Below are 57,671 nucleotides of genomic sequence, written 5' to 3'. Positions count from 1 at the left end.
GATGGATACAATAGCCAAGCGCTTTAACAACACCCTGAGTCACCACTGGGAACGCATTATCGATTTTTTAAAATTACATTATGTGTTGACCAAACGAACCGATTCAGCCTATTGGCGTGATAACGGCGCTGCCAATACGATGCCGGATAGCTTGAAGGAGCTGCTGGCGTTATGGAAGGTACAGTCGCCCTGGTTGCATGATGAAGTGCTGCGCGAAGAGATGTTTCCCTCTGCCAGTTACCAGTACGTCTATTACGGTATGAAAGGTACTACCGAGGTTGACGCCAGCAGTGGTGGCAATCGTAATCGCAAACATATGCACGAAAAACACTGGAAGAAAGCTGAAGCCTTGTTTATGGAAAATGCGCAGCATATCCAGCAATTGAAAAAAATATTGCGACCCAACCGCGAGCTGATAGAAAAAATAAAGCAGCACGGGCTGCAGACGATTTAACTTCCTTATTGGAGGCATTTCCTCCAGGAGACCCTATGCCTAATTTTGCTCTGTTAAATAATGTCGCCCATAAAGCGTTACGAGTTATTCGTGAACACTCAACGCGCTACGGCGATAACGATATGTCTGTGGTGACCTTTCCACAGGAATTTCGTGCAATACAAAATGAATACCCTATTTTCTTCCAGAAAAACGCAGAGACTGGAAAATTTATTCCTATTGCGCTAATGGGCTTGCGCCAGAGTGAAAACCTGTTTCTGTCAGAGCAGGGATGGGATGCACAATATATTCCTGTGTCAGTAAAAAGAAGGCCTTTCCTGATCGGTATTCAACCGCCACAGCCCGGCCAGGAATCCAGTCAGCCCACCAAGATGGTATATGTGGATATGGATAGCCCGCGTGTCAGCGAGACCGCAGGCGAGCCGGTCTTTTTGCCTCACGGTGGCTATTCGCCCTATCTGGAATCGGTGGTGGATTTGCTGGAGTACATTCAATACGGTACTGAGTTGAATGAACAGTTTGTCGATGCGTTGTTAGCTCAGGAATTGTTGGAGGTGGTAGCGCTGGAAATCACCCTTAAAAATGGTGAGCGCCACAACCTGGCAGGTCTCTATACCATCAACGAAGATAAACTGGCGGCTTTACACGGTAACGCAGTAGCAGAGTTACATAAAAAAGGTTTTATGGAATGCATCTACATGGTGCTGGCATCCCATGCCAACGTTGTGAAGTTGATCGCCCGCGTTGAGAAAAAATTAGCACATCAGGTATCCTGAATCATTTCCAACAAATAAACACTAGCGGCATTTATGATCAGCGTTGATAAAACAGTTAAAGTGATTGATGGCTGTACGCCAGACCGGATTCCGGATGAGGTGTTGTCATCAACGGAACCGTTAATCCTGAAAGGCCTGGCATCTTCCTGGCCGATTGTGCAGGCGGGTTTGGTTTCCGATGAAGATGCAGCGCGTTATCTATTGCAATTCTATCAAGGCCAGGAGGTGGCGGCCTTTTTAGGTAAGCCGGAGAACAACGGGCGTATTTTTTATAATGAAACCCTCACAGGATTTAACTACGATACTGTCAGCACCAAGCTGGATTTCGCGCTACGGCAATTTGCTGCCCAGGCTGACAACCCTCAACCACCCACCATTTATATTGGCTCTACAGTGATCGACAATTATCTGCCGGGTTTTCGTGCCGATAATGATCTTGATTTGCAACAGCACAATCCACTCGTCAGTATCTGGCTGTCCAATAAATGCCGTATCGCCGCCCATTGGGACAGCCCGTTGAATATTGCCTGTTCGGTGGTCGGACACAGGCGCTTTACCTTATTTCCCTTTGAACAAATGGAAAATCTCTATGTTGGCCCGCTGGATAAAACCCCGGCCGGGCAAGCGATTAGTCTGGTGGATTTTTATAATCCCGATTTTGAAAAATTCCCGAAATTTAAACAGGCTTTAGAACACGCCCAGGTTGCTGATCTGGACGCAGGTGATGGCATCTTTATTCCCAGCATGTGGTGGCACCATGTGGAAAGCCTAAGCCCGCTGAATATCCTGGTGAACTATTGGTTTAAAGGTTCGCCCGCATTTTATGGTAAGCCGGTTAACGCGCTGTTCCATTCGCTCTTGTCCATTCGCGATTTGCCGCCGGAGCAGCGAGCAGCCTGGAAGATGATATTTGATCATTATATTTTTGAGTACTGCAAAGATAATTTTTCGCATATCCCGGAACCAGCCCAAGGTGCGATTGGTGAATTGACGGACGATAACGCGCGGAAAATTCGTGCGAAGCTACTGAACCAGTTAAATCGCTAAACGCAGTAGACCGGCAACCAGATAATAACAACGCATGGTATCAATATGATCGGCAATCAAATCGTTAAAAACCTGGTCATCGTGGGTGGCGGTACGGCGGGCTGGATGGCTGCAGCGGCTTTTTCCAAATTATTGGGTAAAAGTCTTGCTGTGACCCTGATTGAGTCCGATGAAATTTCCACTGTGGGTGTTGGCGAAGCGACGGTGCCGCCCTTGATCCTGTTCAACCGTTACCTTGGCATTAACGAGCGGGAATTAATGTCCTTCGTGAAGGGAACGATCAAGTTAGGCATATCGTTTGAAAACTGGAAAAATATCAACGAAAGCTACATCCATCCTTTTGGCTACACAGGTAAGGATACCTGGGCAGCCAGTTTCCAACACTTCTGGCGTAAAGGACTGGATATCGGCGTGAATTACCCGCTGGGTGACTACTCTGTGGAGTATCAAGCGGCATTGCAGAATAAGTTCTCCCATACATCGGGTTCATCTCTGACTTATGCATACCATATCGACGCGGGTCTCTACGGAAAGTTTTTGCGCGGCATTGCTGAAAAAGCCGGTGCGAGGCGTATAGAAGGGAAAGTACAGGATGTTGTTCTCGATGATGACGGGTTTATAAGGTCGATCCAGCTGGCTTCCGGTGAAATCATTGCGGGCAATTTTTTTATCGATTGCTCCGGTTTCCGCGCGCTGCTCATCGAGCAGGCATTGCACACCGGTTTTGATGATTGGTCACATTGGTTGCCCTGCGATAGCGCGCTGGCGGTGCAAACGGAGTCAGCTCGTGAGCCGGTGCCCTATACCCGATCCATCGCACACACCGCTGGCTGGCGCTGGCAAATTCCCTTGCAGCACCGGGTCGGTAATGGCCTGGTGTATTGCAGCCGGTATATGTCCGATGACGAGGCCAGGAAAACCCTGCTAGACAACGTCGAAGGTCGCATCATTTCCGAGCCAAAGATCATCCGTTTTAAAGCAGGTCAGCGCCTTAAGCATTGGAATAAAAATTGTGTCGCCTTGGGGTTGGCGAGTGGATTTATTGAGCCACTGGAATCCACCAGTATTCATTTGATTCAGCGCGGCATCACACGACTATTGCAAATGTTTCCATCTAACGGAATTTTCAGCGGCGATATTGAAGAATACAACGAGCAGATGAAAACGGAAACTCTGTCCATAAGGGATTTCATTGTCATGCATTATCATTTGACCGAAAGGGAAGACAGCGATTTCTGGCGCTATTGTAAAAATATGCCGATACCGGCATCGCTTGCGCATCGCATCGCTTTATTTAAAGAAACCGGCAAGCTTTTTGTGGAATCACCCTATAAGCTTTTTGCCGAGCCTTCCTGGTTACATGTGATGGTGGGTCAGGGCGTTGTGCCCGATCATTATCATGCGGTGGCAAATGAAATGACCGATGCTGAATTGAAGCAATTTCTGGAAGGTATCCGAAGCTCGGTACAGAAAACGGTTCAGAAGATGCCATCGCATCACGATTATTTGCAGTATTATTGCAAGGCGCCAGAGTGGAATTGACCTTTGGCTTTGCGAGGTTATTTTAAATAAATAAAACTGTTTAACGTCAACCGCCCGACAAGCGGGTTGGGGACAAACTGAAATTTTTCAGGAATGGAAGCGGAGTGCAATACATCACTGGGATACATAATCAAACGGTTAAACTTGGCTTCGTAACGGGCTATCTCTTCATAATATTGATTAGAGCCATTGATGTATTTGTTATGCCAGCTGGTATCCAGTGCTTCTTTGGCAAGATGCTCCCCATACACATCCATTCGCTCGGGTGAGAGCTGTTCAAAACCGGTTGCCCTATGGCGATAGATGGATGTGCCACCTTTGTCCGGCGTACAAAGGTAATGTACACAGGCCAGTTTTTCTTTCTTGATGGTATCCACATGCGGTCGCGATTGCGGCAACGCCAGGCGCGCGGGTGGCGTAAGCACGAGGGAATACATGGATTGGGAATAATGTATGTTGTCTTTGGTGAGATGAAACGCTTCGCAAATAATATCAGGTAAGTAAGTTTGCAGTGCCTGGCTATAAAATTCCGGGACCTTTGATTGAATGCCGGGGTAATAATCTGTCCCATCGCGGAATTCGCCAAATTTTACAGCAAAACCCAAGAGCGCTTCCGCTTCATGTAAAAAATTATCTATCACCAACACAGGCGTTTTTTCATTACCTACAATATCAACCCGGTAGTGAAATTGAGGGTGTAGTGGAGGCAGAAAATTTTCACTCGGCATGATGCGTGGCTCGGCAATTTTTATAGAATTGATTATTGCCTATTCTGAAGCCCAGTTCCATATGCAAAACATGGCAACCGATAAGCAGTCATGCGTTGTGCCCAGGTTGGATTTCAATACAGCGTCAGGCCGCGAGATGAATGTAGCGGTAGTGTTTAGTCGAACAAATTCATTAAAGAAGCCAAGGTCTCTTCACCTTTGGCAAAATTCTTTTCCGGACTGAGCTCGCCAAAACCTTCGCGTTCGACATCTTCTGGCGGCAGTTCATCCAGAAAACGGCTGGGGGTGGTTTCGCTGATATCGCCGAATTGTTTGCGCTTGCCCGCAAGGGTCATAGTCAGTGTTTTTTGTGCGCGGGTAATCCCCACATAGGTGAGCCGCCGCTCTTCTTCGATGTTATTGTCTTTAATGCTGTTGCGGTGGGGTAACAGGTCTTCTTCCATGCCGACCATAAACACGTGAGGAAACTCCAGTCCTTTGGACGCGTGCAGTGTCATCAACTGCACCTGATCGCTCAGGTCTTCCTCTTCCTGCCGTTCCAGCAGGTCACGCAACACCAGCTTGGCGATTGCATCTTCAATGCGCGCTTCTTCCTCTTCGTCATCGTTCGCACTTTTATCCAGGGTTTTCTGCAGGGATTCCACCAGATAAAACACATTCTCCAGGCGCTTCTCGGCCGCTTTACTGCTGGACGCGTTTTGGTGCAGCCAACCTTCGTAATCGATATCGTTGAGCATCTCGCGAATCGCCGACACCGGGTCAGCGGTGCGGCAGTTGTTTGCCACCTGATTCAGCCAGTGCGTGAAGCGTTGCAGACGCTCGAGGTTTTTCTCGGGTATGTGACTTTGAATACCCATTTCCTGAGCGGCAGCGAACAGACTGATGTGGCGCTCGCCTGCATAGTGACCGAGCGCTTCGAGGGTATTGGTGCCGATCTGGCGGCGGGGTGTGTTGATAATGCGCAAGAACGCATTGTCGTCATCCGGGTTGATGATCAGGCGCAGGTAGGCCATGACATCTTTGATTTCTGTCTTGGCAAAAAATGAAGAACCGCCGCTGATCTTGTACGGAATCTGATGATGCTGCAGCTTGAGCTCCAGCAGGCGGGCCTGGTGATTACCCCGGTACAGAATGGCGTAATCGCGAAACTTATTCTGTTGGCGCAGACGCTGCGTGAGAATTTCGGTGGCAATACGTTCGGCTTCGGCCTCTTCGTTGGGGCAGCGCACCACGCGAATGGGATCACCCAGCCCCATTTCGCTCCAGAGCGCCTTGTCGAATTCGTGCGGATTGTTGGCAATCAGATGGTTGGCCACCCGCAGGATACGGCTGGTTGAGCGGTAATTCTGTTCAAGTTTAATCACTTTGAGTGAGGGAAAGTCCTGCTTGAGCAGCGACATGTTTTCCGGGCGAGCCCCGCGCCAGGCGTAGATGGACTGGTCGTCATCACCCACCACCGTCAGCGCGCCGCGGTCGCCCACCAGCAGTTTTACCAACAGGTATTGGCTGGAGTTGGTGTCCTGATACTCGTCCACCAGCAGGTAACGGATCTTGCGTTGCCAGCGGGCAAGCACCTCGTTGTGCTGCTGGAACAGGTGAACCGGGATCAAAATCAAATCATCAAAATCCACCGCGTTGTAGGCGCGCAACGCCTGGTTGTAACGCTGGTAAACCAGCGCGATGGACTGTTCGCCCGGGCTTTGGGCGTGGCTAAGGGCATGTTCGGGTGCGGTAAGATCGTTCTTCCAATTGGAGATCTGGTGCTGGACCAGGTCGAGGTGATCGCTGTCGAGATCACCATCGCGCAGCATCAACTCTTTCAACAGGGCGCGCGCGTCTTCCGCATCGAAGATGGAGAAACCCGGTTTAAAACCCAGGGTTTTGTATTCACGGCGAATGATATTGAGCCCGAGGTTGTGAAAGGTCGACACGGTTAAACCCTTGGCGGCGGCACCTTTGACCAGGCCGGTTACGCGCTCCTTCATCTCGCGGGCGGCCTTGTTGGTAAAGGTTAACGCAGCGATATGACGGGCCGGCAGGTCGCACTGCTGGATCAGGTAGGCAATCTTGCGTGTGATCACGCTGGTCTTGCCGCTGCCTGCGCCAGCCAGTACCAGGCAGGGGCCGTCAATGTAAAGCACGGCTTCGCGTTGGCGGGCATTGAGTTGCGTCACAGAACCTCGATGATCATCAGATCTGAACAGGGAACAATTGCGTAAAATGCAGGTTAAACAAAAAGGGTCCGCATTGTAACAAGGGATAATTACCTTGCAATGCGCAAAAGTGTTTTTTCACGTGGCTATAACCGTTCCAGTAACTAATAGTGATGAATAACGCGCCCGACTTTTGACTTGGTTATAAACCAACGATAGTTATTTATTCCGCTGTGCGGCTGGTGTAGAGTCTTCGCCCTAATGTGAAGGGGTATTTGAAAAAGTGGTTACACTCCTCGCATCCAGGGAGTCCGGTGGTATGGATAAAAAAATAAAGATCTTGTTTATTGATCGCGAGCATGGCGAGTATTTGCTTATCGCAGATATTCTCTCGCAAGTTCGTCATGTCGAATATCAGTTGACCTGGTGCAATCAGCTGGAAGCCGCCCTACCCAAAATTCTCTCCCAGGATTACGATGTCGTGCTGCTCGATTATTATTGGGGCGGTAGCAGCGCGCGCGACCTGCTCAATGCGGCGCGGGTTCAAGCCTGTCAGACCCCCATCGTGGTGATGACCGATGAGATGGAAACCGAAGTGGATCGCGAAGCGATCCGCGCTGGCGCATCTGACTATTTGATCAAGGGCCAGATCGATTGTGAGCTCCTTGAGCGCACCCTGCGCTACGCCATCGAGCGCAAACTGACCGAGCAACACCTCGCGCGGCTGGCCCATTATGACCCCTTAACGGATATTCCCAACCGTATTTTATTTCGTGACCGCCTTGAGCATGCGATTCGCCTGGCGGAACGCGACAACACCTTTTTTACCTTGATGTTTATCGACCTCAACGGCTTCAAGCAGGTTAACGACAATTTCGGCCACGACGCCGGTGATGCGGTTATCCGGATTTGTGCTGAACGCCTGAGCAATTGCATGCGGCGCAGCGATTCAGTGGCGCGTATGGGCGGCGATGAGTTCACCTTGCTGCTGCAAAATATCGAGAACAACACCGACGTGGCGCACATTGCACAAAAGGTTATCGATTCCATATCCGTGCCGTCCCAGATCGGCGGTTATGAAGTCGTGGTGGGGTGCAGCATCGGAATCGCCATGTATCCCCAGGCGGGTCGTGATGCGGATACCTTACTTAAAAATGCCGACCTCGCCATGTACAAGGCCAAACAGGAAGATGGCAGCAGTTACTGTTTCTTCACCGATGCGATGAACCAGGATGTGCGGCGCCAGTTGCGCCTTGAATCCGACCTGCGTAAAGCGCTCAAGAAAGAACAGTTCTTTCTAGAATACCAACCGCGAATCGATGTGAACACCGGTCGCATTATTGCGCTGGAGTCGTTGTTGCGTTGGGACCATCCTGAACGGGGCATCCTCAGTGCGAATGAGTTTGTTGCGATAGCGGAAGACACCGGCTTGATCACCGCCATTGGTTATTGGGCGATCCGACAAGCCTGCACGGACCTCAAAAAACTGCACGCCGTATTCGGCGAAGAATTGGTGATGTCTATCAGCCTGTCGGTGCGTCAATTCAAGGATGACCGCCTGGTGCAGGAGATCGCCACCATCTTTTCTGATACAGGAATCCAGGCTGGTGATATTGAACTGGAATTAACCGAAACCTCGTTTATGGAAAACATTGATCTGGTCAGTTTATGCATGCGGCCGTTATCGTTCTTTGGTATTAATTTTTCACTAGGCAACTTCGGCACCGGCAGCTCGTCATTTTTGCATCTGCAACGCTTGCCAATAACCGCGGTAAAGATTGACTCACGTTTTATGGCGGAATTGCAGCGCAGCCGCAATGATCGTCGCCTGGTCTCCGCGATGATCACGCTGGCGCGCAACCTTGGCAAGATCGTCGTTGCGGACGGTGTGGAAAACGATGAGCAGAAAGAGTGGCTGGCCCAGAGCGGCTGCGATCATATGCAAGGAAATTATTTTGCCGAGCCGCAAAGTCTGGATGAGATATTTGCGCTGTTGCGTGGAAATCTTTTATCGAATTAGGCAACGACCCCACAGATCCTCAGCAGCTTAAACCCCTATTGATACCTCAGTGGGTTTCACAATAGGAGAGGAGGGTGGCTCTCCTCCCCGTACACAGAGTTACAAGGTGTTTAGGCTATCACCCTGGTTATACACTTCTGCACCTTCGAAGATAGTGCGCAACACCTGAGTGGTATGGATACTGTCTTCACTGATTTCTAACAGGTTATGGTTCAATACAATGAAGTCTGCATCCTTACCTGCTTCCAGTGAACCGGCTCGGTCCTCATTATTCATTGCATAAGCACCACGGATAGTGAGAGCTCGAATAGCTTCTTCAATAGATAACCCCATATTTTCACCCATGGGATAATCAAACCCGGGATCTTTGTTGGGGTTTCTACGCGTTACCATCGCTTCAATCGCGTTCCACCATTGCAGTCCATGTACTGGCCAGTCGCTGCCAAAGCAATAGAAAGCATTTTCGTCCTCCGCCTCACGGAAGGGCCAGTAACGATCAGCTTTTTCTTTGTCGTAGAGTCGCCACAATGCTGCCGTAATCTGGCTGGGCCACCACATCTGTGGTGAAAACTCGATAATCATATTGGCATCACGTGCACGTTTAATATCTTTATTGAGAATACTGTTACTATGGGCAATCTGGTGTCGTGGCCCCTGGTTACCGTTAACTTTGCGTGCGCGTTCGACGGCGCTCACGTACCAATGGGCTGCCTGGTCACCGATCGCATGGGCAACGACCCGGATACCGCGGCGATCCATATCCTCTACCATGGCGCAAAGCTCTGCAAAGGTGAAATTCACCACACCAAAGCCACCGCTCAAACAACAAGAACTGTGCTCCCCCATGGCGGCATGGTCGTGATCATGGTCACGGTGATCCTGTACTTCAAACTTGTTACCTTTAATCCGTGGCAGGCTTCCACCCAGATTAAATTGAGATTTTTCAAATGTCGTGCGATTTGGTGGAATGCCGTCCAGGTAAAACTTTACACTGTTTGCATTTATATGGTCGCTCATAAACTCAAAACGCTTGCCGGCCATAAGCTCCCAGCGGTCCGGTACGCACACTACGTCATCTTTCCAGCTTATGCTGGCTTCAATTTTTAAATTCAAATTCTGTTGCCGATCAAGCTCACGCAGTGCGGTCAAACGCGGTGTATTCAAATGAAGAAATTTCGCAGATGTAATGCCTTGGGCGTGCAATAATTTTGCACCCTTGGAAAACATGTTCATAAAATCTTTGACCGGGATTTCCGGCATCACTGCCTTGATTAGTGTCTGGGCACCTTCCTGGAAAAGGCCATTGGGTTTCCCGTCTTCAAAGCGGATGATGCAACCATTAGAGGGGTCCAGGGAGTCTTCGTTAATACCGGCCAACGCCAGTGTGGCGGAGTTGGTTAGCAATGTGTGATGGCCACCATCAATTAATGCGATCTTGCGATGAGGGAGTAATTTATCAAGCCAGCGACAATCCATACCGATACCTTCCTGCTGGAAGGCGAAAGGGTTGATGGGACCAGCATAAATCCAGTCCTCCTCTGGCAGTTGTTTATCCAAGGCTAACAGCCGCTCTTCCATCTCTTTAACGGATTGCGGAAATTGAGGCCAATGCTGGTAATAACTGAATTCGCCAGCTAAAGCCCAATCAGGATGACAGTGCATATCATGGATGCCTGGCATGACGAACGCACCGTCGAGGTTAATAACTTTGGTTGTTGAACCCTGAAAAGCAAGGATACTTTCCCCTTCGCCCACAGCAAGTATTTTGCTACCCCGGATAGCAATAGCTTCAGCCCAGGGGCATGCGGCATTCACGGTATAAATATTTGCATTTCGATAAATAATATCTGCGGTTTCTTGGGGCGTGTTATGTGTTGTATTCATAGTGAGTCATCCGCGATAAAAATGGTGGCGGGCATAATTACCCGCCCACGCATTTGTCCTAATCCTGGTTGAGTGATATAGATGGGTTAACCGAAAACCGGCGCGCCCAAAAGATTCTGCCCCTGCGCAAGTTTCTCACCGAAATCAGCTGCGATGATTTCATGGCCATTATTGCGTCCGGATGTGAATGGCATTTTTGAAGAGCAGTCAATTCCACCCAGCCACTGCATTCCGAGAAACTCTGCCGTGCTGTCCATTGCCAACTGTAAAATATTTGACGCATTGATAGCATTGACACCAGTATGCGTAGATACCAAAGCAAGACCTTTGCCTCGCAAATCTGAAGAAAAATCCGGATTAATGGTGTCGGTCCAGCGATCCACAAACGTTTTCAATTTCCCGGATAGCTGGTACCAGTAGATAGGGGACGCCAGAAGTATGATGTCAGCTGCTGCCATTTTGTCTTTAAGCAGAGGCATGTCGTCATTCTCCGCCTTCTCAAATTTTTTATACAAGGCGTCACCGAAGTAATTTTCCCACACGTCGGTAATACGGTAGTCATAGATATTGACATAATCCACCTGCGCACCTTTAGCTTTCGCCGCATCGAGAAGGATGCGCGTTAATGCGGCTGAGTTGCCATCACGGTTTGGGCTGCCATTAACTGCAAAAAATTTCATGTTTGTCTCCTGGGTCAGTAAACGTTTATTAAATAAATACGAAGGCATTTTTTATACTTTCTGCCCTCATTCGAAAGTTAATGAATGTGTCTTTATCTTTGATGTTGAGGTAAATATTATTCTTCTTTAGTGTTCCCCAGTCGGCACCCAGCTCCGTCAGGTAACGGTGTCCTGGGTACACTTTGATAGAGTCAGATATTTCCTCTTTAAGGCGGTGCAAGCTGGCGAATAACTGGTCTGGACTTGCTCCTCGCCCAACACACATCCCGCAGCCTTCATTGAAAACCGTATCACCGGTAAACAATGCCTCTCCTATAAGGAAACACGTGCTTCCTGCCGTATGACCAGGCGTTAGAATCGGCCTAATGGCCAAACCGGCCAGCGATAAGATCTCGCTGTCATAAAAGGTAAAAAATTGATGTTCAGATAGTGAATAAAAATCCCTTTCGCTTTTCGATATAAAGGCAGGAATCCCATAGAGTGCCGAAACCGAATCGGCCAAATGAATATGATCATGGTGATGATGCGTCACCAGAACAGCCTTTAGTTGCAGGCCATTTTTGTGAAGGGTATCGACGATGGTTGCCAGCTCCCAGGCCGGATCAACAATCACGGCCTGGTTGGTTAAACGATTAGCGATAATCCAGCAATAATTGACGGTCCTGCCGCTGGACACACGGCATCCATAAACATTAACCGTGTCGAGTGTGTCAACCTTCATAGCGAGTCGTCCCTTCCTGTACCGTTAGGACGCCAACTTCATGTTCTGGTCAATCATCCTCGCCGCTGTCTCAACAAGATGATTCACCATGCCTTGTGCTCCCCGACCATTCCAGGGTGATTCACCATTTTTGGCAAACCATTGGTTCAAATCGGCAATCTCGCGATCCAGTTCGTCCGTCGGTAGCGACAAGGTTTGTTGCATTTGCTTCAAATAATGTTTAAAAAGCAACGTCATTTTAAGGCGCGGATTATCGTTTGCCGCTGTAATGTCCTCGCGACTGAAAAAGCGGTTTTGCTCTACCAGATTATCCCAGGCTCGCTCCAGGCCCTCGGTAAAAAAATGCGTTTCGAGGAAGGCCTTGCTCGCATCACTCAACGTCTCCAGTGAGGACTCCTTTTTCCACAATGAGTAGAGGTTGGTGGCGGCGTAGATGTAATCTGGTTGGCTGTTAATCACAGAAGCTTTGCAGCCAAACTCAAACAGGTCTGCATCCGGAATCTGTATGAAATTGGAATTGTCGGCATGCCGCAGTAAATTCTTGACGGTACTATCCAGCACGGATTCCTGTGCGCAGAGGAAGATGTCGCCAGCACAAACAAAATCAGCGCCACAGTTAATGGCTCGTGCGATAGATACTGGTGATCCTATCGCTCCCGTGCTACCAATATAGGGTCTCTTCTGTTGTGCGGAAATTTCAGTTTTAAAAAAATTGTCACGTAGCTGAATCAGGGACTGGAGCTCACGCCAATCACCGTTATATACAATGGCATCAACCAGATTGATATCCAGTGCCTGAGTGGCTTCCTGGGCGGTGATCTCTCCGGAAGACTGTAGCTGCTCTATCATTTTTTTGGTTGGTGAGCGCAAGAAAAGCCGAGCCTCTTCCAGGCTGCTGACTTCAGCCATCAAGGTTCCGCGCTGCTCTTTGCGCAAGGCGGTTTTAATTCTCAGTTTGGTTAAAGCCGTAGAAATGCGGAAATAATGTTTTATATAGAAATGCTGAATGTCGGTATCCAGTAGCCGCTCAATCAGTACCGCCTCGCGTTCCGGGTAAATAATATCGGCGGTAACGCCAACCCCGAGATTTGGGTGGCGCTTGCTGAGCGCTGAAATTTTATCGATGGCTCGTTCATCTTTAATAGCCGCATCGTGTTGGAGTGCGGCGAATATCAAGGATCCCGATTTTGCGAGCTCGCTAATCAGTTCGTGCTGACGATAGTCTAACGGCCTGATCACATAGTTTGACTGTACTTGATAAAAATTAGCCAGGCCATGGTCATTACCAATGACCCTGCCCGTATCCGGTGTCATATTATGAATACTACTTGATGGGGATGGTGATAGCGGTTTGTCAGAATAGTCGGATTCGCGGTAATTCGCTAATGGGACAGCGTGCTGCAGCGGTTCGCATTGTTGTAAGATGCTTGAAATCAACTTGGTTAATACATCACCGGGACCCAATTCACGGTATTGGAAATCCCCTTGGCTCATCAGATAGCGAATGGTATCCGTCCAAAGAACGGAGCGACTGATTTGTTGTGCAAGTTGTTCTTTTATTTTATTGAACTCATGAGGCCTTGCGGTCACATTGGATAAAACAGGGATGCGCGGCGGTTGGAACTCAAACTGTTGCAGGTAGGCGGAAAATTCCGCCTGTATGGGTTGCATGTAGCGGGAATGAAACGGAGCGCTGACGTTCAGAGGTACAAAATTGCCTCCGGCGCGTTCAAATAATCGTGCAGCAACAGCCAGTTGGTCCTTGGGGCCAGCAATGACTGTTTGGGTGGGCTTGTTGAAATTGGCTACGTCAATCTCATGAAGATTGCCTTTCTGAAGTGTATTGGCTATTCGATCAGCATCGATGTTGAGTACAGCGGCCATGCCACCGTCAATCTTTGCGGTGCTCATCAGTTCTCCGCGACGTTTAACCAACTTAAGACCGGTCGCGAAATCAAAGACACCTGCGGCAAAAAGCGCGGAGTACTCACCCAGGCTATGGCCTGCTACGACATCTGGTTGTTCACCCTCCCGTACCGCTTTTAGATAAGACAAGGCCTCTACCACATACAATGCTGGTTGTGTGTATTGGGTCTGGTTCAGCTTTTTGTCTTTATCTTGTGTGCATAAACTTTCAATAGAGTAGCCCAGGATATCATCGGCGATTGCGACCATGTCGGGAAAGTCTGCAAAGAGCTCTTTTCCCATACCGACAAATTGAGAGCCCTGACCGGGGAAAACATAAGCATTCATAGGGGCATTACCTTGGCTGGTGTTGCGTAGAAGGTCAGCAGTAGATTTACCAAAATGGGTCAACAGCTTTTCAAGTCGTAGCAGATCGCTACCAAAAGGATCCATCAATGTATAGAACTCGGACTTTGAGTCGCTGCTGATATTCATTTTGGCGAAATTGGTTAGTGTGGAAGAGGGACCCAGATCCAGATAGATGCACGGACCCTCCTGCTCGACTAATTGAATTATTGAGCGAAAAAAAATGGGCTCTCGAATGACGTTCCAGAAATGGTCCTGAGAGATGACGGATAATTTTTCCCGCCTTGCGCAGGAAAACAGCGGTGTGCTTAATGTTGTGTAATGTTGTGCCAGAATAAACGGTAAAACCCTGTTTTTCTCGTTATCCAACAGGCTGCAGTGAAAAGCCTGGTTGACTGTCAGTGGTTGAAAGGGAATATCACTTGATCGAAAAATCTGGTGGCATTTGTCAAGTGCATCCTTGTAGCCTGCTATTACAAAGTGTGAGGCACTGTGTTCTCCGGCAATTTCGCATTCGTACTGCTTGATAACGGACAACAATCGGCTTTTTTCCAGAAAAACTGAGGTCATCCCCATCGGTGTTTTTTGTGCACCAAGTTCTTCTCCTTGATGCAGGACCAGATCAAAAAGCGTATCGAGCGACATGGCACCCGCCAGCGATGCTGCAGAAAATTCACCAAGACTGGCGCCAATAAAAAAATCCGGAGTAATGCCAACCTCCATGATCGTTTTTGCCAGCGCATACTCCACCAGTACGATAGCCGGATGAGATTTTTTCAAGTCAGTGAAAGGTTTGCTTTTTCCGTGATCTGCTCGAAACAGCTCAGCGATTACTGAAAAACCAGCTCGCGCCTTAACTTTTTCATCAAGACGTTCCATCCAATAGCGGAAGCGGGGGAGCTGTTCATACAGCTCACGACCCATTTGATAGTACTGGCTACCCTGGCCCGGCAGCATGAATACGACGGGCCTTGTTGCTGTAGATTGCTTTTGCGACATTTGCTTTACCCCCGCGATTGAGCCGTTTACACCGGCTCATTTTCTACAGCTACATGGCTTTCAGCCTGTAATATCAGGCCAAGCTTTTCTACCGTGGGGCTTTCCAGAACATCGGAGATAGCCATGTCGGCATTCAGCGTGCTACGCAGCTCAGTAATTAACTGCGTTGCCAACAGAGAATGTCCGCCCAATTCAAAAAAGTTGTCATGCCGCCCAACAGCATCGATATCAAGTAGCTTCTCAAAGGCAGATGCCAGTGTTTTTTCCAGTGAATTGATCGGTTCTGCAAAGTCCGTGCTGAGCGCGGGGCGCGGATGCCGTTTTTGTGCTTTGGATGTATCGGCTTTAAAGCCTTCCATGGTTTTCTTGTTTACCCATTTATCAATCCGTGCTTGCAAATCGGTGGAAGAAATTGTGATGTGATAGCGTGAATCGTAGCCCAGGCTTCGATGGAAACAATCCAATCCTTCCTCTACAGTCAGTGCAATTGCGCGCAAACGATCTGTAATGTTGTCGTGAAGTGTGGTGTTTTTATAATCAACAATCTTCCATTCGATATCCCACGAATCCCAACACTGCACATTCCAGCGGTAGGCTTTATGTGCGTTGCTGTATTCGGCATAAGACGCCGCCAGACAGTTTGAGGATCCATAAGAAACAAACAGAATTCCACCGAGAATTGAGCCGAGTGAACTCATCACCAGGCGAAAATCCAGATCGCGTTTTTCGAATACGCTATCAAGGGCCATTAATGCATAAGGGACAGTAATAAAGTCGCGTTCGGTCAGCTCATAAGACGCTTTGTTCACTGCGCGCACGTGACCGTTGGCTGAGCCGCCAGAGCAATGGATAATGCCGTTGAATTTTCCATATTGCTGTTCCGCTTTGTCTATCAATGTTGATAGTTCGGCTAGGTTATTATCTTGAGGCATGGGCGCGAGGAAAATACCACCCAGCTCAGCCAGCTCCCTGAACCCTCCGATTTTTACAGAAATATCTTCTTTAGGGTCGTGAGTTGTCAGCCAGTTATCCCATTCCTGTTGTGGTGGCATGGAGACATCACCCAGAACCAGCACAGTAGCTTTATATTCTGTTAGCAGCGTCTTGGATACTTCCAGTCCAATGCCCACCAAGCCATCGTATATCAGGTACGTGCCCCCCACTTTTATCGGGCTGCGCTTGCTGGTCTGTGCAGCAATCTCTATACGCTCATAGCTTTGAACCCAGCGGCGCGCGTTACGGAAGGCGCAAATAATGTCTGCCTGGTCAAAGCGGATTTCATTCTGCACTTGCTGCAAAAGCGCACTTTCTTCGTCAGAATTTTTGGTAGGGAGATACAAGTCAATTGCCTGGCAAGTGATATTCTGAAACTCTTGCTGCAACACTTTGACTAAACCGATGATGGAGGCTTTTTCGGGGCGATTTTTTTCGCTGCCGGTGATGTCATGCATATCGCTGGTCAACACCTTGATGGACAACTCGCTATTGAATTTATGTCGATTCAGGGATTGCACTAAATTCAATACGCTGTAATAGCCCTTAAATTGCGTGCTGCGGAAGGTATCCAGGTTGACCGAGTGCGCATCCTTATTCCGACTTTCCACCGTCCACAAATGCAGCACCCGACTAGGTAGTTCAAAAGACTCCTGTAAGTGTTGGACCAGAGAATCGTATTCAGCGAAATGGGCAGGATTTAACCGATAGCGGCCTTCGCCAAGTTTTTCGAAACTTTCGCCCTGGGTGACAACCACTACGGTCTCCCCGAGATCCAGCAGAGATTGAACCAGGCGATTGCAAAAACTGTTGTTGTTTGAAAAGACAAGCCATTGTGCACCAGAGACCAGTTCCTCTTGAATCAGGGGCCGTAAGGTTTTACGTTGCCAGGACTGCTCATAAAACCATTCGCCGGGCAGCCCGGTTTTATTATTTAGTTTGAATTCCTGAGAGAGACTCGTTTGTTTGCGATCAAAATCAATCCAGTATCGCTGCATTTCAAACGGATAGGTTGGCAAAGCAATGCGTTTTCCGGCTGTACTGTCCCCCTGCGCCAAATCCACGGCCTCCTGATTGAGCCATTGCTTGATGCTATCAAGCGTCGTGTTGGCTATCCGGGGAGGAAATAAAAAACTATTTAGGTTCCCGATATGACAGTAAGCATCATCTTCACCAGCGGAAAGACGGTCCAGCTTGACAATGGCGTCCCCAATATTCTCGACCAATATTACCGCACGCTTTTCAAAGCTGTTGCGACCAAACTGTAGGGTAAAAGCGATATCTTCCAATGCTACGTTATCTTTGTTCAGGCAATAGTTCGCGAGGTTGGAGGCCTGTTGCATAAGCGCATTATTGGTTCGGGCACTCAAAAACAACGCGATAGGGCCTTTAGTTTCCGGCTGTTGTGTGATGCGTAATGGAGCCTCTTCCATAACGATATGACAATTCGTCCCACCGACAGCGAGAGAGCTGACGCCAAGGCGTCTGACGTCTTGCGTCCAGTTAGTTAATTTATTGTTAACCTGGAATGGAGAGCTGGAAAAATCAATTTTTTTGTTGGGTGTTTCAAAATTGATGCTGGGTGGAATTTGCTTATGTTCCAATGCGAGTACGCTCTTGATGAAAGAGGCAATACCTGCCGCCGCACCGAGATGGCCAATGTTGGGTTTTACCGAACCGATCAGGCAGTGACTGTCGGATTGCTCAAACTCGTCAAACACATTAATCAATGCCGCGACTTCAATAGGGTCACCTAGTTTTGTACCGGTTCCATGCGCTTCTATATAAGAAATATCACGTGGCTCCAGATCTGCAGAAGCCAGCGCTTGTATAACAACTTCTGCTTGTCCTTCAACACTGGGTGCGGTGTAGCCGACTTTTTCATTCCCATCATTGTTGATCGCTGAACCGCGAATGATGGCTCGAATATTGTCGTTATCGCGCAACGCATCTTCCAGGCGTTTCAGTAACACTACACCACAACCGCTACCCCACAGGGTACCTGAGCCTTGTTCATCGAACGCGCGACAATGCCCATCGCGCGACAATATGCTGTCCTCTACATACATGTAACCGGCCTTATGAGGCACCATCACTGATGCGCCACCCGCAACGGCCATGTCACATTCACCTAACAGCAAACTCATGCGGGCTAGATGCACAGCGACCAGAGATGACGAGCAAGCGGTATTAACATTGATGCTCGGGCCTTTTAAATTCAGTTTATAGGAGAGGTGGGTCGGTAGGTGATCCTTGTCATTACTGATCAATATCTGCTGCTCACCAGCAGTTTGATAGATCTCATCGTTACCACATAATTTCGCATTGTAGTATTGAGTTACGCCAGCCGACCCATAGACGGCTACAGGAATATCGAGCGAATAAGGATTGTATCCCGCATCTTCAAAAACCTCCCAGCCGCACATTAAAAACAATCGACGTTGCGGATCAAGAATTTTGGCTTCTCCTGGACTAAAGCCAAAAAAACCTGCATCAAACATTTCTACGTTATTTAAAACGGGGGCCGAACGCACATAGTTTGGGTGGTTAAACACCTCTTCTGTAACGCCGCTTTCGCGGAGATCCTGGTCATTAAGGATCTCAACGCTTTCTATACCGTTTTTCAGATTATTCCAGAATTGGTCGATATTATCGGCTCCGGGAAAACGGCAAGACATACCAATGACCGCGATAGCAGTAGAATCGGAGGTTGTATGTGATTCATGTTTCATGACTTATCCCTATTTTTCATGTTTGGTCTGTAGGTTTTGTGATAACGGGCAGCCCGATTATGCGACTTGAAGGCGCCTGATCATCTGCCGTTGACGTTGCGCTCTTTCTCTGGCTTTACTCATTTTTCCTTTTTTCTCATCTGAGCCTGATAAATGTCTGGCTAAAGATGCAATCGATGGAAATTGAAACAATGTAGTAATCGGAATGCTTTTTTCCATCTGCTCGCTCACTCGGCTAGCCAGCTCAATGAGTTGTAGAGATGTACCGCCAAGATCGAAGAAGGAGGTTTCGGTATTCGGGTGCTCTGTGCGTAAAATCTCCCCGTAAATGAGCGCGAGCGTTGCTTCCAACTCATTGGCAGGAATGGTTGTTGGCTGTGTCTTTGAGGATGGTGACCGGCCTTTTAATGTCTCACGTAGAGCAGCCGAAATCTTGTCCAGACTATTAAGTTCTCTGGCAATAACGGCCATAGCTCGCGGTGATTTTGTACTTTGTTGGGGTTTGGGCTGTGTAGTTTCAGCATCTTCCATACGGCTTTGTCGCGGCTTCTCAGCATGACTTGGCTCAAAACGCAGGGATGCGCCTTGCGTGCTGTTTAATGAAAAATAATTCTCTGTTTCATGCCAGCAGGCCGCAGGAATGGATTTATAAAAGATATGAATGGGAACATTTTTTTCGGTTGCATCATATTCCAGATACAAGGTGTCAATGCCGAGTTCCACGGCCCTTTGAGCAACGGAGTTCAGCATGTGATGTTCTACTCCCTTGCCCAGCACCCGGCAGCTGAGCAGGAAGCTATCCAATCGGATGTGATCGGTGTTGACCTGATAGAAAAGCACACCTACCAGACCGTAATCACCAAATCTATCGCGGACGTGGAACGTTTTGCATTCATAATTTTCGTGATTTATTTTGCTATTCATCTCACTCGCGGTATGACGGCGGGTGGTGGCATTGAACTGATTGGTACGCTGCATCAATTGCTCTACACGCTCAACCGAGTCTTGATCCATATCAGCAATATCTATCTTTAACTCGAGCCTGGATAGAAAATCTTCAAATGAGCCGGCCTGGTTTTCTGCTTGATGACGTTCAAGGTTTTGCTTATACATCGCCGTGCGTTGTTTATCTTCATCGGTCACGGTATGGATATCGAGATCCCAGATGCTGTAGCAAAGATGATTAATTTCTTCAGCTTCCTGTGGAAATTGGATGGTAAGTACTTGTGGTAATGCTGATTCGACTTCCGCACATTCGACGGGGTTGTCATCGATGAAGATAAAGCTGTCCAGGCCCAGTTTCAGTTCTTCGCTGAGCTGTTTCAGGTTTTCAGATTTTGGCTGCCAATTAATTTTCCATGTCAGGATATTTTCCCGCGTCAACGGCATATCGGCACGGCTGTTAAAAACAGCGAGAACATCATCTTCTATATTTTTGCTGGCCAGGCACAACAATACACCGCGTTTCGATTGTTCAATCAAGAAGTTATGAAACTTAAGGCGAGCCTCATCAAACACGATACCTTGCGGTCCAACTTCGCCTACTACGCCTTGCCAAAGTGTGTTATCGCAATCCAGTACGATAACTTTATAGGGTAAGGTAGCCAATGACCTGACTTTACGTATCAGTGATGTACCAAGCGCCGTAAAGTAATCGGGCTTGTAGGGGATATGTCCAGCGTTGTCAGCAATCTCATCAAAAATGTGTGCGACAGGATAGGTTTGGATGACGGAAGCCGCATCAAGTAAACGAACATTGGGTAATGAACTAACAACATCAGCAAGCTCTTGATTGAGTTGATGATGAAGCTCAATGTGTTCGTTGTGAGAAGGTAATATAGCGAGGATCAGGGGGCTGCTCTGCATGCTGGTACTGAAGCGCAATGCTGCTAAAAATTCTGCAAAAAAAGCACGCTTGCGTTGTTCCGCAGGTATGCTTCTATCTGTATCAAAACGCAGCCAATCATCATAGCGGACCAACACCAGATTCATGCCGTCATGATTCTGATTGAGTGATGATCCGGGATCAAGCAGGCTTTGAAACACCTGATTATAGGCCGCAAATTCAAGAACAAAATCCAGTTGCACTTTATCAAGCCAGAACTGAAGAGAGTCCGCGAGCGGTTCGGCCGTAAAGGTTGAGGATATAATCAGCTTGGGCTTCTGTGCGATGCTTGAGGACGCAGCTTCCACCAGTAAAGGTGTGGAAACAAGATCATAGGCGCGATTGTCGGCTTGGGCGCGACTTATATCGCGCAGTATGCGCTGAAACGATTCGAGAATATGGGTGGCCGTTTGGGTGGTAAACAGATCCGGATTGAAATCCATAAAGACACGCAGGTTGTCCCCTCGAATATCAACCGTAAACAATATATCAAAGTCCAGCGTAATCAACGGAATATCCATGAGCGACAAGCGCAAGTCATTGTCGTACATAACGACTTCGTCTCGCTCAATCATATTGAAGAGAATCTGGAATAACGGGTTGTGATTTTTGGGCGAAGGTATATTCAAATGACTTACCACGTCACCGTAACCGACGCTTTGATGATCAAAAGCCTGGTACAGGCTGGCCTTGGTATGTTCAATGAGTTCATCGAACGTACCCTGAAGATTGATTTTGCTGCGCAATACCAGCGTGTTGGAAAGGAAGCCAACCATGTTGCGTGTGTCGGGAAGATGACGATTCGCATTAGGCACGCCAATGAGGATATCGTCCTGCTGGCAGAGACGAGCCAGCAATAAGTTAAAGACAGAAAATACCAACGAAAAACGCGTTGCTTTGAGTTGCCTGGCCAGTGCGTCAAGCTGGGTAAAGATCTCGCTGTCCAATTCGAAGGAAACCTGCTCCGCACGGAAAGTTTGTTGAGTTTGGCGAGGAAAATCCAGCGGCAGGTTCAGACTGGCGGGAGCATCTGCTAAAAATTTTTGCCAGAAGTCGAGATCCTTCTTCTTTCGGCTGCCATCCTGATTATGTAGCCAGACAAGATAGTCGGTGAATTGACCATTCATTGACAAGTGGTGATCAGGGGCTGCGCCATCAACAACGGCGCTAAAAATCTGAATCAGCTCCCTGGCAATAATATCGCAAGAACTTATGTCAGCAATGATGTGGTGCACAACGATTGACAGTACGTAATCATCTTCGCCGGTTTCAATTAGCGTGACTTTAAGTAAGGGGCCTTTGGTGATATCAAACAACGTTCGGGCAGCTTGGTTAATCATGGTGTAAGGAGAGGTATGTTTGGCTAACTGATACCACTCCAGGTCAACATGCAGATGATCGACCACTTTCTGGACAGGCTCTCCTTGTTTCAGCGCAAAGATCGTTCGTAGGGATTTATGACGTGCAACAAGTACATTAAGTGCATGCTGTAAGTGTGCTTTATCGAGTTTTCCTCTAAGACGATAAGCCGCAGAAATGTTGTGGCGCGTATTGTTCGGGTACATCTGGGACAGTACCCATAAACGCAGTTGGTCTGAACTGAGGGGAATATCATCGTGACGTTGGGATATCGGTATAACGAATTCGTCGGACGTTGTTGTCGTTGTGGTTCCTGTTTCCTGTTCGATCAGCGTGCAAAGATCATTAAACGAGTTGCACTGGCTGAATGCTCCGATAGTAATGTCCAGTGATAATTTCCGGTTAAGCTCGGTGACCACCTGTGTGGTAGTAATAGAGGTCCCACCCAGGGCAATAAAATTATCGTCAGGCTGAATGTCCGGAACGCTCAGATACTTCAACCAGATATTCTTGACCAGTGAATGGATATCTGACGAATACTTCGGTGACTCGATGTTTGGTGAAGCCAGTGTTATGGGTGGGCTGACCAGTTTTTCCGCATCATCCGTATACCAGTAACGATGTCGTGCAAAAGGGTAATGGGGCAAGCTGGTCAGCTTCGCCTGGCGGTTTGCTGGTATATGTTGCCAAGGGATGTGGGCTCCCTTAACCCAAAGTTTGGCCAGCTGGGTTAAACGTCCACTGCGTGCAAGGGCACCAATGAAGTTTTCTCCCTCGGGACAATCGAGAAAATCGTCCAGTTCCTGATCGTCGGATAGGGTATTAAAAAATGCTATCTCGCTTGTCTCACCGGTGCATGCGAAATGTCGCAGTTCTTCAATCAATTCGCGCTTGTTATTCGCGACAATCGCAAGGCGATGCGCCATGGCTTCTCTGCCGGTCTGCATGGTAAAGGCCAGGTCTTGTAAACTGTCTTCAGTTTCGAAGTGGACAGGTGTGGTGGCATGGGCTTTCTTGAGCGCATTCAGTAAATCATTCACAGAATATTGCAGTGCAATCAGACGAGGCGTTACCGATATTTGCCAGTGTTCCTCGATGGCTTTCGTGATGGCCATGTAATCATTCAAATGGAAGCCTATATCCGCGATCAATGTATGTTGATCGTGTAGCTGGATTCTGCCGTGTGTCGCATTGGCGACCAGCGCCGCGAGATGCGGCAGGGTAACGTCGGTATTGGATAGTGAAGCTTTTAATTCAATACGTTGCGCAAGGTTGCCGGCATAGGTCATCAATCGTTCCCTGGACCTGGCTGATACGACAAAGACCGACGGCATATCCTCTGATGACGGCGTTGACTTTATCGACGAATATTCCTCGACTATCACATGTGCATAAGCACCACCAATACCGAACGAGCTGATACCGGCACGGCGAGGATACGTGGGGTTGGGCTGCCAATATTGATTGGTACGAGGAATGACAAAAGGCGTATTTTCCAAAGTTACATAAGGGTTCACGTCACGCAAATGAGGCATGGCCGGAATGGTTTTATGTTTCATTGAAAGAATGACTTTTAACAAGCCAACAATGCCTGCCGCGCCCTCGGCATGACCAATATGTGCTTTAGCAGTAGTAAGCGCGCACCGATTGTGACGGTGATCGACATCTTTAAACGCAAGTTTCAATCCATTAACTTCTATCGGATCTCCCAGTGATGTCCCCGTACCATGTGCTTCTATATAAGAAATACTTTCGGCAGGGAGATTACCGGCCTTCAGAGCCTTCTCGATAACGGCTGCTTCCTGGGTTACATTGGGTGCAGTAAAAGATGCGCTGTAACCACCGTGATTGACTGCGGAACTTTTGATAACAGCATGGATCTGGTCACCGTCTTGCTCGGCCTTTGACAGAGGCTTTAACAACACTGCAGCAACCGCCTCGCCGGGCAGGTAGCCGTCGGCACGACTGTCGAATGGATAACTGCCACCTGACTTGGATAGCGCACCAATAGTACAGAAATAACGGAAATGCAGGGGACTTAACACCAGATTGGTGCCAGCCACAAACGCCATGTCACACTCACCATTGCGCAACGCACTCAATGCCGAATTAATGGCAACTAATGATGCTGAGCAGGCTGTATCGAGTGGTAAGCTTGGGCCTTTCAGATTTAGATAGAAGGAGGGGCGGTTTGCCAGCATGGTAAGTGCATTGCCAATACCGAAATAAGGACTCATCTCGCCCAGGTGTCGAACCAACTCCAATTCATAATCGTGGAAGCAGGCCCCCACGTACATACCCGTATTGGTACCACGAATTTTATTTGCATAACCGGCATCTTCTATGGTGTGGTAGATCACTTCAAGGAGGTGACGTAACTGGGGATCAAGAATGGCCGCTTCCTGCGGTGGAATATTAAAAAAAGCTGCATCAAATTTATCAACGTCATCTATAAAACTGCCGCGAGTACAATACATTGCATCGGGCACATCCGGATTTTCCTCACGCCATTTTTTATACTCAAAGTGATCTTCGGGTATATCTCGGAATAGATCAGTTTGTTCCGCAAGGTTCTTCCAAAACTCGTCAAGGTTTTTTGATCCGGGAAATTTACCTGCCATACCGATGACCGCAATATCTTCGTTTAGCGGAATGTGATGGCGACATAAGGCGCTGGTATGATCTTGGTGCGCCGGTGTTATAGCAGGAAATTGGCTAAATATTTGATCGAGCGTGAAATCAGTACCGGCGGCTTTGTCATTGTTCTTGGCAGGAACTGCCGAGGCTTTATCCTCGCCATTGCCAGGGTAGGCTGGTGCTGCCTGTAACGTTAGTGCATCTGGATGATCACTTTCAAGAAAGCGAGCGAGATCAGAAATGCTTTGATATTCAAAAAAAACCGTGGGCGGCAGTTCAATTCCAAGGTCTTTTTTAATGCTGTCAGAGATGGATACCAGGCTGATCGAATCAATCCCCAAGTCCATAATATTACGAGTTTCATCTGAACGTTTTACCGGCTTCCCGCTGATTGCCTGGATACTGGCTTTCAGGTATTCAGTAATATTCTTGTGTGGCTTATCAAGGCCAACATTCCTCGTCTTTTCCATAAAATCGCTCCATGTATAGAAAGTTATGGATTAATTCCAGTTAATGAGTCCAGTCTGTATAACAAATGCTGGCATATTTGCTGTCGGTGATTTCACCTACGGTTTAAAAGTGCCAATCAAACCTAAGGCTGAGCATACTGTCTTGCTCGTAAGCCTGGAGTGCATGACGAGCCCTGGAAAATAAAGAGCCCTCTACCTCCAGCGTAAATTGTTTGCCTATCCTTCGAGAGATTTCCATTTTCACAACAGTTTCCCGGGTTTCCTTATCAACGATTGCACCGAGCAACATCGTGGCATCTTGCAAATCGTTCAGCGAAATCCGTGTACCCAAAAATACATCTCGGCTAAACACACTACCGCTCTCACCGCGCTCGTCATGGATGTATTCCAGTAACCATCCTATATCTGCATCGGTATCAAATGCCTGAAAGAACGTATACTCAAAACCACCAACGGCGGCTGTGTAATCCTCGTAGAGATTGTGATTTGCAATAGCTTCGAGCTTCCACAACCAAGCATCTGTTGTAAGTTGCAAATCAATACCGACCTGCCGGATCTTGGCGTAAGTGGGTATCAGATAATTCCCGACATCATTAATGCCGAGAACAGGCTCCCGACCAATTCCTTCAAACCAATGAATGCCCAAATCAATATTGCCAATGTAATGGCTGTAGCGAATGGCATAATCCTGGTTCGCGCTCTTGTCCGTACGCAGATAGCGGGCGTTATTATTATCAACCGGTGGTGATGTTCTATACCTGCCTTCGACAGCGGGGTACACACGTTCACGAAATACCGGAAGCCAATAAAATGACAAATTTCCCCAGTCGCGGATAAATGTGGCGTTTACCATAGGCTGGCCGAGCTTCTCGTCTTGATAAATGCTCTCAACCAAATCCACCTGATTGATGATATTGACCAAGTGCCAGGATTCCGTTACACCCCAATAAACAATATTTACTCCCGCGTTGAGGTCGACAAATGCGTTATCGTATGACCAATGAAGTTCCCGAACGTCAAGGTGATTCCGCTCATCGTCTTCACTGCCTGCTCGGCCGAATGCTTTGAATGAAAAGCTGTGTTTATTACCTCGCCATGTCGCTTCGGGTTCAGTAACGATCTCCGTTGAGTCATTGTGTTTTTGGCCAGAAAATTTTGGGTTTTCCAAAAAATAGTTTTGCTGCAATCCCAAGCTGCCGGAAAACTCCACGGCAGCGAATCCATATATTGGCCACAACGTTAATGTTGTGGCCAGAGTAATTTTCTTCATAGGTTAAATGCACTATTGGATACGCTTTAGTCGACCTTTATCGAAATCCTGCTCTGTTAATCCGGTATTGAAGACATAGTCGCCATACAGAAGCGTGGTACTTTTATTGGTTTGGTGATTAACCATGTCCAATGTATGCGCTCTCCAATAACCGCTGGATAGCTGATAATCACTTAAAGTCAAAGTCTTTAGCAGGTCACCCTTTCGATCATAAAACTCTACCTTGCGGACCTGATATGCCTTTTGATCAATCCACACTAATAGATGTGAATACCCGGAGAACTCATACTGCGGCAATCTTTTTACAAGATCACAAGTCATGTCTTCACAGGCTTCTTCGCGTAGCCATTCGTGGGAATACTTATTGAGTTCCAGGGAGGTAAAGTCTTCAAAAGCAAACTCTGACCCGACAAATGGACCAGATTTATTCTTCGAAGAAATTCGTTTGATCCGTTTTAGTGAAGGAAGGTAAAGCCATTGATCATCAGCTTCCAATATCCGTGCATGAGACAACAGCGCGGTACCGGAAATGTCCTTAGGTTCATTGAAGATAACGATGCTTTTATCCCCGAGGTCTTCGTTTGCAACTTCCAGCGTTTTTATATGTAGGTTACGTGAAGCTTCTTCACCAGACGCATTCTTTAACACCATCTTCAATTCAACTTCGCTGCTGGTAAATCCTCTGTCTGTGCGATCAGAGCGTGCGGAAATTTCGTAGCCCTTGGTGTCATTGTCGGTTGTTTTTGCAACTACATTGTCCGATGTTGTCAGCAATAGTGCACTAACAGCGATTACGATTGCACCTAGCGTGCCTTCTGTTGCCATACTTTGATTTTTAATCATGTTCACCTCTGATGTCTCAACGTGTTTTCTATCATTCAAAAGGACGAGTAGTGCCGGCAATAAAAGAAAATCGAGCAATAAAGCCAGCAGAATGGTAATGGTGGTCAACAGCCCCAGATCAGCATTGATTTTGAATGTTGATCCGGCCATGACAATAAAGCCCGCCACCAGAATCAGGGTATTGATGACGATGGCTGGACCGACATTGTGAAATGCATAGGCTACGGCTGACCTGGCATCTAACATTTTTTCCCGGCGAGCCAGATCGTACTTGGCCAGGAAGTGGACGGTGTCATCTACGACGATACCCAGGGAAATTGCCGCAACGGCTGCAACGGAGAAACCCACAGTTCCGACTAATAATGACCAGATACCGAAGGCCGCAAGTATGGGTAAACCATTAGGAACCAGACTCAATAAACCTAACTTGAAGCTGCGTAGGGTGATGATAAGAATTAATGCGATTGCCAGGATTGCCATAATTGTTCCGGCAATCATGCTCTGCACATTGCGGTCTGCAATATAAGTAAACATAACCTGGGCACTGGTTGGCTTGGTCTCTTGCATATAAGCCGGGAAGTTAGCGTCAATCCATGCTTGTGTATTGTCTATAAATGCTTTGGTCTGTGTTGTAGAGGTTTTTCCTAAAGTGACTGTCACGCGTGTGGCAGATTTGTCGATATTGATTCGATCATTCAAATCCAGTCCATAGGGAAGCGACAATTCATACAGCAGCAGGTACTGGGCCGCTTCGGTGTCATCGCCAGGTATCTCGTAAAATGATTGGTTATCGCCATGAACATTCTTGTTCAAACGCTTGACGATATCGGTAATTGAAAAAACGTGAACAACATTCGGCTGCTGACGCAGGAAATCGGTAAATGCTTCCAGCTTTGTCAGGTACTCATTGCTGCTGATATCACCAGGCCCGGCGGCGGGAACTGAGTATTCAATGGGATACATACCGAACTTGGTCGTTGCTTGATCGGTATCGTTACGGAATTCAATTTTCTTTGAAAAGTAATCGCTCCATTGGTCATCAAACTCAATGCTTGGTATAAAGGCGACCAGGACAAGACTCAAAATAATGCACGAGCTCGCAAGCATTTTGGTATTGGCGTTCACAAAGCCCGCGAGCTTATCCATCCACTTCTCGCCAAAGCTGTCACTTCCGGTTTGCTTGATACGCATGGGCACAATAGCCATTAGTGCTGGCAACAAGGTGATAGACAATAACCAACCGGCCGCAATACCCGCAGACGCCATATTGCCCAGGTGCCAATAGGGTGGTGCGTCAGAGAAGTTCAAGGCCAGAAAGCCGACAATAGTCGTTAATGAGGTGACAGTGACCGGCATCAGGTTGATGCGCAGGGATTCCACAACTGCTTCATGGCGTGACATACCCTGGCGGATCGCCTTTTTGAAAGACAGCAATATGTGAATGGAATCCGCAATAGCCAAGGTAAGGATAATAATAGGGGCGGAATTGGAGATAGGCGTAAGAAGCACACCAGTGAAACCACCCAACCCCATACCGACGCCGATCGATAGATACACAACAACAATTGTCATCAATGTGCCTACGATTGAACGCAAAGCCAGCAGCGTCAGTAGCACCAAAACACCATACATCAGAGGGACCAACTGGATTGAATCCATATACCCGGCTTCAGCAAAGGCGTTGTTCAACATAGAGAAGCCGGTGAGGGAGACTTTGATATCAGGAAATTCCTGTTCAATCAGCGCTTTATATTCGCGTGCTTTCGCTGCTGCCGTTGGCACTTCATACAGGCTTTGACCGGGAAACTGCATGACTACATTGATTGCCGTTGCTGAGCCGTCGGCTTTAATCAGCTGGTCTAACAACAGCGGTTCGTTAATTGATGTGCCTTTAACGCGATTGATCTCTTGTGCAGAGAGATTTTCTGCATTGGTATAAAGATCTTCTACTGTCAGGTCGTCATCGTCCGCATAGGAGTTCTGAAAGTTACTAATGGAGTCCACGCGGTTGGTAAAGGGAATAAGCCAGGCTTTTTCTGTCAGTATTTCTACTGCTTTCAGGTTCTCATTGGTAAATACATTTCCATTTTTTGGCTCCAGCACGAAGAAGAAGTTGTCGTTCTTGACGTAAGTCTTCTGGAAGTTCTCGAAGGCGGTTAACTCCGGATTGTCTCCGGAGAAAAATACGCGATAGTCTGTGGAAAAGCTTAATAGCTTTCCACCTGTTCCGATGGCCAGTGCCGCTGCTACGCAAACAATGACTACTATGAAGCGGTACCGGATGACTGACTTAGCCAGACCGATTGCAAATCGGTCAACTACGTCAAAATATTTGGACATGTCACACCTCTGTTTCTGTGATAGTTTTATAAATGTGCATAATCAAGCACGTTCCAGATGTTGCTTGGTTCTCTTCCAGGTGTTATTGCTTAAGATCCTTTTACACACGATGCCGAAGGCTTCCAGGTAGACATTTCCCCGTTCATCGCAGATAACCGCATCGCATTTCAATATTTGCTCATTAAGAAGTATGCGTGTGATCAGGCAATAAGAACGACTGGCTGGTGGTCGGTGAAGCACAACGTCGTTAACGCTGAAGGGGATGTAAACTGCGTCCGTCCCATGCAGGAATGCGAATTTTGCACTCACAATTGCAGCATCCAACCAAGCGGGATGGAGAGCGTAATGAGCAAAGTTTTCGTGCAGTTCATCACTGATGCTGATCATGGATAGTGCCTGAGTTTCCCCAACCAATATCCTCTCTACCGTCGTTAAAGAGCCCTGATAGTCGACCCCCTGGGTACGCAGCAAATGATAGATATCCTGTTTTTCATAAGCTGTAGTCAGATCTCGCAAGAGGGATTCGAGATCAAGTGTCGATGGGTTTCGATCAACAGTGGTAACAGTACCGCTGGATGATTTTTCGATTACCGTGCGGTCACATATCCGGTGGTGGCTTTCAAACGCAATGCTGTTGTTGCGACTTTCTTGAAAGTGAATGGACACGCGGGCATATTCGTCCGACATCAAAGAGAGTGGTGAATAGAAAACGATGCGTTGTACACAGTTGGCATTCTTGAACTCGGGGTGGATGCGCGCGGCTTCCAATGCCATGCTGGGATAAGTAACACCCAATAGCACTTCATCGTCAAAAACTTTATGTTCTCTCAAGTAGGGCTCGCCCTGCTGAAAATCTTCATGCCACACGGGCGGTTCATCAGGGATGGGTTTATCAAGGGAATTAAAGATCTTCGTTTGATTGACCAGCGGCGACTGACGAGATTCTATCCAGTGGCGCGTGCGGCTAAAGGGATAGCCCGGGAGGCTGATGCGATGTGGTTTTTCGTCATCGTAGAGCCGGCGCCAATCAATAGCGGCACCGCGCAACCAGATATCGCGCAAGTATGTCAGATCATATTGCTCAAGGGCCCGCTCAATATCGACGGCAGAAACGTCTACATCGGATTGTGCGACCACATGATAGAGCCCACCTGGACATTCACCTTGATCAGCAAATGTCGCCAGCACTTTTATCAAGGCGTCCTTGTCATCACAGATAATCGCCAGGCGATGGTCAAACGTATCTCGTCCAACCTGCAGGGTATAGGCTATATCCGAAAGGTTAACAGCGGTTTTTGTGAGTGCTCGGCTTACTGATTTCGCGTAGGCGCGCAGATTCAAAGCAGATTTTGCTGATAACAAAATCAGCTCAGATTGAGTCATGTTCCCAGTCGTGTCAGCGTGTCCGCGACCTTCAGGGTATTCCTCAAGGATAAGGTGTGCATTTACGCCGCCAGCACCAAAGGCGTTAATAGCGGCGCGGCGCGGTAGAGCGTTGCCAGATGTGTCGGTCAGTGCCTGCCAGTCGCGACGCTCACTTAGCAGATAAAAAGGTGACTTTTTCAGATCAATATAGGGATTAGCATTGTTCAGATGGATTAACCCAGGCAGCTTTTTGAATCTCAGGCTAAGCAAGACTTTGATGACGCTGGCTATGCCGGACGCCGCCTCCAGGTGGCCGATATTGGTTTTGATCGTACCTATGCCGCAAGCCGTATCAGAAACGCCGGACGCTTGTTCATTAAATTCATTAAAAGCTTTCTCCAGTGCACTGATTTCAATTGGATCACCCAGCTTTGTTCCGGTGCCGTGTGCCTCGATGTAAGAGACCGTAGCCGGATGTACACCACAACGCGAATAGGCTTCTTTAATTAATTGATACTGGGCTTTCAAATTCGGCGCAGTCAGAGTGTTCGCATGTCCACCATGATTGGTGTGGCTTCCTTTAATAACAGCAATAATATTGTCCCGATCGGCTTTGGCGCGGCCGAGCGGTTTCAGCACGATAGCTGCACCACCCTCTCCCCGCACGAAACCGTCTGCGCTTTCGTCAAATGATTTACAGCGGCCATCTGCACTTAACATCTGCGCTTGTTCAAACACCGAGCTCAGGCGCGGGCTCATCATAATACTGATGCCGCCGACAATCGCTTGTGGGCAAATACCAGCTTTTATATCTTGAACGGCTCGATGAATGGCAACAAGAGAACTGGAACATAAGGTATCTATTGGTTCGCTCGGACCACAGAAGTCGAACAAATAGGAGATTCGATTGACGAGGAAAGCATGGTTATTGCCGAAGCTCATCGTCGGAGAGATATCGACAGCGTTACTCTGCAAATAATCTGCATAGTCACGATTCGATAAACCAACGTAAAGTCCTGTTCTGGTACCGGAAAAATCGGATACTTTATATCCGGCATCTTCAATAGCATGCCAAACCAGTTGAATGAACAAGCGTTGTTGTGGGTCCAATAGTGCAGCTTCGTTAGCATCAATACCAAAAAACTCCGCGTCGAATTTATCGACATCTTTAATGAAGGAACCCCAACGTGATTGAGTTTTCCTGCTGTCTTCGGACGCCTTGCCTAATACATCGCGCCACGACCAGCGCTCGTTCGGTACCTCGCGAACAAAGTCTTGCCCGTCCCAAAGCTTTAACCAGAATTCCTCCAGGTTCTCGCTGTCGGGCATCAGTGCCTGCATGCCAATAATCGCAATGTCATCGTCTGAATAGTGACTGTGAGAGTGTTCTGTCTTTGCAGTGCCGGTGTGTGGCGGAAGGATTGTCGGTATGCAAAGGGCTTCGGTTACTTCCGCCACCTCTGTTCGAGCATCGCCTGATGAACCAAGATTACCGAGTGCTGCCTGAATATCATTCGGATATTCCGCTAATAAATAATCTGCAAGTTCTGAAAGTGTGTGATACTCAAAAAGTACCACGGGTGTCATGTCAGTTTTGTAACTGGTGTTGATCTCCGAAACAAATTCCGTGTTTGATATGGAATCAAAACCGTAGTTTGTTAAATGCGTTGTGTCCGAGATCCTATCCGCAGGAACTTTAGTTATGGATGAAGCGAGGCCTTTCAGATTCGCTAAGAGGACATTGCGCATCTGTTGTGAGCCAGCGTGATCAATAACAGAATGCGCATCTACCGCTGATACTTCATCGTCGGATGTGACTTGAGAGAAATACTCAATGATGGTATCCCTATGTTCACTCGCGATATGCCTGGCCACTTCACGTAAAGTATTGTGCTCGAAGAAGATAACAGGTGTCAGATCTGTACCAAAGGTGTTATTAATGCTCGTTGCCAGTTCGGTATTTGCAATTGAATCAAAACCCAATTCAGGAAGGACGGAATCACCATGGATACTTTCCGGCTTGAGTTTAAGTATGGAGGCAGCCAGTTTCAGCAATACAGCCTCTATCTGCGCCGGTTGATCACGCTGAGTGGAAGGCTTTATCTCTGGCGTTGTTTCCGATATCGATCCATAGACTTTGTCGTCAGAGGTGGCTAGCCCACTGCGTTTACGGACGGCGGTTAATAAAAGCGAGGGATTTCCGCGCACGATCACATGGGAACCACTCAGGTTGGCGAGACTGAAATCCAGTAACCGAAAGCCATCTTCGGATGAGATTGGTTCAACGCCTGTAGATTCCTTAAAAAATCTGATGGCGGATTCATTGGCAGTCATACCACCATCCAACCACAGCGGCCAGCTCAAGCTAAGGGTTTTTCCGCTACGTTGTCCCTTGCTTGCCAAGTTGTTTCGCCATTCACAAAATTCTTCTATGACGGCATTGGCATAGCCATAATCCGTTTGTCCCATGTTGCCCATGGTGGCGGAAATCGACGAGAACCCATAAAAGAATGTTAGCGAACAGCGCCGTGTAGCTTCATCCAGTGCATAGATTCCCTTAACTTTTGGATCAACCACAGGGTCAATATCCCGTGTTGATTTTTTTGAAATTAACTTATCCGCAACAGTACCAGCACAATGGAAAACACCGGTAATCTTGCCCTGGCTTTTCTCAATCCGGGCAACACATTCATTCAATGCGTTGAGATCGGAAATGTTACAAAGGTGATATTCATAAGGAATATCTGCCCATTCGTTACACAGTGTTTCATTTAACGGCTGACGACCAATAATCGCAAGCTTCGCGTTGTATTGTGTGTGGAGATGTCTTACCAGTTTTCGCCCGATGCCACCCGTGCCGCCTGTTATCAGATAGACATCATCTTTATTTAATACCTTGCTCGCGGGGGAGGATAGATTGACGGATTCAATGCGGTAATCTGCCTGCATGCGTATAGTATTGGCATAACGGATTTCAATTGAATCAGGTACATAACGTAAATCGTCTAACAAACGCTGTGCTTCCGCATTTAAATCATCTTCCAGAGCAATGACGGTAGCTTTGATTTTGGTGGTTTCCTGATGTAAGGATCTTACCAGGCCGTTTATGCCGGCAAAAACCGGAGCCATGGGACTTTTGCTGCGGTAAGCGAAAATGAGGCGCGAATGGGTATGGTGAAGTCGTTTTAATGCATGAGAACATACTGCATAAAAGGGCTTGATAACAGAGTCAGTGACCGTATCTATGCTTGCCTCATCACCATCTGACGAATAACTCCAGGCAAAGATGATGTGTTTCGGCAGCCGCTGTTGTTGTTCCAGGTGTGCAAACAAGGCAGTAATGCTGTCTTCGTTGTCTGGATTTACGGTGTAGTAATTATCTCCAAGATATTGATATTTTTCCCGTGGTACAACGGTAATCAGATGTTCGGGGGTTGTGGTGTGATGTGCAAAATCCACGGTAGGAGAAAACACCAATACCGGCCCATCCAACGCCCCATTAACCTCTGGTGCGGATGGCTTCCAAAATTTCTGTAACTGGTAAAAATCCTGATTATTTATGGTTTGTTTTACCGGCTTGTTTTCTGATCTGACGTGCTCAAGATGTGGCGCCTTATTTGTCAGTGTTTTCAGGCAATACTCCCGGATGTCAACCAGACAATCGCCATGAGAGTCGAATATCCGGATATTAAATTTGCGTATTCCTCGCTGGGCCGCTTGCGCATTACTGGTCAGCTCTGCGTGAACGTGGCATACCTTGGTAAGGGCGCCATAGATTGTCAGGGATTTCATCGAGAAGGGGAGGTATGCATTGCTGGAATCCTGCTCCGGATTTGCCAGTATGCCTATGACTGTCTGAATCCCGCCCTCCAGCAGACTGGGGTGAAGAATGAACTGGCCATATTCTGGATTAAATTTCTCCGGAAGACGGACTTCCGCTAGAGATTCACGCGAATTAAAGACTACATTCTGTATCGGCTTATAGCCGTCTTTATAATTGAATGTCAGTTGGCTGAATAAATCATAGATATCGTTGCGATCCATCGCATTTTGGCAGCGTGCCTTGATTGCGCTTATATCTTCACGCGCGGGTTTATGCATGGTGTTGGATGAAACTTCAATCGTGCCTCGTGCGTGGATTTGCTGCTGCTGATGGTCGCGCGAACGAATAACATATTCTTTATTAGGCCATGCGCCTTCAAAGCTAATTTCGAGTGTTTTATGTTGCTGACCAACAGACAGGGCCTGGAACCATACATTGCCTTTTAACGAGATAACCTTGCCTTGCTGTTCTATCTGAGCCAGGTTATCACCGGCGACCCGGGCGAACTCCAGATAGCCGACGGCAGGAAAGATAACGGCATTGTTAACCAGGTGATCGCCAATTAATGGATTATCAATAGCAAGATGTTTGACAAAAACACCTGTTGTAGGCATCGAATCCAACAAGGGGTGATGGAATGGTGACGCTGTTAACCGTTTGCTGACGGCGGGGGCGTTAGGTAACCAGTAATCGACTTCGTCGAACGGGTAGAGCGGTAGTCGAGTCTTTGGGGTTGTGGGCTCATCAGCATAGGCTTTGAACCAGTTGATAGCAACACCCGCGAGCCATAACCTGCCCAAACTGGAAAAAGTACGCTTTTGTAATAAAGGTTGTGTCAGCTCTTCCGCATCGACATCTTTGAACACAGCAAAATAATTTTCCTGGGCAGTTTTTACATTGCTGGCAAGGTATCCAGGATTGGCGGACTCATTGCGAATAAAGGCTAGTAATTGATGACAGGCATCCTGGATTGTATTGGCTTCAATTAGCAGGCGCTCATCAAAAAAAGAACGCCCCACTTGGCTGGTATAACAACAGCTTTGCCAATCCAGCGCCTGTTCGTTTTGCATTAAGAAACGATAATAAGCTTCCGCCAGCTGACGCAGCTGCGTAGCTGATTTTGCAGATAATAAAAGAACATTAGTTGTGGCACCGGGTGTGGCTGCTATATTTTCAGCGGTGTACTCTTCAACAATTACATGAGCGTTAACACCGCCGAAGCCGAACGAACTGACGCCCGCCCGCCGTGGTGTCGGTTGACCATTCATGTCGACAGCAGTCCACGGGCTGCGTTGGGCGGTGAAATAGAAAGGGCTGCCGCTGATGTCAATATGCTTGTTTTGATTGATAAACATCGGCATGCCGGGAAGCGTCCGGTGCTTGAATGCCAGTAGAACCTTGGCAAGCCCTGCCTGGCCAGCAACGGCCTCCAGATGGCCGATATTTGACTTAACAGAACCTATGCCGCAAGGACGGGGTTGTAGTTGGCTGTGTTTTCCCAGTTGTTCAAAGGCGCGCCGAATACCGTCAATTTCTATCGGATCGCCTAACGGTGTTCCCGATCCGTGCGCTTCTATATAACTTAACGAATGCACATCAATTTCTGCATCCTCTACCGCTTTAACAATAAGTTCACATTGCGCTTCACCGCTGGGCGCACTGAGTGAATTTGTTCTGCCACCATGATTTTCAGCGGAACCCAGAATAACGCCATAGATTGCGTCACCATCCTGCTCTGCCTGGTGCAGCGGTTTGATTACCATTGCTGCTACCCCTTCGCTGCGCACATAACCATTGGCGCGATCATCAAACGACATGCAATGGCCATCTTTGCTGAGCATCCCGTTTTTACTAAACGAGTGATGAATATAAGGGCTGGCAATCACATTCACGCCGCCTACAATAGCTGAGTCACAGTCTCCATTTTGGATTGCCCGTATCGCACGGTGCATGGCGACCAGTGAGCTGGAGCAGGCGGTATCAATGACGGCACTCGGGCCACGCAAATTGAATTGATATGACACCCGATTGGCTATCACACAATTAATATTGCCTGAAATGGTGTAACCATCCGGCTGAACGCCATATTTTTGTACCAGATCCCAATAGTCGGATGTGACAATGCCGACAAACACGCCCATATTGGTTCCGCTGACAGCCTCGAGACTCAGTCCCGCATCCTCAAGCGCGTGATAGGATGCCTGGAGGAAAAGCCGTTGTTGCGGGTCCATTAACTCGGCTTCGCGCGGCGAGATATTAAAGAAGCTTGCATCAAATCCGCGAATATTGGGTATGAAGCCACCCATTCTATAAGGATTGCTTTCGCCCGAGCCAAACTCAACGTTGCGCCAATCCCACCGGGAGTTCGGGATCTCAGTGATGCAGTCCAGGCCGTCAACCAGATTCTTCCAGAAAACCTCAGCATTTTTTGCTTCCGGCATCTGCAGTGCCATGCCTACGATGGCTAGTGGTTGTTTTTTGCCGGAAGAGGGCATGCGCTGTGAAAATGATTCTTTTACGGGATTGGAAGCAGACTCTCCCTTGATAAACGGTTCGAGTTCTTGTAATTGACTTTGATAAAAATCGGACAAGGTTGCCACGTGCCGAGATTCGATGAGGTAACTGCATAGCTTGTCTATATTTACATGACTGTAATAAATAGCAGGGCTAAGTTTTATATCGAATCTCTGTTTAATCTTTGCGCTGAGTTGAGTAAAACGGAGTGAATTGAAACCGTACTGGCCAAAAGCCTGATTGGTGTCCACCTGCGGAATAGCCAATAGCTCCTTGATAACTTCCTGCAAATCGTTGCGCAGTAAATTATGGAGTCGCTCTCTTCCTGCCTGACTAACAGCCTCATTCAAGGCAGCGGTTGTGGGGTTTCCCGTTACAGGCACCTCTGCTGCCGGGGCGTCTTTTGAAATTTCAGTATTAGATAAATACGTCGTCAATACTTTGCGATCCACTTTACCGTTCAGTGTCAAGGGAAATGCTGTTACGGTATGAAAGTGACCGGGAATCATGTACTCCGGCAAGAATGACGCGAGGTGCTGTTTGAATCGCGTTTCTGTAATGTGAGCAGCCTGGTTCGTATATAAAACAAAAGCATGGAGGGAACCACTTTGTTCGCTTGATTGAACGGTCACTACCGCTTTTTCCACATCGGCAAGTGATTCAATGGCCGTTTCAATTTCGCCAAGCTCTATACGATAACCATTGAGTTTGATTTGATTATCGATTCGTCCCAAGCATGAGAATTCACCGGAACTTAACAAGCATGCTGCATCCCCTGTACGATATAAACGGCTCTCAGGATCTCTGGAAAAAGGATCGGGTACAAACTTTTCCGCTGTTAATGCTTCGCGCTGCCAATAACCTCGAGCCAGCCCATCACCGCCGATATACAGCTCACCTTTCTCCTCGATGGAAACTGGATTGAGATAATCATCCAGAACATAGAATGTGGTGTTGGCAATAGGCTGCCCAACGGTGATTCGGGTGGCGTCGGTTATTTTCTGAATTGATGACCAGATGGTCGTTTCAGTAGGACCATACATGTTCCACAATTCACCGCAGCGAGGTATCAATTGGTTGGCCAGTTCTTTCCTTAAAGGCTCTCCTCCACATAAGGCTTTGAGGGACAGTTTCTCGTCCCAGCCTGCGGCTAGCAGCATTTCCCACGTCGTGGGAGTTGCTTGCAGTAAAGTTATATTTCCCGCCTGTAATTTTTCCAGGAGAGCAAAGCCGTCTTTGGCATCCTGAGCAGAACAAATTTCAACGGTACCGCCTTTAATTAGCGGCAGATATAACTCCAGTCCAGCGATATCAAAACAAACGGTAGTTACTGATAATAAATGATCATTCGCTGTAAAGCCGGGCGCCTCCGCCATTGATACCAAAAAATTGGTTAGTCCCCTATGAGTTACCTCTACTCCTTTGGGTTTACCAGTAGAGCCGGATGTATAAATGATATAAGCGCTATCCTCGATGCCCGGGAACGCTAATGTGTTGGTCGTCTCCGCCGTCGACGTGTTGATTTGATCGATATTAAGAGAAGAGAAGTATTCGCGGTCGAGCCCATTCTGGATGCTGGACTGGGTCAATAATATCTTTAGCCCGCTGTCATCAATCATATGTTGCAGGCGTTCATCCGGATAGATAGGGTCTAACGGAATGTAAATAGCACCGGCACGCATAGTACCCAGAAGTGCTGCAATCATATCGAAAGAACGCGTCAACAAAACACCGACCCGGTCACCAGGCATGACTTTATGCGTCAATAACTGTGCGGCGATTTGGTCTACACGTTGCTGTAGTTGGTGATAAGTGAATGTTTCACCTTCGCAGACAACAGAAATTTTTTGCGGGTTAGCCTGGGCTTGTTGATAGAAAAGTTCAACGGTGCTTAAAGAAGGGTAATCCTTATTTTGCCGGTTGACGTCATCCAGTAGCTTTATCTCCTCGTCCAGTAAAAGGTTGATACGAGATACTGGTAAGTTATGCGCATTGGTGCTTATTAGTGAAATAAACCGGTTGAGTTTCTTTTCGAAACTGGACATTAACGCATGTTCAGCTTCGCCTCCGGCGAATAAGTGCCATTTATGAGAACTTTTATCCAGGAGTAGCGTGATTCCGTGACTCGCAACGATGGGGTCATATGCTAGAAATTCCGCATCGGTATGGCAGATAACTACAGATACTTCAAATTTATAACGCTGCTCGTCCATACGCGCCGAATCGAGGGAAGGGTAACGAGCAAATATATCAATAGGGCAAAACGGATTCTGACTGAGCTTATGAAGTTGGGTCAGAAGTTGAGTTCTGAGTGCGTCGAAATCTGTGTCGTCAGCCAGACTCCACACTAACGGAAGATGCCTTAAATAAAAATTTTTATCGTCTGCGTGAGGGCTTTCCACACCGACTATGTAGGTTTCTGCTTTGCGCGACCGGCTTAGAAATCCGCAGATAAGAACAGTAATGTCATGGTTATCCAGGATGGCTAATAACGAAGCGGGTGCGTCCCACTCGCGATGATGGGATGCTTTCTCCATGGAGATAGAATTGAGATCGTTATCGATATCGAAAGCTTTGAATATATTCACCCAGTAGCTTTCTCCTCGAGCGCTTTGTAAATAATTGCTTTGCTGTAAGCGAGAGACTTTATAGTCTTCTATAGGATGAGAAGCATGAGATTGAATGAATGTTTGTGGGGTAATTGAATTTCCGTTCAGCTGCTTTAGTCCAAGTAAAATAATATCCTGGGTCTCGGTAGTTACACGTAGTTCTCCTTGCCGGGTAACATGCATGATGCCGGGATCGGATGCTGTCTTTTCCGGTGCAATAATGACAGCGTCTACGCAAAAGAATTTTCCACCGCAGTAAAATTTTGGTGTGGCGAGTGGGTTGTCATAGTTACCGAAATGTAATCCATTGATAAACGCCTGAACGGATTTTGCATGGCTTTTCCACGCAATGAGGCCCATATTTTCCGGTCGTTGGTATTTAGAGAAATATGTTCTTTTGCTTAGGTCTTGTGTTACAAATTTAATATTCTGCGCGGCCAGGTTGTGAATAAGCTCACCAAAACTTTCAATAGCAGCTTCGTAACATTTTAGATTTAGAGAGAAAGCGGTGTCACATAATTCAGCATCGAATTGTCGTTGCACCAAAATGCGGCCTTCATCAACAGTTGGCAGCATTTCATGCCAGGTAATCCCGTGAATGCTTTCCTGATTGATTAATGCCCAGGATGTAGCATGAATACCTGCATAAGCCGGTAGCAGTGCATCGTGGTAATTTATTGAGAGTTTTTTTGCCATGGCCAGTACATCTCCAGGGATAACTTCCAGATGTACTATGCTGAACAAGTAGTCAAATTCTATTGAAGAAAGATAGGGGCTATAAATTGTTTTCCTGGCTTCTATTGTCGGAATGCCATTCGAATCCGCCCATGCTTTGGTAGAAGTATCAAGGGTAATAATGACATTAATGTGGTGTCCATTGTGGAGTAATTGCTGGGCACATTGGATTAATAGGCTACCGTCACCGATAAGCGCACAACTAAAGCAACCAGACATGTATATCCATTCCTTAATAAAGTCCGATAGATCTAATCTTCATAACGTGAAGATCTTTGATTGGTTCAACAGGCTAATATCATTAAAGTGGTGGTCGGTAAGACATGCATGTGTGAAATTTTTTCTATGTTCGAAGCGACGCTGATGGTACCCCTTGATATCCCGATGTAAAACCTACAAAATTGCAATACTAAATTGCATTTTTACATCAGAAGCTTTCCCTTCAACTGTCAAGAGCGTTCAAGCTCATTTTTATATCTTTATCTACAAGGACGCGACCCACATGTGGAGTTACGATGATCTTGTTATTTTTCTGCGTGTCATGCAGGAAGGAAATTTTGCAAATACGGCGAAGAAACTCAATGTTCCGGCCAGTACAATCAGTAGGCGCATAACCAAATTAGAATGCGCATTGAAAACAAAATTGATTAAACGAAACACTCGAAAGTTTCAAGTTACTAATAGTGGCATGACGTTATTTGGGCAATGCATGCCCTTAATTGAATCATTGGAACGTACTTTAAATGCCACCTCTGCTTCGTCTGATGTGATCGGGGGAAAATTGACAATTACTGCGCCAATTTTTTTGGCGCAAGAATTGTTGTCGGAATGGTTTATCGAATTTCAATTGGCGCATCCGCAAGTAGAGCTAAATGTATATACGGATAATAGGATGCGCGATTTATTTACTGAGGAGGTCGATCTGGCGATCCGTATTGGCCCCTTGGAAGATTCCAATCTTATTGCCCAGCGGTTATGGGATATCAAAATAATGGTCTATGCCAGTCAGGCGTATCTGGATTCTCATCATCCCATTGAAAATCCCGGCGACCTCTATGGTCACGCAGCGTTATTTTTTCGCTCTAAAAATGAGCAATGGGTTTTTCAGGATAAAGAGACTGAGGACGTGAAATCTATCAAGCTTGAATCCAGATTACATATTAATGATATAAGAACAGTGGTGAAGGCAATGCAAGCTGGCCTGGGCCTCGCATGTCTTCCACAATTCGCTATTGATAAATGCGCTAGTATATTGGAGCAAGGCTCTCCCGTCGTCCCCATCTTGCAGAACTACACGGTCTTACCTGAACGAAGTTTGCATGTGGTTTATCAGGATGGAAAGTATCTGTCAAAAAATGCAAAGGTCTTTATTGAGTTTTTACGAAAAAAATTTAACGAGTTGACATAAGCTTCGGTTCCAGAGATACAAGAGTTAAAACCGTGCGACACTTTATAGTGTCGATGGACTTTGTCGATCCAGCGTGCGATAGCTCAACGCTTCTGAAACCTGCGCTGTTCCCGGCTGTTCCAAACATTCCATATCCGCCAGGGTGCGCGCTACTTTTAATACCCGATGATACGCGCGCGTTGACAGCCCCAGTTTGTTGATCGCCTGTTCTAATAATAATTTGTCCTGATTATTCAACTGGCAAAAACGTTCCAGTTCCGGTGCGCTGAGCTGGTGATTGCATTTCCCTTGTCGGTCGAGTTGCCGCCGCCTGGTTTGTTCCACGCGCTTGCGTACGTGGGTGCTGTTATCGCCGGTGGACGGTGCATATAACTCACCTTGCTTGAGCGCTCGAACAGGCACATGCATATCAATGCGATCCAGCAGGGGGCCAGAAACCTTATCACGATAGCGGCGGACCTGATCCGGCGTGCAGCGACACCGATCCGCATCACTGCCGTGATAACCACAAGGGCAAGGATTCATGGCGGCTACCAGTTGAAAATGTGCCGGATAAATGACCTGGGCTTTTGCACGGGAAATTCGTACTTCGCCACTTTCCAGCGGTTCTCGCAAGACTTCGAGCACATGCCGTTGGAACTCCGGTAATTCGTCAAGAAACAACACACCGCGATGTGCCAGTGAAATCTCTCCGGGACGCGGATTGCTGCCGCCGCCAACCAGCGCAATCGCAGAGGTAGTGTGATGCGGCGCGCGAAAAGGTCGCTTGCGCCAGGGGTGGCTGCTGGTCTGCGGCGCAACCGAATAAACCGCCGCAACATCCAGCATCTCTCGCTCATCAAGCGCCGGTAAGATGCCGGGCAAGCGGCTGGCTAACATCGTCTTGCCGGTACCGGGCGGGCCGTAGAGGAGTAAGTTATGTCCGCCGCTGGCTGCAATTTCCAGTGCGCGTTTTGCTTGCGCCTGTCCTTTTACATCGCTCAGGTCCAATTGATTGCCATGTTCAACCGCGATGGCGGTTTCGGCCTGAAACAAAAATTCCCGCTGATGTAAATGAGCACACACCTGCAACAAATTATCACTGCCATACACCCGGGTAATGTGGCTCAGCGCGGCTTCACTGGCATTGGGCGTGGGTAAGATCAAATGGCGTTGGGCATCGCCGCTGGCGAGGGCGGCGGGCAACGCGGCGGTGATCGGGCGAAGCTCGCCGGACAGTGCCAGTTCACCCAGGAATTCATAGGCAGTCAGGCTTTCTGTAGGAATTTGTCCGGAGGCGGCGAGGATGCCGAGTGCAATGGGCAGGTCATAGCGACCCCCTTCTTTCGGCAGGTCTGCCGGCGCCAGATTGACGGTGATACGGCGAGCAGGAAATTCAAAGTGGCTATTAAGGATGGCGCTGCGCACCCGGTCCTTGCTTTCCTTCACTGCCGTTTCCGGTAAGCCGACGATGGAAAGACTGGGCAAGCCATTGGAGAGGTGAACTTCTACCGTAACCAGTGGGGCATTGATGCCGAGTTTTGCGCGGGAGTAAACAATGGCCAATGACATAGGCATTCCTTGCGATGTCGAATAAAAGAGTTGTGCACTATAAACAAACTGGGTTGCGAATGAAACGGCTCGCGACCAACGTTTAACTGCCTGGACCGGCTTCGAGGTCGGCCAACGTCTTTTCTAACTGTTCGAGCTTTTCGCGGGTGCGCGCCAGTACCGCCTGTTGTGCATCAAATTCCTCCCGCGTCACCAAGTCGAGCCGGCTAAGTGCCGATTGCAGAGCCAGATGCAATTCACGCTTGGGCAAGAGTGCGGAAATCTGGGGCAGGTTTTTCTGTAATTCCTGTAACAGGCGCTGAGCGAAGTCGGTAATCATTAAACGGGCCTCGGGGTGCTGCTCAAAGCTGTGCAGTCTACTCCCTGTTTTTGCGCTTGTCCTGACGTCTGCGGGAAAAGAAGGACGAATTCATATGCCCGAATCCCATCAATGATCAAAAACGGTGCGCGCCGCTCTGGCGGGGGCACAAAAACAGTGCGAGCCAAATAGCATTTCCTTTATAAATCCTGTGATTTAACCCGCATTTATCCTTATCTGATTGAAATACAAAGTTTTTTTTGTATTGGCCTGCTCTATGCAAAGTTCCATTTGAAGACACAGTTAAAGGTATCGGCTGTTGCCTTTACCACAACACCTCGCGTTGCGGTGTAAATCGACGCCAGACGGAGACACCAGAAAGGCAATAAACACAGTAGTTGTGTGTTGGTTACGGCACTGATGGCCACTGTCGATTGGCAACCGGGTCATGTATTTCCGGTGTTTCCCGCACTCAGTGCGGGGATTTTTTTAGGAGCAGATCGATGAAACTGGTAACAGCGATTATCAAGCCGTTCAAGCTCGATGTGGTGCGCGAAGCGCTTTCCGACATCGGTGTGCACGGTATGACGGTAACCGAAGTAAAAGGTTTTGGTCGGCAAAAGGGGCATTCAGAACTCTATCGCGGCGCAGAATACGTGGTCGATTTTCTGCCCAAGACCAAGATTGAGATTGCCGTTGCCGAGACGGAGCTGGACGCGGTGGTGGAAGCCATCACTAAAGCCGCGAACAGCAGCAAGATTGGTGACGGCAAAATCTTTGTATCAACCCTGGAGCAGGTCGTGCGCATACGTACCGGCGAAACAGGCGAACAAGCACTTTAATTTAACAACTTTAAGATCGGGGAATGAGCAATGGAAGAGAATATTTATCATCTTCAGTACGCCATGGACACCTTTTACTTCCTGGTGTGCGGCGCGCTGGTTATGTGGATGGCCGCCGGCTTCGCCATGCTGGAGTCGGGCTTGGTACGCGCCAAGAACACCACGGAAATTTTGACTAAAAACGTCGCGCTGTATGCGATAGCGTGCATCATGTACATGGTGTGTGGTTACGCCATTATGTACGGCGGTGATGTGTTCCTGTCGGGCATCCAGGACGTGGACGTAGCGGCAACCTTAGGTGAATTCGCCGAACGTGAAGACGGCTTCACCGGTGGTGCCATCTATTCCACCGCCTCCGACTTTTTCTTCCAGGTAGTCTTCGTTGCTACCGCAATGTCCATCGTTTCGGGTGCAGTTGCCGAGCGGATGAAGTTGTGGGCATTCCTCTTGTTCGCCATCGTGATGACCGGCTTTATCTATCCGATGGAAGGTTCATGGACCTGGGGTGGCAACGCCGTATTCGGTATGTACACCTTAGGTGACCTGGGCTTCTCCGACTTTGCCGGATCAGGCATTGTGCACATGGCTGGTGCATCCGCTGCCTTGGCTGGTGTGATCCTGCTGGGTGCGCGTAAAGGCAAATATGGTCCCAATGGTGAAATCCATGCGATCACCGGTGCCAACCTGCCATTGGCTACTCTGGGTACGTTTATCCTGTGGTTGGGCTGGTTCGGTTTCAACGGTGGTTCGGTATTAAAACTGGGCGACATCGGCAACGCTAACTCTGTTGCCATGGTGTTCCTGAATACCAATGCTGCTGCCGCCGGTGGCCTGGTGGCTGCACTCCTGGTGGCCCGCGTGCTATTTGGTAAGGCCGACCTTACCATGGCACTGAACGGTGCACTGGCGGGTCTGGTTGCGATTACTGCTGAGCCTTCCACACCGTCTGCGCTGGCGGCTACCATCATCGGCGCTGTCGGTGGTGTGATCGTGGTCTTCTCAATTATCGGCCTGGATAAACTGAAGATTGATGATCCGGTGGGCGCTATTTCTGTGCACGGCAGCGTTGGTTTGTTCGGTCTGCTGGTTGTACCCTTTACGAATGATGGTTCAACCTTCTCCGGTCAAATCATTGGTGCGATCACCATCTTTGTCTGGGTCTTCGTCACCAGCCTGATCGTTTGGTCTATCATCAAACTGGTTATCGGCATCCGTGTGTCGGAAGAAGAAGAATACGAAGGTGTGGATATCGCTGAATGTGGTATGGAAGCCTACCCTGAGTTTACACACAAGTAAGACGCTCTCTGGCCCATCGCCCGGTAAAACCGGGCGATGGATAGCAAAGCCATAATCTTGCAGTAAACTTGCTCCTGGCGGACTGATGATTTTCACGGGCGTTGCGTGTATCGTAACGGAACTTCACTGACGTTTCCGGGTTCTCAACCCAACGGCTGTGGCCAATCAGATGAATAAAAAAGCCAGGCGATAAGCGGGCAAGCGACAAGCGAGACAAGCACGAGACAAGCAAAGGAACCCACAATGAAACTGATTACTGCTGTAGTAAAACCATTCAAACTTGACGATGTGCGCACCGCACTGTCAGAGGTCGGCGTACAAGGCATGACCGTGACTGAAGTCAAAGGGTTCGGTCGCCAGAAGGGCCACACTGAACTGTACCGCGGTGCTGAATACGTGGTTGATTTTTTACCCAAGGTGAAGATCGAGTTGGCGGTGGATGATTCCATGGTTGAGCAAGCGGTCGAAGCCATCACCAAGGCGGCCCAAACCGGCAAGATTGGTGACGGTAAAATCTTTATCACACCGCTTGAAGAAATTATTCGTATCCGTACCGGTGAAACCGGACCAGACGCGATTTAAATCCTTTCAATGCACAAGCCGTTGTATACGGCTTATTTGCCATTGATGTCTCCGGCAGCGTTACCCCTCGGGTGCGCTGCTTTTTTATGTCTGCTTAACGGGCATGTTGGCGGGCGAGTTGATCGACTATCGGTCGCAGTCTGGCCAGATAACGACGCTGTTGAACCCATAAAAAAACCGGGAAGACAATTAGCATCAACAGCGCGCCGGTCGTGCTCGCCTGCAAATCCAGCCAAGGGCCAATCACGGCAATTACTAAGGTACAAGCAGCAACCAATACGGCAAAACCTGCCAGGTTATTACGCCAGATACGCAATTTGTTATGCGCCCCGAACGCCTCATCGTGTGCACCCTGCAACAAGCGAAGCTGGGCGTCCTGGGGCAGGTGATGAATTTCAGGAAAGTATTTCAATAGCGGTTTCACATTCATTAGAATAGCCCGAAAAATGAGTCTGCCCGTGTAGGGATAATAGTCGCACCCCGGGTATCAAACCGTCTGTGCCAAGGGGCGAAAGGAGCGGCGTGATACGAATCCCCCCGATGCTTATTGCAGCGCTGCAAATTATACGCAGCTTGGGGAAAATTATTCCGGTTTCACCCTCTCTCTATTGCGTCTGATTGTCATACGCGCAAGTCCCTCATTTTTTGTTCCTGCCGCACCATAGGTGGTGGCGGGTACTAATCAGCTGGCTTAAAAAAACAGTTTGTTGCGGAGCAAGCGCGGTTAATAACCAAATTATTTCCACTTTTTAATAGGTAAGATAAAAAAAGCCTAAAAAAAGAAGCTACTTCGCATGACGTTTAAACAGGCCTGCGCTATAAATTAGGCGAAGCGAACGGCCGACCGAAAGCCGGTATGGCTTCGTGCCTCCAACAGTTCAAGATTCCAGGTGACAATATGGCTACTGATGAACCCCTTAACGATGAAGATGTTGATGAGCCCATCGAAGATGAAGAGGATGATGAAGACGTTGATGCCCTTGACAGTGATGAAGTCAGTTTTTCATCCAGTAGCAAGGCCGCCAGCATTGAAATCATCGAAGATTTCAGTATCGCTTCCCGTCAGCGTATACGTGATGAAATCGATGATCAGGTTGCAGCGTTTTTGGCGCGCGGCGGCAAGATCAATGAGGTTCCGCCCAATGTAACCTCAGATCCACCAAAAAAACCCAGCCCGGATTACGGTGGCCGCCCCATTTAATGGCGAGCACCTGCACAGGAACTGTCATACTTTGGCCTCGCGAATAGCGGGGCCAAGTTGTTTTTGTCCCGCGTATTTTTTTATCCTGTTTTCCCCGCGCAGCCCGCGTGCGCCATGCATCAGGGCGCCCATGGCGCTGGGTAATTTTTGCGCGGCGGGGCGCTGGATTTTTAGGGGGGGCTATGAGTAAAATGCGCTGTCTTTTGCCTATGGCCAATGTCCCGCATCCTTAAATCGTTGCAGGTTTACCGCGAACAGCTAAGCAAGAGACGGTAAACGTTTCGTGAGTAAACCAGCGGCATCCGCGCCCAGCAACGAGTCCTTGACCGTCCCGGTCAACTCCTCTCGGCTGGCCGCTTGTTTGTCGGGGTTATCCGCTTTACGGTGGCTGACCGTCGTGAATACCTGTCCCGGATTCGCTGCCACGACCCTAATGACATATAAAGAGGAGCACAGTCACGGTGAATGAACCGCGTCCCCTGCTGATACTAAAGCAGTTGTCGAAAACCTATGGCGACAACCGCGTGCTGGATAATTTTGATCTGACGATCTTCGATGGTGAGTTCTTTACCCTCTTGGGGCCGTCAGGCTGTGGTAAAACCACTGTGCTGCGCATGATCGCCGGTCTGGAAGATGCTGACGTCGGTGAAATCCATTTGGCGGGGCAGGAAATCAGCAAGATCCCGGCAGAGAAACGCCCGGTTAATACCGTGTTCCAGAGTTACGCACTCTTCCCGCACATGACTGTCTTCGACAATGTCGCCTTCGGCTTGAAGATGAGCAAGGTGCCGAAAGAAGAGATCAAACCGCGTGTGATGGAAGCCCTGGAGATGGTGCGCCTGGGTGATTTTGCCCAGCGTAAACCCAGCCAGTTATCCGGTGGTCAGCAGCAACGCGTAGCCATCGCGCGCGCCGTGGTCAATCGCCCCAAACTGTTGCTCCTCGATGAATCTCTCAGTGCATTGGATTACAAGCTCCGCCAACAGATGCAGGTAGAGTTGAAGCGCCTGCAACGCAAGCTGGGTATCACCTTTGTGTACGTCACCCACGATCAGGAAGAAGCGCTGTCGATGTCGGATCGTGTGGTGGTCATGCACAAAGGCAAGGTGCAACAGTTGGGTACGCCGCGCGAGATTTATGAGCAGCCGGCCAACCTGTTTGTGGCAAAATTTATCGGTGAGATCAACCAACTGGATGGTGAAATTGTTGCTATCGACGGTAACCACCAATACGAAGTAAAAGTAGAAGGTATGCAATGGACCCTCCATGCAGACCATAACTTCAAAGTGGGCGATAAGGTGAACGTATTGTTGCGTCCCGAAGATCTGCGTGTGGAATACCTGGAAGATGTGCACACCAGTCAGACGCTGACCGGCAAGATTGTCGAGCGCAATTACAAAGGTAAAACCCTCGACTCCATCATTCGTCTGCCGTCCGGTGCTGAGTTGATCACCAGCGAATTTTTTGACGAGGATGATCCCTCATTCGATTACAGTCTGAACCAAAGCGTCGCCGTGAAATGGGTGCCGGGTTGGGAAGTGGTGTTGCCCTATGAAGCATCATATTAGTCAATTTCGTTTTTGGGCCATCGGCCTTATCACCGTCTGGCTGGCACTGTTTGTGTTCATGCCCAACGTGTTGGTATTGATCACCAGCGTGCTGACCCGCGATACCGTCGACACTGTGGCCCTGCCATTCAATGTTGAGAACTACGTTCGCACCCTGGATATCCTCTATTTGCAAGTGCTGCTGGATTCGCTGGGCATGTCATTGCTGGCGATGGTAGTGTGTTTGTTGATCGGTTACCCGTTTGCGATGTGCATCGCGCAGTTACCCAAGCGTTGGCAACCGATTCTATTATTTCTCGTGATCCTGCCGTTCTGGACCAATTCCCTGGTGCGCACCTACGCGCTGCAATTTATCCTCGGCAACAAGGGGTTGATCAATAACCTGCTGTTGTGGGTGGGCGTGATTGAAAAGCCGCTGCAGCTCTTGTACACCAAGTTTGCGGTGGTGCTCGGGTTGAGTTACATCCTGCTGCCTTTTATGGTGCTACCGCTATTCTCCGCTTTGGAAAAACTCGATGTGCGTTTACTGCACGCAGCGAAGGATTTGGGTGCTGGTGCTTTCCATCGTTTCTGGCGAATTACCGTACCTTTGACCTCACCCGGTATTGTAGCCGGTTGTTTAATGGTGTTATTGCCGGCAATGGGCATGTTCTATATCTCTGATTTGCTCGGTGGTAAAAACCTGTTGCTCGGCAACGTGATCAAAACCCAGTTCCTCAACACACGCGATTGGCCCTTCGGTTCGGCGCTGAGTGTGTTGTTGATTGTCCTGCTCGGCTTCATGCTGTGGTTGTATTTCCGTGCGGCGAAATTTGTCAGTCGTCAGGGAGGCATCAATGACTCGGACTTTTAGATTCAGCTTCCTGGGCCTGGTGTTATTTTTTATTTACCTGCCGATTGGTGTGTTGGTGGTGAACTCCTTCAACGGCTCCCGTTACGGTACCAGCTGGCAAGGATTTACGCTGAAGTGGTATGAACGGTTGCTGGCCAATGAAAGCTTGATGACAGCCGCCACCCATTCACTGACCATCGCCGTGGCGGCCGCCACTGTTGCGACCATCATCGGTACACTGGGTGCCGTTGCACTTTATCGCTACCAATTTCGCGGTAAGGCGGCTTTATCTTCCATGGTGTTCGTCAGTATGCTGACGCCCGATATTGTGATGGCGATTTCGCTGCTGATTATCTTTATCGCCATCGGCATTGAGTTAGGCTTTATTTCCCTGTTGTTAGCACACATTACTTTTTGTTTGCCTTTTGTGATTATTGCCGTGTATTCGCGTTTGCGCGGCTTTGATGTCAAGATGCTGGAAGCCGCGCGCGATCTCGGCGCGTCCGAAAGCCGCGTCTTCTGGAAAATTATTCTGCCGCTGGCGATTCCCGCAGTGGCATCAGGATGGTTATTAAGCTTCACGCTGTCATTGGACGACGTTATTGTGAGCGCATTCGTCACCGGCCCCGGCTATGAAATACTACCGCTCAAGGTATATTCCATGGTGCGCGTCGGTGTTTCACCGGAGGTAAATGCCATCTCGACACTGCTGCTGGTTGTGTCCCTGGTATTGGTCATCATTTCCCAACTTCTTTTACGTGAGGAACGCTAAGATGAAAAAAATGTGGGCATTTGCCATCGCCGTAGCCTGGATACTCAGCGGTTGTAGCGATAAATCCGATAGCGAAGCCAGCGCGGTTGATGCCGCGCCGAAGATGGATGGAAAGGTCGTCATCTACAACTGGACTGAATACATTCCGGAAGATGTCTTACAGGCTTTCACCAAAGAAACCGGCATTCAGGTGGAATACGCGACTTACGAAAGTAATGAGGCAATGTATTCCAAACTGAAATTGCTGGACGGCAAGGGTTATGACCTTGCGGTTCCCTCCACCTTCTATGTGGAGAAGATGCGCAAAGAAGGTTTGATTCAACCGATCAAAAAAGAATTGCTCAGCAACTACGCCAACCTCGACCCCTCACTGCTGAACAAACCCTATGATCCCGATAACAGTTACAGCGTGCCTTATTTGTGGGGCAGTACCTCTATTGCGGTGAATGGCGATGAGGTAGACGCGAGCCAGATCACCAAGTGGGCCGACCTGTGGAAGCCGGAATACGCGGGCAAGCTGATGGTGATGGACGATGTGCGCGATAATTTTTACGTGGGGCTGCGCGTAGCGGGTTTTGAAAACAACAGCACCAATGAAGACGAAATTCGTGCAGCTTACGAAAAATTAAAAGCGCTGTGGCCGAGCATCAAGATGATCAACTCCGACTCGCCCAAATCACCGCTGATTAAAGGTGAAGTGAGCATCGGTGCGATCTGGAATGGTGAAGCCTATATGGCCCAGGAAGAATTACCGAACCTGACTTACATTTATCCGGAAGAGGGTGCGGTATTGTGGGTCGACAGTTTTGTGATTCCCAAGGGCGCAGCTAACGTAGAGAATGCGCACAAATTTATCGATTTTATGCTGCGTGCAGAGAGCGGTAAAGCGGCAATTGAGGAGCTGGGTTACGCGGCTCCGAACATTCCCGCCATTGCATTGCTGGATGAAAAACTGCGCAATAACAAGATTGTTTTTCCGGACAAGGCTGACATAGATCGCGGCAGCTTCCATCAGGACCTGGGCGATACCGTACTGGTGTATGAAAAATACTGGCAGATGTTAAAAGCCGGTCAATAAGCTCTCCAAAAAAACGCCAGAAGCAATCGCTTCTGGCGTTTTTATTTGTTCAATCCCCTCTCACATATTTCTGCCCGAATCGGGTCATCGCGGCGGCCACCAGGCCGATGAAAATCCACCAGGGATTTACCAGTACCGCGAGAACCAGTCCATCCAGGATGGCCATGCCAGCGATCATCAAAGGGATCAAGGGAATGCTATAATTCTGTTGGCGCCGGTGTTCATACCGCGCGACCACTGTTACCAGCAGCGTATAAATAAACTGTAGCCCACCGGCGATCCAGATCACCGTGACCCATTCCTGTGTCAGTGCATAGGCTGTGACTGCAAAGACCAATAGCCGGGCGGATGCCATTACGATCACGCTTAAGGGGGTTGCCTTGTGGATTGCGTCGTAAGCGACGATAACGGCGAGCAACAAAAAGCCCATATAAAAACCGCTGATTTGCGGCGCAAACAACAATAGAACCTGCGCAGCGCTGAACAGTACAAGAGAAATAATTAATGCGGTCGTAGCGCTGATTTTTCCGGACGGAATCGGGCGAAAGGTTTGGTGCTGGGCATCCCAATGGCGATCCATATAGTCATTGAAGCTCATGCCGCCCATATAAAACAGTGACAGCGACAGCATCAATAACACAAGGGTTCCCGGCTCAAGCGGCAGGTTGTTTGCCTGGCCTACCAATAGCGCAGCGGTGAGCACATTCATCCAGACGGTTGGCAAATTACTCACGCGGCACAAAGTAAGAAACGTTTTAACCATGATGAACTCTATTCTTCAAAAAGGTGTTGCAGGATTAATTCACACACATCCGTTGCCGCCATTTTTGCGGGCATGTTTGTGCCGTAATTACTGATCAACACCGGTTGCGCGTGGGGCGAGGATGAGGACACACCGTGTTGCCCCTTGACCAGATAAGGATCAGTCGCAATCACATCCATCACGTAACGGAATCCGGCTATTTTTTTTGCAATGCGCGCGCCGACCGACAATTTTGGAAAGCGCAGGCGTGGGTCCAGGAATAATTCGCAGGGATCGTAGCCCGGCTTTTTATGAATCTCCACGCATCGGGCAAAGTCCGGCGCACGGGTTTCTTCCTGCCAATAATAATAGGTAAACCAGGCACTCTCTTCCGCCAGCAACACCAGTTCACCCGAACGCGGATGATCAAGGCCCAGCTCACGTTTGCCTTCATCATCGAGCACACGCGCAATACCCGGTTGCTTTTCAAATAGCGCTTTAATCTCTGGAATTTTCTCTGTCTGTTGTACATACACGTGGCAAATCTGATGATCGCTTACGGCAAAAGCAGCGCAACTGGCATAGTCGAGATACTCACGTCCCAGATCGACTTTTAACGAGAGCATGCCCGCGTCGCGCAAGATGCGGTTGGGATGAATCGGGTGGGAGACGGGCACAATGCCATATTCAGATAACAACAGAATGCGATGTCCGCGTTGCTGGAAAAAATCCAGTAATTTTCCTACCACGCGATCGATATCACGCAAGTCCTGAGCGATATCGCCTTCAGGCCCCACACGTTGCAAACAATAATCCAGGTGCGGCAGATACACCAACTGCAAACTGGGTTGGTAATGTTCTTCTACATAAATGGCCGCATCCGCAATCCATTCAGTGGATTTAATATGTGTCGCCGGCCCCCAGAATTGAAACAACGGAAATTTACCCAGTTTGGTTTCCAGCGCTTCGCGAACATCCAGGGGATAGCTGTAGCAGTCGGGCAGCTTGCGACCATCAGCCAGATATAACGGTCGCGGCGTCAGCGTGATGTCGGCATCGGCGGCCATGGCATACCACCAAAAGGTATTGGCGCAGGTGAACGATGGGTTGCGCGCTTTGGCCATGTGCCAGACCTTGGGCGCTTCCACGAGCTTGTTACTCTGCCGCCATAACCAGACTTCGTTCAATTCGCGAAAATACCAGCCATTACCAACAATGCCGTGCTCCCGTGGCAGTTTACCGGTCAGGTAAGTGGATTGTGCGGTGCAGGTGACGGCGGGAATGACCGGTTCGATGTTTGCACTGTTATGCGCTTTTAAAAAACGCTGCAGGTTGGGGGTGTGTTCGCCGATCAATGCGCGCGTCAAACCCACAACGTCGATCACCACAGTGTTATGCATAATTTATTTTCCTAACCGGGTTTGCACCCACTGTAATTCACGGCAGATGGATTCTTCCAGAGTACCGCTACGCAGATGTTCAGGCAGGGCTTTGAAGCTGTAGGTTTCTACTTCAAGGGGAATATCCGGTGATAACAGGGGCAGTAATTGTTCGAGAAAAAACCGTGTGGTTCCGCATACACCCAGGTGATCTATAAAGATAGGCACATGGAAATGCACGCGGCATTCTTCCGGTTGCGGCGCGCGGTCGAGAAACGCCGACAAGGCGGGTAAATCCGTAAAGCGATGCAGCGGTTGATTGGCACCTTGGCGAACCACCGCCTGATGTAAATAAACCGGTTCATCAAAATCTATCAGCGCAGAAATTTCATCGCCCCGCGCGCGCAAGGCGCTGGAGACTTGCACCTTCGCGATGGCGATATCCGCTTGCGCCAATTTTTGCAGGCATTGTGCCGGGTCTTCAAACTCAACGGCCTGGTGACACGCATCAAAACAAATGCCAACGAAGGGCGTGAGGCTTTCCGGTAAAGCCAACTGCGCAAAAAAATCTACCGTTTCATCAATCGTCTCCAGCACGCAACAGGGTTCGGGTTCGAACGCCAGGCGAATGGTGATGCCTGTCATTTGATGAATGTGCTGCAGGTGTTGCAATACCTCGACAATATGTTGATAAACGATGGGCCAATCCGCCTCGGAAAATACGGGCTTATAAGCTACCGGCACGGTGGATATGGATAAGGGTGCGGTGCGCGTGCTCAAGGCGACAGCGAGGTCAGCGAGGCGTTTGGTGTAATCAACGCGCGCGCGGCTGCGCCAATCCGGCTCGTAGACTTTTGCTTTCACCGGTTGATTGTGAAAGGTTCCGAACGGAAAGCCGTTGATGGTTAGCAAATAACAATCATGCACGTCACACCAGCGCCGAAACGCAGCGATATCCTCAGCAGTCATCTCGCTTGCGGCCTGGTGGGCAATACGCAAACCTAATGGAAAACTATCATTAGCCGAAACGGCGGCCTTTACGGCCAGCGCATGGCCATTCAAATTTGCCATTACATCGGACCAGGACTCACCAGGGTGGATATTTGTGCAGTAGGTTAATTCAGGTTTCATCGGCTGGCTCTCATAGTAAGGCGCAACGATTAATCGGTGCGGGTGATATCACCCCGCTGGCTCGCGTTTATTTACCGGTGCTTATTTATAGCTGCGCAACCGCTGCACGCATTGCGCCATGACCGCCTCATCAATTTCACTCACTTCTTTCGCAGAGCCTGCGCCGGTTAGCATCGTGATGCACAAGGCTCCGCCAAGATGCTCGCGAAATCCCGCTAACGCCTGGGAAATGTTGAGCTGCTCCAGCGCCGGGTGATATAAGCTGAAGCCTATGCCTCGCAGGGTGCTGATGATGCGCGTCAGCGTCGCTTCATCGATAAAGCCCATCTGATGGGAGTAGTGAGAATCCAGGGCAATACCGATGGCCACCGCTTCGCCATGACGCAACTCGTCTTGCGGAAATTGAATATGGGAAATTTCTTCCAGACGGTGAGCGGACCAGTGGCCGAAATCCAGTGGCCGCGCGGAGCCGCGTTCAAAAGGATCACCGCCGGTACCAATATGGCGTACATGTAATTCGGCGCATCGAATAATCATGTGCTCCACGGCCGCGTCTTCAAAACGCGCGAGTTGCGCACAGTGATTTTCCAGCCAGGCAAAAAATTCGCCGTCACGAATAAGCGAGACCTTCACCGCCTCCGCAATGCCCGCGCGCTGATCCCGCGGTGCCAGGCTGTGAAGAAAATCAAAGTCATTCAACACGGCATAAGGCGGCGCAAAAGTGCCGACGTAATTTTTGCGGTTGCGGTAATTGATGGCATTTTTTACACCCACACCCGCATCGTTTTGACCGAGCACGGTGGTCGGCATACGGATCAGGCGTATACCGCGATGCGCAATGGCAGCGGCATAACCCATGGCGTCAATAACCGAGCCGCCGCCAATCACCAGCACAAAACTGTGACGACAAATCTTGCGCTCCTGTGTCAGGCGCAGGAATTCGTCAACTTCGGTCGGATCGTTTTTACAGATCTCGCCGCCGCGCACAATAAAGGGTTCTTCAAACGCAATGGTATCGCCATGAATATCACCATAGAGGGCGATAGCGTCGATCAGCTCGGGATGATCTGCAAGCACCTGGCTGTCGATAACCGGTTGAACTTTATGGGTGGTATTGCCGGCGGCTGCAATTAAATCATGTAACGCCATATTCTCCGGCGCAAAGGTATCGCGCGTAAAACACACGGAAAATTCATAGGTGACTGAGAACTGTTGGTTGATGAGATGCATAAGTGCTCCCGCTGTCTATATGCTTTAAATAGCCGGAAACGTCACAGCATTAATTTTTTACCGGATCGAGTACCAGCGGTGCCTGGCCACGCAATACCGAGTTATCGCTGAAGAGTGCGCGCTGATCAATGGCCGGCGCTGCCAACAATTGCTCGATATCAATCTGGCCCGATTGTGCATAGGCATCGAGTGCATTTTGCCAAGTAGTAAGGCGAACAGCTTCCGGATCAATCCCGCGCTCAAGCATAAGTTTCGCCGTTTTCGGAACGGATAACGGATCGCTCACGCCCCAGTCCGCTGAACTATCCACAATGATGCGCTCGGGCCCATACTCGCGCACGATTTCTACCATGCGCTCGGAGCCCATCTTGGTGTTGGGATAAATCGTAAAGGCTGCCCAGGCACCGCGATCCAGCACGGCGCGCACGGTCTCTTCGTTGTTATGATCAATGACGACTTTGTGCATGGGAACCCCCATCTCCGCTGCCACATCCAGCGAACGCAACACGCCATTCTTTTTGTCGCGGTGGGGCGTATGCACCATCACCACCATGTCGTGGTCGCAGGCGAATTTGAGTTGCCACTGGTAAGCAAAATCTTCAGCGGGAGTGATTTCGTCGTAGCCGATTTCGCCAATGGCGACGACACTTTCTTTCAAGGCAAACTGCGGCAGGATGTCCAATACCTCGCGCGCCAGTCCTTCATCGTTTGCTTCTTTGGAGTTCAACCCCATCGCACAATAATGTGCGATACCAAATTGGCTTGCGCGAAATTTTTCCCAACCGACAAGGCTGGAGAAGTAATCAATAAAGCTGCCGACGTTAGTGCGTGGTTGACCCATCCAGAAGGCGGGTTCAATCACGGCGCGGATACCTGCAGCGGCCATGGCCTGGTAATCGTCGGTGGTGCGG

At 48.7% G+C, this 57,671-nt stretch carries 33 protein-coding genes (2 of these 33 cut by a window edge); 14 read left to right on the top strand and 19 right to left on the bottom strand.

Annotated elements, in window-relative coordinates; translation table 11 throughout:
- The 4 genes in view from ACSV5M_RS00450 to ACSV5M_RS00435 are tightly spaced (at most 45 nt apart) and all read left to right on the top strand, a layout consistent with a single transcriptional unit that may run on beyond the window.
- Positions 1-454 carry the 3' portion of a tryptophan halogenase family protein gene (locus ACSV5M_RS00450; protein ID WP_439173388.1) on the top strand. The gene continues 1,118 nt to the left of window position 1, outside the view, so only the last 454 of its 1,572 coding nucleotides appear in the window; the start codon falls outside the window, past its left edge; its stop codon occupies positions 452-454.
- Positions 455-489: 35 nt separating this feature from the next.
- Entirely contained in the window at positions 490-1,230 is a 741-nt protein-coding gene (locus ACSV5M_RS00445) for a SapC family protein (RefSeq protein WP_439173386.1), read from the top strand.
- A gap of 33 nt (positions 1,231-1,263) precedes the next feature.
- Entirely contained in the window at positions 1,264-2,277 is a 1,014-nt protein-coding gene (locus tag ACSV5M_RS00440; protein WP_439173385.1) for a cupin-like domain-containing protein, read from the top strand.
- Between the two features lie 45 nt (positions 2,278-2,322).
- Positions 2,323-3,819 carry a tryptophan halogenase family protein gene (locus ACSV5M_RS00435; protein WP_439173384.1) on the top strand — a complete coding sequence of 499 codons (1,497 nt, stop codon included), beginning with the start codon at positions 2,323-2,325 and terminating at the stop codon, positions 3,817-3,819.
- Between the two features lie 17 nt (positions 3,820-3,836).
- Here ACSV5M_RS00435 and ACSV5M_RS00430 read toward each other — a convergent pair whose 3' ends face one another.
- Together ACSV5M_RS00430 and rep are read right to left on the bottom strand one after the other, a co-directional pair.
- Positions 3,837-4,547 carry a DUF6445 family protein gene (locus ACSV5M_RS00430; RefSeq protein ID WP_439173383.1) on the bottom strand — a complete coding sequence of 237 codons (711 nt, stop codon included), beginning with the start codon at positions 4,545-4,547 and terminating at the stop codon, positions 3,837-3,839.
- A gap of 155 nt (positions 4,548-4,702) precedes the next feature.
- Positions 4,703-6,721, bottom strand: a complete 2,019-nt coding sequence (gene rep, locus ACSV5M_RS00425) for a DNA helicase Rep (protein ID WP_439173381.1) — start codon at positions 6,719-6,721, stop codon at positions 4,703-4,705.
- A 298-nt stretch (positions 6,722-7,019) separates the two neighbouring features.
- Between rep and ACSV5M_RS00420 the strand changes: the two genes are divergently transcribed.
- A complete protein-coding gene (locus ACSV5M_RS00420) occupies positions 7,020-8,720 on the top strand; it encodes a putative bifunctional diguanylate cyclase/phosphodiesterase (RefSeq protein WP_439173379.1) in 1,701 nt (566 codons plus the stop codon).
- A 99-nt stretch (positions 8,721-8,819) separates the two neighbouring features.
- Here the strand turns inward: ACSV5M_RS00420 and ACSV5M_RS00415 are convergent, their stop codons facing one another.
- From ACSV5M_RS00415 to ACSV5M_RS00375, 9 genes are all read right to left on the bottom strand, one after another.
- Positions 8,820-10,604 carry an amidohydrolase gene (locus tag ACSV5M_RS00415; protein WP_439173378.1) on the bottom strand — a complete coding sequence of 595 codons (1,785 nt, stop codon included), beginning with the start codon at positions 10,602-10,604 and terminating at the stop codon, positions 8,820-8,822.
- 86 nt (positions 10,605-10,690) lie between these two features.
- Positions 10,691-11,284: a flavodoxin family protein gene (locus ACSV5M_RS00410; protein WP_439173377.1), complete on the bottom strand. Its 594-nt coding sequence runs from the start codon at positions 11,282-11,284 to the stop codon at positions 10,691-10,693.
- Between the two features lie 28 nt (positions 11,285-11,312).
- Positions 11,313-12,005 carry an MBL fold metallo-hydrolase gene (locus tag ACSV5M_RS00405; RefSeq protein ID WP_439173376.1) on the bottom strand — a complete coding sequence of 231 codons (693 nt, stop codon included), beginning with the start codon at positions 12,003-12,005 and terminating at the stop codon, positions 11,313-11,315.
- Positions 12,006-12,029: 24 nt separating this feature from the next.
- Complete coding sequence (fabD, locus tag ACSV5M_RS00400) at positions 12,030-15,275, bottom strand: ACP S-malonyltransferase (protein WP_439173375.1); 3,246 nt, start codon at positions 15,273-15,275, stop codon at positions 12,030-12,032.
- Positions 15,276-15,301: 26 nt separating this feature from the next.
- On the bottom strand, positions 15,302-19,000 hold the full coding sequence (locus ACSV5M_RS00395; RefSeq protein ID WP_439173374.1) for a beta-ketoacyl synthase N-terminal-like domain-containing protein: 3,699 nt from the start codon (positions 18,998-19,000) through the stop codon (positions 15,302-15,304).
- A 57-nt stretch (positions 19,001-19,057) separates the two neighbouring features.
- Positions 19,058-25,351 carry an HAD-IIIC family phosphatase gene (locus tag ACSV5M_RS00390; protein WP_439173372.1) on the bottom strand — a complete coding sequence of 2,098 codons (6,294 nt, stop codon included), beginning with the start codon at positions 25,349-25,351 and terminating at the stop codon, positions 19,058-19,060.
- Between the two features lie 103 nt (positions 25,352-25,454).
- Positions 25,455-26,621: a hypothetical protein gene (locus ACSV5M_RS00385; RefSeq protein WP_439173371.1), complete on the bottom strand. Its 1,167-nt coding sequence runs from the start codon at positions 26,619-26,621 to the stop codon at positions 25,455-25,457.
- Between the two features lie 12 nt (positions 26,622-26,633).
- Positions 26,634-29,804 carry an outer membrane lipoprotein-sorting protein gene (locus ACSV5M_RS00380; RefSeq protein WP_439173369.1) on the bottom strand — a complete coding sequence of 1,057 codons (3,171 nt, stop codon included), beginning with the start codon at positions 29,802-29,804 and terminating at the stop codon, positions 26,634-26,636.
- 42 nt (positions 29,805-29,846) lie between these two features.
- Positions 29,847-41,069, bottom strand: coding sequence for an amino acid adenylation domain-containing protein (locus ACSV5M_RS00375; protein ID WP_439173368.1), 11,223 nt, complete (start codon positions 41,067-41,069; stop codon positions 29,847-29,849).
- A 283-nt stretch (positions 41,070-41,352) separates the two neighbouring features.
- Here ACSV5M_RS00375 and ACSV5M_RS00370 point away from each other — a divergent pair, with 283 nt between their 5' ends.
- The gene (locus tag ACSV5M_RS00370; protein WP_439173366.1) at positions 41,353-42,258 is read left to right on the top strand and encodes a LysR family transcriptional regulator; all 906 of its coding nucleotides are present in this window, start codon (positions 41,353-41,355) and stop codon (positions 42,256-42,258) included.
- Positions 42,259-42,300: 42 nt separating this feature from the next.
- On the opposite strand, the gene ACSV5M_RS00365 is transcribed toward ACSV5M_RS00370, so the two are convergent.
- The gene (locus tag ACSV5M_RS00365) at positions 42,301-43,809 is read right to left on the bottom strand and encodes a YifB family Mg chelatase-like AAA ATPase (RefSeq protein WP_439173365.1); all 1,509 of its coding nucleotides are present in this window, start codon (positions 43,807-43,809) and stop codon (positions 42,301-42,303) included.
- A gap of 82 nt (positions 43,810-43,891) precedes the next feature.
- On the bottom strand, positions 43,892-44,128 hold the full coding sequence (locus ACSV5M_RS00360; protein ID WP_439173364.1) for an accessory factor UbiK family protein: 237 nt from the start codon (positions 44,126-44,128) through the stop codon (positions 43,892-43,894).
- A gap of 482 nt (positions 44,129-44,610) precedes the next feature.
- On the opposite strand from ACSV5M_RS00360, the gene ACSV5M_RS00355 reads away from it, so the two are divergent.
- The 3 genes from ACSV5M_RS00355 (at position 44,611) to ACSV5M_RS00345 (ending at position 46,827) form a co-directional block, all read left to right on the top strand.
- Entirely contained in the window at positions 44,611-44,949 is a 339-nt protein-coding gene (locus ACSV5M_RS00355; RefSeq protein ID WP_439173362.1) for a P-II family nitrogen regulator, read from the top strand.
- A gap of 30 nt (positions 44,950-44,979) precedes the next feature.
- Positions 44,980-46,245, top strand: a complete 1,266-nt coding sequence (locus tag ACSV5M_RS00350) for an ammonium transporter (protein ID WP_439173361.1) — start codon at positions 44,980-44,982, stop codon at positions 46,243-46,245.
- 243 nt (positions 46,246-46,488) lie between these two features.
- Positions 46,489-46,827 carry a P-II family nitrogen regulator gene (locus tag ACSV5M_RS00345; protein WP_087467211.1) on the top strand — a complete coding sequence of 113 codons (339 nt, stop codon included), beginning with the start codon at positions 46,489-46,491 and terminating at the stop codon, positions 46,825-46,827.
- A 94-nt stretch (positions 46,828-46,921) separates the two neighbouring features.
- Here ACSV5M_RS00345 and ACSV5M_RS00340 read toward each other — a convergent pair whose 3' ends face one another.
- Entirely contained in the window at positions 46,922-47,257 is a 336-nt protein-coding gene (locus ACSV5M_RS00340; protein ID WP_439173359.1) for a hypothetical protein, read from the bottom strand.
- A gap of 468 nt (positions 47,258-47,725) precedes the next feature.
- Between ACSV5M_RS00340 and ACSV5M_RS00335 the strand changes: the two genes are divergently transcribed.
- The 5 genes from ACSV5M_RS00335 (at position 47,726) to ACSV5M_RS00315 (ending at position 52,278) form a co-directional block, all read left to right on the top strand.
- A complete protein-coding gene (locus ACSV5M_RS00335) occupies positions 47,726-48,028 on the top strand; it encodes a hypothetical protein (RefSeq protein WP_439173357.1) in 303 nt (100 codons plus the stop codon).
- Between the two features lie 461 nt (positions 48,029-48,489).
- Complete coding sequence (gene potA / locus ACSV5M_RS00330; protein WP_439173355.1) at positions 48,490-49,596, top strand: spermidine/putrescine ABC transporter ATP-binding protein PotA; 1,107 nt, start codon at positions 48,490-48,492, stop codon at positions 49,594-49,596.
- Positions 49,580-50,449: a spermidine/putrescine ABC transporter permease PotB gene (potB, locus tag ACSV5M_RS00325; protein WP_439173353.1), complete on the top strand. Its 870-nt coding sequence runs from the start codon at positions 49,580-49,582 to the stop codon at positions 50,447-50,449. Before potA ends, potB begins: the two co-directional genes overlap by 17 nt.
- Positions 50,433-51,200, top strand: coding sequence for a spermidine/putrescine ABC transporter permease PotC (gene potC / locus ACSV5M_RS00320; RefSeq protein ID WP_439173352.1), 768 nt, complete (start codon positions 50,433-50,435; stop codon positions 51,198-51,200). The genes potB and potC overlap by 17 nt, the downstream gene beginning before the upstream one ends.
- A gap of 1 nt (position 51,201) precedes the next feature.
- The gene (locus tag ACSV5M_RS00315; RefSeq protein WP_439173350.1) at positions 51,202-52,278 is read left to right on the top strand and encodes an extracellular solute-binding protein; all 1,077 of its coding nucleotides are present in this window, start codon (positions 51,202-51,204) and stop codon (positions 52,276-52,278) included.
- Between the two features lie 49 nt (positions 52,279-52,327).
- Here the strand turns inward: ACSV5M_RS00315 and ACSV5M_RS00310 are convergent, their stop codons facing one another.
- The 5 genes from ACSV5M_RS00310 to ACSV5M_RS00290 form a co-directional block, all read right to left on the bottom strand.
- Positions 52,328-53,041, bottom strand: a complete 714-nt coding sequence (locus ACSV5M_RS00310) for a UbiA family prenyltransferase (protein WP_439173349.1) — start codon at positions 53,039-53,041, stop codon at positions 52,328-52,330.
- Positions 53,042-53,049: 8 nt separating this feature from the next.
- A complete protein-coding gene (locus ACSV5M_RS00305) occupies positions 53,050-54,420 on the bottom strand; it encodes an alkaline phosphatase family protein (protein WP_439173347.1) in 1,371 nt (456 codons plus the stop codon).
- Positions 54,421-54,423: 3 nt separating this feature from the next.
- Positions 54,424-55,530: a metabolite traffic protein EboE gene (gene eboE / locus ACSV5M_RS00300; protein ID WP_439173346.1), complete on the bottom strand. Its 1,107-nt coding sequence runs from the start codon at positions 55,528-55,530 to the stop codon at positions 54,424-54,426.
- 81 nt (positions 55,531-55,611) lie between these two features.
- Positions 55,612-56,760, bottom strand: a complete 1,149-nt coding sequence (locus tag ACSV5M_RS00295; protein ID WP_439173344.1) for a 3-dehydroquinate synthase — start codon at positions 56,758-56,760, stop codon at positions 55,612-55,614.
- Positions 56,761-56,809: 49 nt separating this feature from the next.
- Positions 56,810-57,671, bottom strand: partial view of a TatD family hydrolase gene (locus tag ACSV5M_RS00290; RefSeq protein ID WP_439173343.1) — the 3' portion only. The gene runs 35 nt beyond the window's last position; the window shows 862 of its 897 coding nt (coding positions 36-897); its start codon lies beyond the right edge, outside the window; its stop codon occupies positions 56,810-56,812.

It is taken from the genome of Cellvibrio sp. ARAG 10.3, assembly GCF_051846955.1.
GTDB lineage: Bacteria > Pseudomonadota > Gammaproteobacteria > Pseudomonadales > Cellvibrionaceae > Cellvibrio.
This window is presented reverse-complemented; position numbering and strand designations above follow the sequence as displayed.

Excerpts from the sequence above, each read along its gene's own strand:
- ACSV5M_RS00405 (WP_439173376.1), bottom strand. The coding sequence starts at position 12,005 with ATGAAGGTTGACACACTCGACACGGTTAATGTTTATGGATGCCGTGTG.
- potC (WP_439173352.1), top strand. The coding sequence starts at position 50,433 with ATGACTCGGACTTTTAGATTCAGCTTCCTGGGCCTGGTGTTATTTTTT.
- ACSV5M_RS00395 (WP_439173374.1), bottom strand. The coding sequence starts at position 19,000 with ATGAAACATGAATCACATACAACCTCCGATTCTACTGCTATCGCGGTC.
- ACSV5M_RS00380 (WP_439173369.1), bottom strand. The coding sequence starts at position 29,804 with ATGTCCAAATATTTTGACGTAGTTGACCGATTTGCAATCGGTCTGGCT.
- ACSV5M_RS00390 (WP_439173372.1), bottom strand. The coding sequence starts at position 25,351 with ATGGAAAAGACGAGGAATGTTGGCCTTGATAAGCCACACAAGAATATT.
- ACSV5M_RS00355 (WP_439173362.1), top strand. The coding sequence starts at position 44,611 with ATGAAACTGGTAACAGCGATTATCAAGCCGTTCAAGCTCGATGTGGTG.
- ACSV5M_RS00360 (WP_439173364.1), bottom strand. The coding sequence starts at position 44,128 with ATGATTACCGACTTCGCTCAGCGCCTGTTACAGGAATTACAGAAAAAC.
- ACSV5M_RS00310 (WP_439173349.1), bottom strand. The coding sequence starts at position 53,041 with ATGGTTAAAACGTTTCTTACTTTGTGCCGCGTGAGTAATTTGCCAACC.
- ACSV5M_RS00305 (WP_439173347.1), bottom strand. The coding sequence starts at position 54,420 with ATGCATAACACTGTGGTGATCGACGTTGTGGGTTTGACGCGCGCATTG.
- ACSV5M_RS00345 (WP_087467211.1), top strand. The coding sequence starts at position 46,489 with ATGAAACTGATTACTGCTGTAGTAAAACCATTCAAACTTGACGATGTG.
- ACSV5M_RS00315 (WP_439173350.1), top strand. The coding sequence starts at position 51,202 with ATGAAAAAAATGTGGGCATTTGCCATCGCCGTAGCCTGGATACTCAGC.
- ACSV5M_RS00430 (WP_439173383.1), bottom strand. The coding sequence starts at position 4,547 with ATGCCGAGTGAAAATTTTCTGCCTCCACTACACCCTCAATTTCACTAC.
- ACSV5M_RS00375 (WP_439173368.1), bottom strand. The coding sequence starts at position 41,069 with ATGTCTGGTTGCTTTAGTTGTGCGCTTATCGGTGACGGTAGCCTATTA.
- ACSV5M_RS00435 (WP_439173384.1), top strand. The coding sequence starts at position 2,323 with ATGATCGGCAATCAAATCGTTAAAAACCTGGTCATCGTGGGTGGCGGT.
- ACSV5M_RS00415 (WP_439173378.1), bottom strand. The coding sequence starts at position 10,604 with ATGAATACAACACATAACACGCCCCAAGAAACCGCAGATATTATTTAT.
- ACSV5M_RS00410 (WP_439173377.1), bottom strand. The coding sequence starts at position 11,284 with ATGAAATTTTTTGCAGTTAATGGCAGCCCAAACCGTGATGGCAACTCA.
- potB (WP_439173353.1), top strand. The coding sequence starts at position 49,580 with ATGAAGCATCATATTAGTCAATTTCGTTTTTGGGCCATCGGCCTTATC.
- ACSV5M_RS00335 (WP_439173357.1), top strand. The coding sequence starts at position 47,726 with ATGGCTACTGATGAACCCCTTAACGATGAAGATGTTGATGAGCCCATC.
- ACSV5M_RS00420 (WP_439173379.1), top strand. The coding sequence starts at position 7,020 with ATGGATAAAAAAATAAAGATCTTGTTTATTGATCGCGAGCATGGCGAG.
- fabD (WP_439173375.1), bottom strand. The coding sequence starts at position 15,275 with ATGTCGCAAAAGCAATCTACAGCAACAAGGCCCGTCGTATTCATGCTG.
- eboE (WP_439173346.1), bottom strand. The coding sequence starts at position 55,530 with ATGAAACCTGAATTAACCTACTGCACAAATATCCACCCTGGTGAGTCC.
- ACSV5M_RS00340 (WP_439173359.1), bottom strand. The coding sequence starts at position 47,257 with ATGAATGTGAAACCGCTATTGAAATACTTTCCTGAAATTCATCACCTG.
- ACSV5M_RS00445 (WP_439173386.1), top strand. The coding sequence starts at position 490 with ATGCCTAATTTTGCTCTGTTAAATAATGTCGCCCATAAAGCGTTACGA.
- ACSV5M_RS00365 (WP_439173365.1), bottom strand. The coding sequence starts at position 43,809 with ATGTCATTGGCCATTGTTTACTCCCGCGCAAAACTCGGCATCAATGCC.
- ACSV5M_RS00295 (WP_439173344.1), bottom strand. The coding sequence starts at position 56,760 with ATGCATCTCATCAACCAACAGTTCTCAGTCACCTATGAATTTTCCGTG.
- ACSV5M_RS00440 (WP_439173385.1), top strand. The coding sequence starts at position 1,264 with ATGATCAGCGTTGATAAAACAGTTAAAGTGATTGATGGCTGTACGCCA.
- ACSV5M_RS00385 (WP_439173371.1), bottom strand. The coding sequence starts at position 26,621 with ATGAAGAAAATTACTCTGGCCACAACATTAACGTTGTGGCCAATATAT.
- ACSV5M_RS00350 (WP_439173361.1), top strand. The coding sequence starts at position 44,980 with ATGGAAGAGAATATTTATCATCTTCAGTACGCCATGGACACCTTTTAC.
- ACSV5M_RS00370 (WP_439173366.1), top strand. The coding sequence starts at position 41,353 with ATGTGGAGTTACGATGATCTTGTTATTTTTCTGCGTGTCATGCAGGAA.